Here is a 57,252-nt window from a genome sequence, read left to right as displayed (position 1 = left end):
CATCCAGAGCCAGATCGTAGATTCGCGCGTTAGAGGCATTGATCAGCCGCAGGCGCAAACGCTCGTGGCGGCGCGCGGGAAAAACAGGATCAAACTGGCCGTTGACCGAGATCAAGTTCCCCAACCGCCCGGCATGGCTTTGATCATGACCGTTGTCGAAATCCTCAACGATATGTCCGGTGTCTGGGTCCAGTCGCCAATCGTCCAGCATCAGTGTCAGGTCTTGGTCGACATCTGGCCTTGTAGCCTCTTCAACGATCAGCGGGCCGTATAAGCCGCGCGCCACCTGCTCGACCGAGCGGTTATGCGCGTGATACCAATAGGTTCCCGCGTCCGGGACGACAAAGTCATAATCGAACCCCTCGCCCGGTGCGATCACATCTTGCGTCAGGCCCGGCACACCGTCCATCGCGTTGTCGATCCGGATGCCATGCCAGTGCACCGTTGTTGGCTGAGGCAGCTCGTTCACCAACCTGCGCTGAACCCGCGCGCCCTGAAGCAAACGGATTTCGGCACCAGGTACACCACCGCCATAGGACCAAACAGGCGTTTGGGGAAAACCATTCGGGGCGATCTGCTGCATCGCGGTCTGTGCGATCAGATCAGAGCTTGATGCGCGGGCCGAGTGTGGCAGTACCGCCAGTGCGGCTGCTGATTGCAGAAATTGTCTGCGTGTAAACGTCATTGCGGGCCTCCTGGCCCGCAACATAGGTTATAAAACGCCCCGCGCCAGTAAGGTTCCAGCGCGGGTGCGTCAATCAGTTGCTCGCTGTTCGATAATTATGCCTGTAGAAAATATGAACTCCGATCCGCGCGGTTTCTTTATACACGCGCGACCAGGACGGACGAACCGCCGTGGTGTGATAGTGTGTGGCACCTTCGGTCAGTTCTTTGGTGACACCGTCGATGGCCGCACGCGCAACTTTAGCTACGCGCTCATACGCCTTCTTTTCGCGGATCACTTCCTTTTGGCCATCACAGGTGTAAGTGAACTGGCACTGGTATTTCTTACCGGTTCCCTGCTTGATCACGCCGCACAGCGAGTCCGGGAACCGGCCACTGTCCACGCGATTCAGGATAACCTCGGCCACGGCAAACTGTCCGCGCACGCTTTCACCACGTGCTTCAAAGTACAGCGCCTCAGCTAGACACTTAAAATTTTCGTCCCCGGTTGCCTTGGGCTGTTGGTCCAGCCAATCCTTCGAGTACGACATTTTTTGGGGCTCAAGCTCTTTTCGGGGCTTGAACAGAGTCAGATAGTCGCGAAAATTCTGCCCGGGCACTTCGGTCCGGGTGACAAGTTCGCGTTCGGCAGTATCGGTGGCTTTCTTTTCAGCGAAAGACACACTTGGCAGCATGGTTGCCGCCAACGTGGCAGCAGCCAGTATGTATCGTAGCATCAGATAACCTCGCACAGGCACATATCGCGCCGTACCCTCCCCCGGCGGGCGCGACGAGGCATTTAGCGCAGTCCGGCGCAGACGTCCAGATCAGAAGAAAACGCAAGTGGAAAATCGCCCGTGGCGAAAATTAATTCTGCCACAAGGTTGCTTGAAAACCACTAATCCTAGGGCAATCAGCCTGTGTCAACCCCCAAGTCTGGACGAAATCGCCAGCTGAGCGGAAGCCAGCCGAGCGACAGGCACCCGGAACGGAGAGCATGACACATAGTCAAACCCCAGATCGCGGCAGATGGCGATTGATTCGGGGTTGCCGCCATGCTCACCGCATACAGAAAGGGTAACATCCGGCTGGGCCTGACGTCCACGTTCCGCGCCGAGTTTCAGCAATTCTCCGACCCCGTCGGGGTCAAGCACATGGAACGGGTCCTCGACAAAAACGCCCTGACGAACATAGTCAGACATGAACCGGCCGGCATCGTCGCGGGACAGGCCATAGGTCATTTGTGTCAGGTCGTTGGTACCAAAACTCAAGAACGCGGTCTGAGGTGCAATTTCATCCGCTCGCAGACAAGCCCGAGGCGTTTCTACCATGACACCCAGGCGGTATTCGAACTCTTGCCCTTGTTCGGTTGCAACCGAGGCCGCGACCGTATCGATGCGGGATTTGACCAGCTCAACTTCGCGCTTGGCCGAAACCAACGGGATCATCACCTCGGGAACGACAGGCGCGCCGTCCTTGCTGGCCTCAAGCGTCGCCTCAAAAATGGCGCGGGCCTGCATGTCGTAGATTTCGGGCACAGTCACACCCAGACGCACGCCGCGAAGACCCAGCATCGGGTTATATTCAGTCATCGCCGCAACACGCCGTTCGACATCCGACACAGGCAAATCCAGCGCCTCGGCCAGCTCGCGCTGTCCACTGCGTGTGGTCGGCAAAAATTCGTGCAAAGGCGGGTCGAACAGGCGGATACAGACGGGCTGACCTTCCATGATACGGAACAGCTGAACGAAATCCTCGCGCTGCATGGGCAGCAGACGCTCCAAAACCGCCGCGCGACCCGATGAAGTTTGCGCAAAAATCATCTCGCGCATCACGATCAGGCGACCGGGATCAAAGAACATATGCTCGGTCCGACACAGGCCGATCCCCTGAGCCAAAAAGTTCCGTGCAGTCTGTGCGTCGGCCGGTGTATCCGCGTTGGCGCGGATGGCGATGTCGCGTTCATCATCCGCCCAGCCCATAAGCGTTTGAAAACAATCGTCCAAAGCCGCCTCAAGCATCGCGGGCTGTCCGGCCAGAACCTGCCCCGAGGACCCGTCGATCGTTAAAACGTCGCCCGTCTTGAACACCCGCCCATCGGGGGCAGACAGCAGTCGTTTCTTGGTCTGAAACCGCATCTCGGACGCGCCGACGATGCAGGGCAAACCCAACCCGCGGCCGATCACAGCGGCGTGGCTGGTCATACCGCCCTTTTCGGTCAGTACGGCAACCGCCGCATGCATCCCGCGCACATCTTCGGGCGAGGTTTCACGGCGTATCAAAATACACGGCTCGCCGCGCGCGGCGCTGGCCTGCGCCTCGGCGGCGGTGAACACGATCTTGCCCGTTGCAGCCCCAGGGCTGGCGGCAATACCGGTGGTCAGTACATCCCGTTCTGCCTCGGGGTGGACCTGACGGTGCAGCATCTCATTCAGGGAATGCGGATCGACCCGCATCACCGCCTCTTGCGGCGGTATGATGCCGTCTTCGGCCAGGCGAACGGCAATCCGCATCGCCGCCCGAGCGCTGCGCTGTACACGTACACCGTCCAGAATATGCACATGACCATTCTCGATCACGAACTCGACCTGCATTTCCTCGCGCAGCTTGGCGCGCATCAAGGCTGCGTGGGCCTTGAGTTCGGCAAATGCCTTGGGTGCAACCTCTTCCAGTGATTTCCCGCGCGGGTCCTTTTCCAGATACAGCGCTGCCACATCCGCACCCAGCGCATCGCGGCCTTGGCTTTGACTGAGATAACGACCGGTGATTTGCGGCAACCCAGTTGCAGGATCAATCAGTTGCAACACACCCGAGCCGCACTCACCCTGCCCTACGCCGGGGATCATTTCCTGAATGACCAAGCCCAACCCGGCATCCGCCGGCGCCCCCTTGGCCTGTCGCAGCAACCGGGCCGAGGTTCCATCCCACGCCCGCGCCATCGATCGAAGGACGGCAATCAGTTGCTCGCCCCGGTCTTGGGGGAATGCCTCGTCCGTTTCATCCTCATAGGCGCGCAAAGATTGGCTCAGCCCTTCGCTGCCATCCGCGCTGATATCGTCGAAAACATCCGCGTCCAAACGGGCCACATGAATTGCGTAGCTTTGAACAAAGCGCAGGTACAGCGCGGCGGCGGCCTCGGCGCCCATCGAATCCGACAGGTCCACATAGCGCGCGTCGTTCATACCGATGTTCAAGATCGCACCGGGGCCACCCCAATCGGGGTCTTCCGAACTAGGCCGGACGCACAGCAACGCCGTCTGTTCAAACTGCTCCAGAACTGCGGCGATATCCGGTACCTGCCCTTCGGCAATCCGATGTACCGCGTCAAAGGACAGCGCCACCGTTCGCGGCACCGGAAGGTCCAAACGGACTAGACGTTGCAGACATTTCGCTCGCCCGCCGTGTGTATTGGCGGCCACGGGCGCTTCGGTCGTTATCAGAGTGGTATGCGGATTATTCTGCACTGCAGCACCTTTTGGTTTCACCGCAGCATAAGCCCTTGCACCAATGGCGCAAGGGTGTTCTGGATTAACCTTCGATCTTGCTGAGGTCCGCCACGGAGGAGCAGACCTGACGGATTTGGCTCAGCAGGTTCAGACGGTTGCGGCGCAGAATGTCGTTGTCCGTATTCACCTGAACCTCATCAAAAAACGCATCGACCGGACCGCGCAGCGCCGCCATAATGGTCATCGCCTTGGGGAAATCCTCTGACTTCAGCGCCGTCCCGATCTTGCCCCGCGCCTGATCCAAGGCGGCGAACAAGGCCCTTTCGCTGTCCGTCTCAGCGAATTTCACGTCCGCGCCATAAGAGTATTCGACGCCATCCTTCTCCTCGGCCTGCATCAGAATGTTGTTGGCGCGTTTGAATCCTTGGACAAGGTTCTCGCCATCCTCGGTCGCAATCACCGCATTCAGCGCACGGGCGCGTTTGACCAGCAGGTTCAGGTCATCATTGCCGTCCATTGCGATACAGGCGTCGATGATGTCGTGACGGATACCCTCGTCGCGCAGGAAGACTTTGAGGCGGTCGTGGAAGAAGGAGAGGATGGACGACGACGCGTTGCTAATCTTCTTCGAGATTCCTTGAAGGATGGAACCATCACTCACATCCGGTTCAAATGGATTATCGGCGCTTTCAGGAATTTGCCCAATCACTGATTTGAACGCCGCCTGAAATACCCCGTACTTAGCGATCTCCTGAAGCGTACTTTCAAGTGTGAATAGGTCTTGTTCATCGCCGGATACCCGAAGACCCTCAAGTTCATATGACAGCAATTGGCGGTCTACGACACCGTTAATCGGCAAACGCAGATCATTCTCCAAGACCAACCGAATAACCCCCAACGCCGCACGGCGCAGGGCAAACGGATCTTTCGACCCGGTCGGCTTCTCATCAATCGCCCAGAACCCGGTCAGCGTGTCCAGCTTGTCGGCCAGTGCCACGGCCACCGACAGCGGCGCTGTCGGCACGTCATCTGACGGACCAAGCGGTGAGTAATGCTCCTGCGCAACGGCGGCCACGGTGGCGTCTTCGCCTGCGGCTTCAATATAATACCGCCCCATAAGCCCCTGAAGTTCGGGGAATTCATAAACCATTTCCGAGTTCAGATCAGCCTTGGCCAGACGCGCGGCTTTCTCGGCCTGATCCGCATCCGCGCCCGTCACCGGGGACAGTTCGCGAGCCAATACCGCGATGCGGTCGATCCGCTCGGCCTGTGTGCCCAACTTGTTGTGGAAGGTCACATTCTCCAGCGCGCGGGTCCATTGGGCGATGTCCGATTTGGCGACGCGCAAGTCGTTTTCCCAGAAGAACTTGGCATCCGCCAGACGGGCCGACAGCACCTTTTGGTTCCCGGCCAGAATGGTCGCGCCATTGTCGGCAGTTTCGCGGTTGGCGACGGTAACGAACCGCTCGATCCGACCGGTCTTTGGATTGCGGACCGAGAAAAATTTCTGATGCTCTTTCATCGAGGTCTGTAGCACCTCAGGAGGCAGTTCCAAAAACTCTTCGTCAATCTGCCCCATCAGCACTACGGGCCATTCGACCAGACCGGCAACCTCAGCCAGCAGGCCCTTGTCATCGACCACTTCCAGACCGGCAGCAAAGGCCATGTTCTGGGCGTCGTTCCAGATATGTTCAGCGCGGTCAGAGGGGTTCAGCACCACAAAGGCGCGTTTCAGTTTGGCAGCATAGTCATCGAACGACGTGACCGCGAAGCGATCTGGCGCCATAAAGCGGTGACCCGCAGTGGTGTCGCCCGCTTTGATCCCTTCGACCTCAAGCGGCACGACTTGCGCGCCAGCCTCATCGGACAGAATGCACAAGATTGAGTGCAACGGGCGCACCCAGCGCAGCGAACCGCCACCCCAGCGCATAGACTTGGGCCAGGGAAAGTTTCGAATGGTGGTTTCAAGCACCTCGGCCACAATCTCGGCCGCGGGGCGTCCGGCTTTTTCGATAGTCGCGAAATAGACCGCGCCTTTGGGTGTATCGCGTTCTTCCAACTGATCGCGGGTCAGGCCCGCACCACGCAGGAAGCCTTCGATGGCTTTGTCCGGTGCGCCGACTTTCGGCCCTTTGCGCTCTTCGCGGATCGTTGGGCTCTCAGTCAGAAGACCTTCGATCGCCAGCGTCAGGCGACGCGGCGTGGTCAGGGCGGCAGCCCCGGCATAGGTCAGACCGGCCTCAACCAAACCGTCGGTCATCCGTTTTTTCAGGTCCTCACCGGCGCGGGTCTGCATGCGGGCGGGGATTTCCTCGGAAAACAGTTCGATCAGCAGGTCGGGCATTTTCGGTCCTTAGAAATTAACGATCGTCTGAATGACGATGGCATTGGCGATATCCACAAAGAAGGCGGATACAAGGGGCAGCACGATAAAGGCAATAGGCGACGGGCCATATCGCTTGGTAACTGCGGTCATATTGGCGATAGCGGTCGGGGTCGCGCCCAGTGCAAAACCGCCAAACCCCGCAGACAGTACGGCGGCGCGGTAGTTGCCGCCCATCACCGGAAACAGAACCCAGATCACGAACGCCACGGCAAACAGGGTCTGCGCACCCATGATAACGACGATGGCCAACCCCAGTTCGGCAATGGTCCAAAGCTGCAGGCTCATCAGCGACATGGCCAGAAACGCGCCCAGCGAAAACTCGGATATCAGCGCCAGCGAGGGGGTCCGGGACACCGGCGGCGCGTTGGGGGCCAGAGCTGCGCGAACATTGGCAATGACGATCCCCATGATCAGGCAGGGCACGAACAAGGGCAGTTTCAACCCGGTAGCCGCGATTGCCTCGCTCAAAAAATATCCGAAGATGATCGCCAGATTCAGATAAAGCAACACGCGCATGATGGTCAGGTGGTCGATCATGGTCTCGGCCTCGGTGGCATCATCCGGCAGCCCAACTGTGTGTTCTTCGTCCGGGCGTTCCGGGGTCAATTTCTTGCCTTCGACCAATAGACGGGCAATCGGCCCGCCCACCAGCGCAGCCAGCACAAGGCCAAGCGTCGCCACGGCCACGCCGAGTTCAGTCGCGCCCTCAAGCCCGGTGACTGCGCCAACCTCAGGGGCCCACGCGATGGCGGTACCATGCCCGCCAATCAGAGACGCAGAGCCAAAGAGAACCCCAGCTTGGGCCGGATAGCCAAAGGCAACTGCTCCGGCGGCACCGACGGCATTCTGGGCAACGATTGTCACCAACGTCAGAATGAGCAACAGGAACAAAGGCTTGCCGCCGGAAATCAAATCGGCAAGCCGCGCATTCAACCCAATTCCGGCAAAGAACACGATCAGCAGAAAATCCCGCGAGGCAAGGTCGAACGTCAGCTCAAGCCCTGCCACGACATACAGAATCAGCAATACAAGAGACGCCAGCAACCCGCCGGTGACAGGCTCAGGGATATTGAATTGACGCAGCGGAGCGACCCGAGAGTTGATCTCGGCCCCAATCAGATAGACCGCAATGCCAAGCGTGGCGGTCAGAAAATTGGGAATGTGAAGCATTTCCTCGACTTCGGGCATCTCAGTCCCCCGGCCGTGGCGGGCATTCCTCGCCCACAACCGTTCCATCATAGGCTTTTTCACCGCAATTGTTCAGCGCGTGCCAGACATAGCCTTTGCCATCTGCCGTCACGGCCACAATGCGGTCCACGCCATAGTGTATGTTCTTGGCCCCCAAAAAAGCTTGCGCCTGTCCAGACTTCAGAGCCTCGGCAATGGCAACCGCGTCGTAGCAGTCAAACCAGCCCGGAGCGGTCAGCGGTTCGGGGTTTTCGACCGGCTGAAAAGCCGCAAGATCATCGCTCGTCATCTCGGTCTCAAAACACGCCCGGTATCGGATCGGAGAGCTGTCCGCATCAATCGCGTGAAACGCCGTGTACGGGATCGGCTGGGGTTCCTCTGCCCCCTCAACAAGCAATTCCACGTCCTTCCCTGGCTGGGGCGCGACGTCATAGTAGAACCCGTACACCTGAAGGTAATACATGCCCACCCCGGCCAAAGCCGCAGAAACAATAAGGATGATTGCAAGCAGTTTTCCGGTCATCTTCTCAACATCCCGATCACGCGGCCTCTTTCAACTTGGCGGAAAATAGGCCAGTTTCCAAACTGATACAGGTCGGAACGAGGCTATTCGAATGGACATGACCCTTGCCGTTGGGTTCTTCGGCGCGCTGTTTGCGATCATGAACCCGATTACAAATCTGCCCGTCTTCCTGAGCGTTACCGACGGCCTGACGCCCGCTGATCAGCGCAAAGTCGCGGCGAAAACAGCCACGTATTGCCTGATCCTGGGCGGAGCGTTTGCGGCCATTGGCAATCAGACGCTTGGCCTGTTTGGGATCAGTGTCGACGATCTGCGTGTCGCGGGTGGTCTGGTCGTTCTTATGATTGGCCTGAACATGCTGAACGGCAACGAAAGCACCTCGCACCACGGAACCAAGGGGGAAAAGCAAGCCTACCCCGAACCCGCGACGGTGGCGTTTTACCCGCTGGCCTTCCCCATTCTGGTCGGGCCCGGCACGATCACAACGTTGATCCTGTACGCTCACCATATTTCCAAGCCCATGGACGCCATCATCTATGCGGGCGTGTTTCTGGTGGTTCTGTTTTTGTTGTTCATCACCTTCTGGAACGCTTCGGCCCTGGCCAAACGCCTGTCCGACAACGCGCGCGTAATCATGAGCCGTTTCATGGGCATGATCCTGTCGGCCATCGCGATCAGCATGATCGCGGATGGCCTGAAAGTGCTGTTGCCGGGATTGGCCTGAGCGCGCCATCAAGCCTCGAACCCGGCTGCCCCGGTCTGTACAAACGCATCGGCACATTGTTTGGCCAGCGCCCGGACCCGGCCGATATAGGCCTGCCGTTCGGTCACCGAGATCACGCCCCGCGCGTCCAGCAGGTTAAAGATGTGGCTGGCCTTGATGCACTGATCGTACGCGGGATGCGCCATCACGATACGCTTGCCGGTTTTGGGATCGTCATGGTCCTGCGCCAGAATAGCGGCGCACTCGGCCTCGGCCTCTTCGAAATGGCGCAGCAGAACTTCGGTATTGGCCACGTCAAAGTTCCAGCGGGCGTATTCCTCTTCGGTCTGTTTGAAGATGTCGCCATAGGTTAGCGGGCTGGGTGATTGCGGATCGTTAAAGGGCATGTCCATCACGTGATCAATGCCCAGCACATACATTGCCAGACGCTCCAGACCATAGGTCAGTTCACCCGAAACGGGTGTGCAGTCATGGCCGCCGACTTGCTGAAAATAGGTGAACTGGCTGACTTCCATGCCGTCACACCAGACCTCCCAACCCAGACCCCAGGCGCCCAGTGTGGGGCTTTCCCAGTCATCTTCAACAAAGCGGATGTCATGCAGGTCCATATCTATACCGATGGCCTGTAGGCTGCCCAGATACAGCTCTTGTAGATCCGGCGGGCTGGGTTTGATCAGCACCTGATACTGGTAATAGTGCTGCAACCGGTTGGGGTTTTCACCGTATCGCCCATCGGTTGGTCGGCGCGAGGGTTGCACATAGGCCGCCGCCCACGGCTTTGACCCCAAAGCGCGCAGCGTCGTCGCCGGGTGGAACGTACCTGCACCGACCTCCATGTCATAGGGCTGCAGGATCGCGCAGCCCTTCGAGGCCCAATAGGTCTGAAGTCGCAGGATAATTTCCTGAAAAGAACGTGGTGCGCTGGACGGTTCGGTCATGACATTCCCTTTGGGCACGTCTGCGCCCGGTTCCGGTCGGTTTTGTCCTTCCTATGCAAGGGGCCAAGGGGCGTCAACGGGCCAATCGGGTTGGGCTGTCACTGCACCGCCACACTGGAAATTCCCCGTATTCCAGGCATGGCTTTCTGCGGTTCAATTCGCGTAGTCTGCCGCAAAGCTAAAACACTGCGAACACGGGCAGACAATGACACGCATATTCACTGCAATTCTGTTTCTATTTTCAATCGGCGCAAGTGCCGTATCAGCGCAACAGGACGCTGGCGTCTGGGTTCAGGTCGAGGCGCGCCCTTCGCTGCGCGAGGCACAAGAGCGCGCGCAGGCTTATTCAAGCCTCTTGCCGGACGTAAACGGGTTTCGCCTGAACTCTGGCTGGTATGCCATTGTTATCGGGCCTTATTTGCGCAGTGACGCTGAACAGGTTCTGGACGTTTACCGGGCCGAAGGGCAGATACCGGCTGACAGCTACATAGCCTTCACCAGCTCTCTGGGTCAGCAGTTCTGGCCAGTCGGTGCGAATATCCTGAACCGGGGCGTGGTGACACCGCCCGTCGAAAATACTCCACAACCGGAAGCGACCGTTTCGGGGTTGTCGGCTGAGCCCGCAGATGAAACCCGCTCGCAAGCCCTACAGTCCGAACGCCTGCTCACTGCGCAAGAGCGTCGGGATTTGCAGACAGCCTTGCAGGCCGCAGGGTTTTACAACGCCACTATCGACGGCGCGTTTGGTCAAGGCACGCGCCGATCGATGGGTGACTGGCAACGATTCAACGGTTTTGAAGCCACCGGCGTTCTGACCACAGCGCAGCGCAAGTCGCTGATGGATGACTATAACGCGCCGCTGATCAGCGTCGGCATGGCGCGATATTCGGACCCGCAGGCCGGTATTGATCTCGACCTGCCGTTGGATGTTCTTGCCTTTGACCGCTATGAGGCCCCGTTCGCGCATTTCAAAGGCACCACCGACCTGGATGCCAAAGCGCTGCTGATCAGTCAGAAAGGCGACAAGGCGACCCTACGCGCGCTCTACGAGGTCATGCAATCGCTAGAGATCGTCCCACTGGACGGCCCCCGACAATTGCGCGGTGATCGCTTTACACTGGAAGGTAGCGGGAACGGGGTTGTCTCGTACACCCAAGCCGCGCTGAAGGACGGCCAGATCAAAGGCTTCACGCTGGTCTGGCCCGAAGGGGATGAAGCCCGCCGGGCACGGGTTCTGGCCGCGCTCAAGGCCAGCTTCACCACAAACAGCGCCGTTCTAGACGCAGGGGCCGGTGCAAATGCCGAGCAACGGATCGATCTTGTTTCCGGCCTGCAAATCCGCAAGCCGCGCCTGTCCCGGTCCGGCTTTTTCACCGATGCTAGCGGTACAATCCTGACGGTATCCGAGGCCACCGACAGCTGCACACGGATCACCCTGAACGACGATCAGGAAGTTCAGGTCGCCTGGGCCGATGCTGATTTGGGCGTGGCCGTTCTGCGGCCCCGGAACAACCTTGCGCCGATCAGCGTCGCGGAATTCGGCACCGATCAACCGCGCATCCAATCCGAGGTCGCAGTGTCGGGCTTTTCGTATCAGGGCGCACTGGGAGCGCCGACGCTGACCTATGGCCAGATCACTGACGTGCGCGGCCTGAACGGAGAAGACGGAGTGAAACGTCTGGCGATGGCCGCCCAGCCGGGCGATGCTGGCGGACCTGTTTTCGATGACGCCGGTCAGGTTGTCGGCATGTTGCTACCCACTCCGTCCGATGGGCGCACCCTACCCGCCTCGGTCAGTCTGGCAGCCACGGCTGAGCGGTTGAACGCGGCGCTTGAACAGGCAGGCGTCTCGGGCCAACCGGGTCAATCGACTGCCGAGATCTCACCCAACGAACTTAGCCGCAGAGCCAATGGAATGACTGTTCTGGTGCATTGTTGGGATTAATTTGATCCCCAAAAGTGGAACGCCGCCCCTTTGGGCGGCGTTTTTTTTGTTTACACGATATCAGGCGTTACGCGGATCAGGGTTGGAACCGGCGCGTCAAAGGCCGCGCGCACTGCAGTCTGCATCTCTGCCAAACTGGTAGGCGCGGCAGACAGGGCCCCGAAAGCCTCAGCCAGTTTGCAGAAATCCGGGTTGTGGGCGATCACCGCGTTCGGCGCGATCTGACCTCGGACCATGCTGTCCTCGATCTCTTTCAGCTTGCCGTTGTCCCATAGGATAATGGGCAGTGAAAGACCCAGCTCGACCGCTACACCAAGTTCCATCATCGTATAGTGAAACCCGTAATCCCCGGCGATCACGGCTGTTGGTTTGCCCCGACGCGCAACCGCACCGCCAATACCAGCGGGCAAGCCATATCCCAGCGTGCCAAAGCCGGTCGGGTGATGCCAGTGATAGGGATAGGCCATGTCCCAGACCTCTTTCCCGGCATAGGCGATTTGGGTCATGTCGGAATAGATCATCGTATCCGCCGGCATGGCATCGCGCAGAGCATCAAGCACCGGAACGATCCCCGGCCGCTCGGCATCGACCTCGGCGCGCCAGCGTCTGCGTGCGTCGGTGATTTCTTCCGGCGTCCAACCCGTTGCAGGTTTTACCTTGTCAATCGCACCCCACAAGGCATGCGCAAAGCTTTCCCCATCAGCCTGCAGCTTGATGCCTGCACGATGGTGATCGGACAGAACCCTGGGATCAAGATCGACCCGCACCAGATGAGCGCTGTGCCCCAGGTTGTCGCGCCACAGATCGACCTCGCCCAGTTCGGCACCTACGGCGACTACAAGGTCAGCGGACCCAATCACCTCGGCGCTGCCGGGGCGCGTCAGCATGGCACCAAAGTCCAACGCATAGCCCTGCCCGGCCATCCCACGCCCAGCAAAAGTTGTGAAGCAGGCTGCTCCCAGTTCCGTCAATATCTGCCGCCACAGATTAGACCGCGCGCCACCGCCCAAAATGAACAACGGCCTGCGCGCGATATTCAACAAAGACATGACCGGAGCAATATCGGGCGGCAAAACCTTGGTGCGCAGCCCCGGCTGATTGGGAAACGGCGCGGGGTCGGCATCGGCCTCAAGCTGGGCAATCGGCACCTGAATATGTTTGGGGCGCGGTCGGGACAGTTCGAACTCTTCAAAAGCACGCTCGACCAGACCATAGGCGGCCTGTGCGGAATTGGCCTGCCGCGACCAGTCAGTCACGGTTTCAGCCGCCCCAAGCTGATCCTTCATCTGATGCAATTGCCCATGCACCGCTTGCGTTTCATCCAGACAAGAAGACATCACCAGCAGTGGCACCGAATCCGTATAGGCCTGCCCCATCGGTGTCATGATATTGCACAGCCCCGGCCCGGTGATCACATAGGCGACGCCCGGCTTGCCGGTCGCGCGGGCATAGCCATCGGCCATGAACCCGGCCCCCTGTTCATGCCGGGCCAACACATGTGTGATGCCAGCTTCTTCGATGCCGCGATACATTTCCTGATTGTGAACACCCGGAATGCCAAAAATCACGTCAACGCCCCGATCTTTCAACATATGCGAAATCTGGGCCCCCAAGGGTCTTTTCATTAGTTTCTCCAGAATTGGACGGTGAACAACGCGTAGACGGCCAGCAGTTCCAGCCGTCCGACCAACATGCCGATGGACAACAACCATTTGGCGGTGTCATTCAGCCCGGCGAAATTTCCTGCCGGACCGATCTGGCTGCCCAGTCCCGGCCCCACATTGGCCAGTGCGGTCGCAGCCCCCGAAACCGAAGTGATGAAGTCCAACCCCGTCAGCGCCAACGCCCAGGCCAGCACACCCAGCGACAGCACGAAGAACATGAAAAAACTCATCACCGAAGTCAGGACATCCGTCCCGATCGTGCGCCCGCCATATCGCGGGGCAAAAACGCCATGCGGTGACCGGATACGGCGAATTTGCGTTTTGATCGACGCAAACAGCAGCTGATACCGGAAAATCTTGATCGAACAGGCGGTCGAGCCCGCGCATCCGCCGATCAGACCGATCAAAAAGAACAGCATGACCGGGAAACTGCCCCACGTCATGTAATCAACGCTGGCATAACCCGTACCCGAAATGATCGAGGTGATGTTGAACAGCGATTCCCGGAACGCCTGTTCCCAATGATGTGGAAAGACTACGGTTAGGAACACCGCCATGACCACGACCAGCACCAGGATTGTCGCCAGGAATGTCTGTATCTGGCTGTCCTGCCACAGTGAGTTCGTGTTGCCATTGGCGAATTGAACATAGCGCACGAAAGGCAGCGCCGCGAGGATCATAAAGACCGCAGCCGCATACTCGGTCGGCCCCGAGAAACTGCCGAAGGACGTGTCGTAGTTCGAGAACCCTCCGGTCGCGATGGTTGTCATCGCATGCACCACGGCATCGAAAAACCCCATCCCCAAGCCGGCGTAGACAAGCGCGCAGACAAAGGTCAAAAAGACATAGATCAGGGATATCTGCCCAGCGATCTCTTGCGCGCGCGGCAGGATTTTCCCCATGGTTTCAAACCCTTCCGAACGGAAGATCTGCATCCCCCCCACGCGAAGTTCGGGCAGGAACACCATGGCGACTACAATAATCCCAATGCCGCCCAGCCATTGCAGCAATCCGCGCCACAACAGCAAACCCTGTGGCAGATTATCAAGCCCGGAAATGACAGTCGAACCAGTAGTGGTCAGCCCCGACATTGCCTCAAAATAAGCATCGACAAAGCGCAGCTCGGTCTCGCCGAATAAAAACGGGATTGCGCCGAAAAAGGGCAGCGCCACCCAAACGCCGGTGGTCAGCAAAAAGGTCTGACGGATCGTCAGACCTTCGCCCACTCCGTTCGAACAACTGATGGACAGGATAACCCCCGTCAGCATGGTGATCACGCCGCTTCCCAGAAAAACAGGCCATTCGCCCCGGCCTTCGATGAAATCCGCAAGCATGGGAAGCATCATGGTCGCCCCAAGAATGGCGACCAACAGGCCAATCACATATCCAACCGGGCGCATATCCGTCATGAGGCGCAGCGTTGGCGCGCCTGCACGACTGTGTCAAGCGGATGTCCCGTTTACTCGTCGGTTTTGCTGACGGGTGTGGGCATTGCGGGCGGTTTTGAAGGCGCGCGCGTCCGGTTCTGAGGTGCCGCAGACTTGGCTGTATTCGCCAGAGGCGCCACAGGTTTCGCCTCGGCTTTGGGGGCCACAGGCTTGGCGGCAGGTGCAGCCGTTGGTTTTGCCGTCACCGATTTCGCCGCCTGCACTTTGGGCGCGGCTGGCTTGGCTGTGGCCTTGGGTGCGGCAGGTTTCGCTACTGCCTTTGGAGCCACGCGTTTTGCGGCAGGTTTGGGTGCGGCAGGTTTTGCCTCGGGCTTGACGGCCGCAGGTTTAGGCGCTGCAACCTTGGCCACTGCTGGCTGGGAGGCCGCATTTGCTACAACCGGTTTAGGTGATTCGGCTTTTGGGGTCGCTGCCGTCTTGGCCCGAACGCGCGGCTTGGACTTTGGTGCGGCGGTCGTTTTGACCTTGGCTACAGGCTTGGCAGCTGCCGCCTTGGATTTGAATTCCGGTTTCTTTTTGGCAGGTGCAGGAACCGACGAAGACGCGTGCAGAGCATTCACTGGAACGAAAGGCAGCTCCATGGCCGAATTCGCCAAAATCTGCATGATCTTCAGTTGGTTGCTGACTGCATAACCGGCCAGTCGAATGGCCGCCGCCTGAAACTCAAGCGGTTGGGTAATCGGATTCATTAGTCATTTCTCCTGTAAAAGCGAAGCAACCTTCCAAGAAAAGAACCGCTCTGCCCCACCCCGGTATTAGGGGCGAGTGACCAAGGCCTGAAATCCCCGGACATCGCACGTCGCGGCTTCCTTTTCAGAGTGGCCCGAGGGCTGACACGCCCTCACACCATGGCTGCGTTCACGGATAGTTTAACGCGAAACACACTGCGCGTGCAGAAATATTGCTGCAATGCGGCAATTTTTCGCCAATTGGATCAAAATGAGACAACAGGATGCTCTTTTCGATCTACCCGATGTGAAACAGGGTCGAGAACAAGCGTGGATCCAAGCTGGCGGAAACAAAGGTTGGCCCTTCGGTCAGCACCGACACTGCGTCGTGGCTGTGCAGGCTTTCCTGATGGCTGGCCACAACACGGAAATCACCGACATGATGATCGGCCAGAAGCTCGGCACAAAACAAGCGCGCGGCGTCTTCGACAAAGATTGGGTTCGCGGCATTCAGCTCGGCAAAGGCCTGTTCGTCCTCGCGCTTGACCATCACTTGCGTTTCGGTCGGTACGGCGCGGCGGCACAGGGCAATCAGATCTTCGAACCACAGGCAATCTGCTTTGCAATCAACAACAACGGAAATCCGCGCAACAGAACGCTGGGAATGCGGTGTCGCCAGTTGCCCCCGTGTGGACCGCGCATGTTCGCTCAGCTCAAGCGAACATGGACAGGTGGACGAATAGACATAGTCCAGATGGATGATCTTCTGACGTACGCCGTTTTGTTCGACCAGTTCCAACGCGATGTCGTAATACTGATACCCTTGCAAACCCGATCGCAGGCTTTCCACCCGGTCCGGGTAGGAAAACCGCATCTGGATACGCGCATCGAAACTGTCCAGATCGGTCATATAATCGTCCAGCGCAGCCTCCATGACCTCAAAACTGAACGTACGCTCGGCATGTTTGTAGAACGAGCGCATGATGCGGGACATGTTGATGCCCTTCTTTTCGGCATCAAGGCTGACCGTTCCGGTGACCGAGGTTTCAAGCGTGAGATCCTCACCATGTTTACGGTGGAACCGAATCGGCAAACGGAAATTAGAAATGCCCACATGCTGAATTTGTTGCATGGCCCCGCGGATCAGGCTGGACGGTCCGTTTTGAAGGTCCGGCAACGATGCCCGATAGGCCGCGTCAACTGTGAAGTCTTCGGCATATTCTCGCGACAGCGAAGGATAATTCACCGGAACCAGTCCAGGCACGAGGCGCGCAATTGCAGGATCAAGCTGGCTGATCTCAGCTTCACTCGCGGACTCGGCCCATTTGCGCAGCGTTCTAAGCGCGGCGGCGGCGTCTTCATTGTCAGGTGCGTCTTCAATGGTGCGGGGGTACACATTCATCGAACGGGGTTCCTCGGTTGGTCGCCGGACTATATACAGGTTCGACGCTTTTTCCAGTTTAACCGTATACGCATTAAAGTACGGCCCGGATGAAAATCCGCAAACATCGCGGGAGTTACGCCGCGTTTACGCAGTTTCACCCAAGGCATAACAGGATATAGAGCGTAGTTAGCGCTGAGAAACGTCCAAAGCGCGCTTAATATCGGCAAGCAGGTCGCCCGCATCCTCCAGACCGATGGACAGGCGGATCAGGCCGGGAGTAATGCCCAACTCGTCTTTCTGCTCATCGCTCAGCCGTTGGTGGGTCGTGGTCGCCGGATGGGTCGCAATCGACTTGGCGTCGCCCAGGTTGTTCGAAATCACCGGAATCGTCATCGCGTTGAGGAACGCAAACGCAGCCTCCTTTCCGCCCTTGATATCCAGCGACAGAACGGTGCCGCCCTTACCGCCCAACTGTGATTGAACCAGCGCATTCTGCGGATGCGTCTTTAGCCCCGGATACAATGTGCGTTCCAACGCGGCGTGACCCTCCAGTGCCTCAGCCACGATCTGGGCCGTCTCAGCCTGAGCATTGACACGCAGGGTCATCGTTTCCAGACCTTTCAACATGATCCAGGCGTTAAACGGGCTCAGCGCCCCACCGGTGTGCTTCAGATAAGGCTCAACGGTGCCGCGGATGAAGTCCTTGGTGCCGATGATTACGCCGCCCAGCGCACGCCCCTGCCCGTCGATATGTTTGGTCGCCGAATAGATCACAACATCCGCACCCTGCTCGATCGCACGCGAAAACACTGGGGTCGAGAACACATTGTCCACGACCACCATCGCACCAACTGCGTGGGCCAGTTCGGCTACGGCCGAGATGTCGATCACCTCAAGCGTCGGGTTCGACATGGATTCAAAGAACACAGCCTTTGTGTCGGGCCGGATCGCCGCTTTCCATTCGTCCAGATTGGTGCCGTCTACGAAAGTTACATCTACACCAAACCGGGTCAGGATATTCTCGACAATATACAAGCATGAGCCGAACAGCGCCTTAGCCGAAACGATGTGGTCGCCTGCCTTCAGCATCGAGGTCAGCGCGCCGTTGACAGCCGCCATGCCCGAAGCTGTGGCGAAAGCATCCTCGCCCCCCTCAAGCGCCGCGATACGCTGCTCGAACATCGACACGGTGGGGTTGCCATAGCGGGCATAGATGAACTCATCCGGGCCACATTCCAGAAAACGGGCCTCGGCCTGTTCGGCATTCTCATAGACGAACCCCTGGGTTAGAAAGATCGCCTCGCTAACCTCATTGTATTGGCTGCGGCGGATGCCGCCATGGACGGCTTGAGTGCGTTTGTTCCAGCTTTCGCTCATGTCATTCCTCTCGACCTTTGCCCGGCAAAGGCATCAAAAAAACCCCAGACGCGGTCAAGCGAAAGGGGCCTTTCATCCTGACCTTTTAGCGGTGTTGTTTAGCGTGGCCCGCAATCCGGTAACAAATCGCCACGTAGCTCTGCGAGAGGCAATACGCTTCGGGCGGTTTGCCGTCAAGCCCGGCGTTCCCCCGGTCACGGTTGCGTAATCGGCCCTTGCCGCCCCGTCAGAAACCCGCATGATCCATTCAACAAAAGGAGGGCACATGGCGGACCCGATTGATCTGTATTTTTGGCCTACCCCCAACGGGTGGAAGGTATCCATCGCGTTAGAAGAGATGGAGTTGCCCTATTCCACGCATCTGATCAACATCGGCAAGGGCGATCAGTTCGACCCCGAGTTCCTGAAGATTTCGCCCAACAACCGTATGCCTGCAATCTTTGACCCTGACGGGCCCGACGGCGCGCCGGTTTCCGTGTTCGAAAGCGGGGCAATCCTGATGTATCTGGCTCGCAAAACCGGGCGGTTTTATGGCAATACCGAGCGTGACCGGATCGCGGTCGAAGAATGGCTGATGTGGCAGATGGGCGGCGTTGGCCCGATGGCCGGTCAGGCGCATCACTTCCTGAAATACGCACCCTACATGGACCCACCGCAGGACCTGCCCTATGCAAAAGACCGCTACCGCACCGAGGTCGGGCGTTTGTACGGCGTGCTGGATCGACGGCTGGCCGACAACGAATATGTCGCGGGCGACTTCTATTCCATTGCCGACATGTCAATCTGGGGCTGGGCCAGCCTATGGGAAGGCCAGCAGCAGGTGTTAGAGGACAAGCCGCACTTTACCCGCTGGCTGGAGACGGTCAGTGCCCGTCCCGGCGTCCAAGCCGGTCGCGCACTGCATGCCGAATTGCGTGCAGATAATCGTGACAAGCAGTCGCAAGAGACCTTGTTTAAGCGATAAATCAAATCGATCCAGTTTCCGCTGTGAGCCCAGTTCGACCGATGCTGCAATGCGCATAGATGTCTGGTCATAGATTTTGCAAGGATGATGTTGATTGAGCGTTTTGCATGGTTGGATCTTAGGCAGTCCTGGATTTGTTCCTTTTCGGGTGTTGTCGACCTAATAAACAGGAATAGAAAGCATAGCGAATCCGGCGAAATTGGGGGTAACGCAATCCCACGCGGTACAAGCGAAAGGCTTCAATCATTGATTTCTCTAACAATAAAAAATGCCCCCAGACTTGGGGGCGAGATTTATAAGAGGAGCGATTACAAGAGATGCCTTATTGTGGATTCACAACCAAAGTACCGGAATTCATGGCGTCGATCAGTTTGTTAACTTCATCGACAACGTCCACCGGGATGTCTGGGTGGAACGACCCGATCCGCATGGCCAGTTCATTGCCCATATCCGCCCGGTAGAGCGCACCTTCCAGTTTGCCAGCAGCTGCCAGTTCCAGGTAGGACCGCATGTTGCCTCGGACATCTAGAATAGCGGACTGTAGTATTTCCGGCCATTCGTTGATCGCATCACGATAGATGCCGATGCCATAGACGCCTTTTTCCTGAACAGCCTGCATGGAGCCCAGCGTCGCGCTGTCCATTGTCGGCCAGACGACATCGGCGCCTTGGGAAATTTGGTTCAAAGCAGCTTCTTTGCCCTTGGCGATGTCATCCCAGTCGCCGGTCCAGGTAACCAAAACTCTGATGTCCGGATTGGCCGCTTTGGCCCCCGCTTCATATCCAGCAACCGTGTCGGTCGTGAATTTGAACTGTTGCGCCGCGATGATGCCGATGGTGCCTGTGTCTGACATGGAGCCCGCGACGTAGCCCATTAGATAAGCGATTTGGCTGAAATAGAAATCCGCGTTGGCAATGTTGTCTTTTGTGCCCAGTCCGTTGTTCACCATGAACATGGTTTCTGGGAAGCGTGCTGCGACACGTTCCACTGCGTCCTGGAACTCTCCGCCGTGACCGATCACAAGGTCATACCCTCGGCGTGCGTAGTCGCTCAGGACTTCGATTTGTTCCGGCTGATGCACGCTTTCGGAAAAAGCGGCTTCAAAGCCAAGCACTTCACCTGCCTTGGTGAGACCTTCGAATCCGGCTTGGTTCCAGCCATTATCAGAAATCGATCCGGGCATAACGATCGCGGCGCGTTCGATCCCGTCAGCGACCGCAGGCCCGGCCAACATCAGTGCCGCAAGCCCCGCCAATAGTTTGGACTTTAATTGCATTGTTGTTCTCCCATATTGGATATGTGTTGTCAGGGTGACGGGAGGATCGCGACGTGAAAAACGATGGTTTCTCACGTCACGGCTGAGATCTATCGATGCTCCCGGTCGTAGGGGAGTCCAACGCTTGCAGGTGCGCTGGCCTTGGCGCCGAGGACCACAAGTGCGATGAGCGATGCGAGGTAAGGCAAGATCAGGAAGAGCTGATAGGGAACCTCTGGCGAGGTGAATTGCAGTTTGAATTGCACCGCATCACAGAAGCCGAAGAAAAGCGCCGCGCAGATCGCGCCGATGGGCGACCAACGTCCTAAGATGATTGCCGCAAGCGCAATGAAGCCTTTGCCCGCACTCATGCCTTCCGCAAACACATAGACTTGCGATAAGACCAGATGCACCCCAGCAAGTGCCGCGAGGGCACCGCTGACTGCAATTGCGAGATATTGCATGCGAAAGACAGGAACCCCAGCCAAGTCCGCGGCCTTCGGGTTTTCGCCAACGGCGCGAAGGTCCAGACCCTTGTGGGATTTCATCAGCCAGAACCAGGCGGCTATTGCCAATCCGATCAAAAGGTAGAACAGCGGATCCTGGGAAAACAGGGACGGGCCAACTACGGGAAGATCTGACAAGTAGGGAATATCGATCTGCGAGAACCCGTCTACCCGCGCCCCTCCGGCCTGAGCTCCAAAAATATGACGGGACAGAAAAGCTGTGAGTCCGGCCAGCAGCAGGTTGACGGCGATACCGCCAACCAGCTGGTTGATGCGCAGCCAGATCGACATATACCCAAGCAGCAGGCCTGAGAGCAGGCCGCAAATGATCCCGCATCCGAGCCCGATCATGGCGGAGCCCGTTGCGAAAGAACCAGCAGCGGCGCCGAGCGCACCGGCGAGGATCTGACCTTCGAGGCCGATGTTGTACAGCCCGCCACGTTCCGCAATCACCCCGCCAAGGGCAGCAAAGGCAATTGGCGTACCCAATCGGGCGGTTCCGGCAAGGACGTCGCCCAGCAAAACAAGATCAATCATAGCCTATGCCTCTTTCTTTTGGCGTTGTGTTTGGCGGCGCAGCCGCCGGTTTTTTGCCAGGGGTTTCAGAACGGATGTTAACCTGGTTCGCGGTGTCACGAGGGCGGCGGCGACCAGAACCACAACAAGCCCCTCGACCACTTCAATGACGGAACTGTCGACCCCGACGGCACGTTGCATCGTTCCCGCGCCAGCAGAAAGCCCGGCAAGGAACAGCGCGGTCAAAGGCGCGACAATTGGGTTAAGAGCCGCAAGGAAGGCGACGACAATTCCGTCATAGCCGTAGCCATCGCTAAACAGGTGGAACAGGCGGTACTTCAACCCAATCACCTCGATTGCGCCGGCCATGCCTGCAAGGCTGCCGCCAATCAACATGGCGCGTATGATGGTCTTTTTCTGGTCCACACCGGCATAGGCCGCAGCGCGGGCATTACGCCCCACAAGGTCCAGTTGGAAACCCGATGGCGTGAAGCGCAGCCAGAAATACAAGATGACCGTCATGGCCAGCCCGAATACAAAGCCCACATGGGTATCAGATCGCGGCATCAGAATAGGCAGGCGATAGGCTTCTGAGACTTCCTCCGAATAAGGATATGGCGCGCCTTCGGCCAATAGCGGCCCTGCCACGGCGTAGCTGACTATGTGGATTGCAATGAAGTTCATCAGCAGCGTGACAATGACCTCATTCGTACCCCGATAGGCTTTTAGATACGCGGGAATTGCCGCCCAGAACGCCCCGCCGGCGGCGGCGGCGACAAATATCAGCGGCACGCCAAATAGACCGGGCAGATCGGGGATGGCCAAAGCGAAGACGGCGCCGAACAACCCACCAATATAGATCTGCCCCTCGCCACCGATGTTGAACACACCGGCGCGCATCGGAATGATTACGGCCAGCCCCGCCAGAAGCATCGGTGAGGCTTTGACCAGCGTATTGGAGAAACCCCAGTAATTCAGGAAAGATTCCAGAAACAGAACCTTATAGGCCTCAAACGGGTTGTGCCCGTCGAGCAGGATCAGCACGCCGCCAACGCTCAGCGCTAACAGTAAGGCAATCGCAATCCGGCGTTGCATGGTAAATCTGTTCATTGTACCTCCTCCGGCGCTGCGGTCATCAAGAGCCCGATGTCTTGAAGAGTTGTGTTTTCTGGATCGACAACACCCTTGATCCGACCAAAGGCCATCACGGCGACACGGTCAGAGATGTCGAGCACATGTTCAAGTTCAGTGGAGATATAGAGAACCCCCACGCCGCTTTGGGCGACGGCGCGGATCTGGTTCTGAACAAATTCCGTTGCGCCGACATCAAGCCCTTTAGTCGGCTGCACGACGACCAAAAGATTGCGCGCCCGGGCCACTTCACGGGCCAGAACAATTTTTTGTTGATTGCCACCGGATAGAGCCGAAGCGTTCAATTTTGGGTCAGGGGGCCTAATGTCAAAGGCCGCGACCACGTTGCTTGCGATCTTGTGCATCGCACGCCGGGAAATCAGACCGCCAGACATGAACCTGTCTTCGCCAATGGATCGAAAGGCCAAGTTTTCTTCGACACTGAGCGAGAGGACCAAGCCTTCGGCATGGCGGTCCTCGGGAACGAAGCCTATGCCATCTGCAATGCGCGAAGCGATGGAGGCGCTTGATATCTCCGTGCCATTAAGGTGGATGGCGCCGCTAGTTTGCCTTTTGAGGCCGGTGATCACCTCGCTCAACTCCGTCTGACCATTGCCATCGATCCCAGCGATTCCAAGAATTTCGCCAGCCTTCACGGAGAGGGTCAGATCCTGCAGGATTTCCGCCCCGCCTGGATCGATCAGGCAGACATCAGAGACAACCAGAGCGTCCGGTGCTGAGCTGATGTCATTGCGCGCCTTTTTGGCCTTGAGCATCACGACCGTTTCGCCGGTCGGCTTGTCTCCCATCATAAGCGCTGACATCTGGGCCATGGGCGTGGTCGCAACCGGAAGAACTCCCTCGACACGCCCATGGCGCATTATCATGACGCGATCGGCAATTTCGCGGATTTCATCGAGCTTGTGGCTGATGAAAAAGACAAGGCAGCCGTTGGCGACCAACTTGCGCACTCCTTTGAGAAATGGCGCGACTTCGGTCGGGGCAAGAACGCTGGTGGGTTCATCCAGGATCAGGATCGATACATCGCGAAACAGCGCCTTAAGGATTTCCACCCTTTGCTTCATGCCCACAGGCATTTCCGTGACACGGATGTCGAAATCGACGTTAAAGTCAAAGTCGCTGCAAAGCTGCCGAATGCGCGCCCGCGCTTCGGCACCCCGCTTTGTGCTGGGCAAGCCGATCAGAATGTTCTCTTCGGCGTTCATCGCGCCGACCAGGCTGAAATGCTGGTGGATCATGCCGATCCCATGCTCAATAGCTTTTGCTGGGCTGGTCACCGAAACAGGTGTTCCGCCCAATTTGATTTCGCCGTTATCGGGCTGATACAGGCCGATCAAAACGCTTGCGAACGTGGTTTTACCTGCTCCGTTCTCACCCAAAATCGCAATGCACTCGCCCTTCGAGGCCAGCAGATTGACATTGTGCAATGCACGAACGGCGCCAAACGACTTGTCGATGCCAGTGACTTTCAAAAATGGATCCAAGACAACCTCCCAACTTTCACGCAAATTCAAGAGAGAATGCCCTATCTTCTCAAATTAGATGTTTTCACCTCACAGCTGAGAATTTCGCCCACATGTGAGCCGGCAATCGGGTTAGAGTGGAGCGACGAATTAGCATCGCATCAGGAGAGCAAAGCCGCGCGTCATGGCGAAGATACCGTCGTTGAAAAGTATTCAGGCCTTCGAAGCGGCCTGCCGGCATCTGAGTTTCAAGGATGCCGCCGATGAACTATGCGTCACTCCGACTGCCATTTCTCATCAGATCAAATCGCTGGAGGATCAACTTGGGGTGCCCCTGTTTCACCGGCTTACCCGCGCCTTGAAACTGACGGAGGATGGGGCCAACTACGCGCCCCACATCATTGAAGCCTTCAAGAACATTGAAGCCGCCTCTCTCGCGCTGGAGGAAGACGACCTTGCGGGCACATTGACAATCTCAACAACCGGGTCTTTTGCCGCCAATTGGCTTAGCCCGCGGCTGCGAGGCTTTTACGAGAAATACCCGGATATCTCGGTAAGGGTTCTGTCTAGTGATCAACTGGTGGATTTCAAATCCAGCGATGTGGATGTGGCTATTCGGTATGGCTTTGGCGATTATCCTGACAGCAATGTGGCTTGGGTCTTGAATGACTGGGTGGCCCCTGTCTGTAGCGTGGAAAAGGCGAAGTCACTGGGTTCCCCCGAAGATCTTCTGAAGTCTCGTCTGATCGAATACCAATGGAGCGGGTTTTCTGATGCGGATCCGAGTTGGGAGCGATGGATGGACGCGGCTGGCTTGCAAACTAGTGACGTCGAGCCCTATGTCACCTATTCCGAGGAACACATCTGCTTGCTGACGGCAAGCGATGGTCATGGTGTGGCCTTGGTCAGCCTTTTGGCCGCCGCGCGTTTTCTGGAACGCAATATGCTGGTCGCCCCCTTTGACGCGGCATTGAAGAACAAGAGCTATTTTCTCGTCTGCCCGGAAACTTACGCCAATCGTGCACGCGTTCGTGTGTTCCGGGAATGGCTATTGGACCAAGCAGATGAGTTTCGCGACAGCGTCGTCGGTCAAAGGTTTTTTGAAGAATAGCGCGTCTGCAACGATCTAATCCGTCGCTTGAATTTTTGTCATTTCTAAATTGCCGAGAAGCATGCGTTTCTGAACCCCTAATCAGGAGTTCTTGCGCATGCATAGTTTTGACCCTTCCCAACCCGATGGTTTCAATCAAACTCTGGACAGCACAGTCTCTGCCGACGGCGTCCCGGTCATTGCAGAACGGTATACAGTGCCAGCACGTCGCGGCGTCGCGGTGCGTTTGACAGCCGAACAAACTTTGACCATCACCAATCCGACCGGCTGGCAAGTCTGCGATTTCTGGGCGTTCAATGCGGCAGAGCTGCATGAATATTTGTCCATGCCGCATGTGCATACGGATCTTCTGTCTGTTTTCCCAAAGATCGGTGACAGGTTGGTCAGCAATCTGCGCAATCCTCTTCTGACGCTGACCCAAGACACATCGCCGGGTGTTCATGACACAACGATCGCCGCTTGCGATGCCAACCGGTACAAGCAAATGGGCGTCACCGATTACCACGACAATTGCGCCGACAACTTGAGGCAGGCCTTGCTTGCTATCGGGAAAAAAGCACCGCATGTGCCAGCTCCGTTCAATCTGTGGATGAACGTACCAGTTCACCCAGATGGCAGCCTTGCCTGGGCTGCGCCAGTGTCAAAGCCGGGGGACAGCATGACCTTCAAAGCTGAGATGCCAGTCTACGCCGTTATGTCGGCCTGCCCGCAAGATATCACTCCAGTCAACGGGGACGAAGGCAAGCCGAGCGCACTGGAATTTGTTGTTCATGACGGCTGATGGCGGCGACATATTTTCTGCCCGCTGGATCATCGAAGATGCCTTTCACAGTCACGACGACTTCGCGCTTTATGTTCTAGACGGCAGAATAGGTGGATTGGCGCCTCTGGCCGTATTGAAGTCACGTTATCCCAGCGCAAGGGTGCACTTGGACACAAACACGGCGATCCTGCCCGGGTTTGTGAATGCGCATCACCATTGCTATGGGGTGAACCTGATAAACCAAGGGATACGGGATGACCTGTTAGAGCCTTGGATTTTCGCCTCCGCTGGCGCAGCCGACGTTGCGCCGCGCCTCGCCACCGAATACGCGGCAATGCGCTTGCTGAAGAATGGGGTAACGGCTGTTGTGGATGCCTGCACCGCGGGTCAGACAGCGGCCATTGCCGAAGCGAAGATATGGGACAAAATCGCCGTATATAACGGGCTTGGCCTGTCTTGCGCCATCGCGCCGGGCGAGAGATGGCACAACCAGCTTGTACATCCATATGGGCAAAGCCAGTCGTTTCTGACTACCTTGCCCGAGGTTCTGCGATGCAAACTGCAGCGCCAGCACGTTGCGCGCGCACGTATTGAACCGCAAAGTTTTGTGCGGCTTCTGTCCCGGATGCATGGCGAATACGCGGCTTCAGAATGCGCTGATGTGTGGTTTGGTCCCACGGCACCGCATTGGACGGGCCGAGAGACCCTGCGCAACATCGCCAGGAAGATTCGCGAAAGTGGCCAGCGCATTCACACCCATGCCGAGGAGTCTCGACTGCAACACCTGTCGGCTACAGCCTGGAGTTTTCAGGGTGCCATTGCAGAATTGGGCAAAGTTGGCCTGCTCACTGACGGCTTGTCTTTGGTGCATATGGTCTGGGCGGACGAAAAAGATCTGGCGCGAGTGGCCGAGGTGCGGGCGCATATCGTGTGTAATCCCAGCTCCAATTTGCGGCTGCGTTCCGGCATTGCACCCGCGCCATTGATGAAGCGGATGGGCATCAACCTCGCACTGGGGATGGATGGGACCAGCCTGGCAGGTGATGACGACATGTTCGCCGAAATGCGTCTGGCGCAAAGCCTTTATTGGTCAAGTGATCGGGCGAACCCTAGCCTGACCGCGAAGGATGTTTTCGACATGGCCACTATGGGTGGCGCGCGTTTGATGGGAATGGATCACAGCATCGGAAGCCTGTCCGTCGGCAAGCGCGCCGACTTTGTGATCCTGCGCCTGGACCGTCTTGAAGGTCCCTGGTTGGACCCCGGCATTGATCCGGTTGAGCTGTTGGTCAGCTCGGCAAAATCTACGGATATCCAGAGCGTCTTCACCGGCGGACAACTGGCCGTTTCGCACGGCGAGACCAAAAAGTGCGACGAAAAGATAATTCTTCAAAACATCACCGACGGCATGCAGCGCGCCGCGGATCAAAGGCTGAGCGCTAGTGAATATGCCGCCGTCAAATCCGCATTGCAGCGCTGGTATGACGATTGGCTGACGAACAACGCCCAGCAATTGTGACAGAGGAGCAAGACCATGCAGAAGAAAATAATCTGGCCAAACGGCGCGCGATGCGCCTGTGCGATCACCTTTGATATCGATGCGGACAGCCTGATCCATATCGCAAGGCCGGTCGATGGGCATGATCGCCTCTATCCGATCTCCATGGGGCGCTACGGGCCGACGGTTGCCATCCCTCGGATTCTAGAAACCTACAAACGTCTCGGGCTGAAACAGTCCTTCTTCGCCCCCGGATGGGTCGTGGAGCAATATCCAGATGCAATGCAAGCCATCCTGAAAGATGGTCATGAAATCGGCCATCATGGCTATTTGCACGAAGACCCGACAAACCACAGCGCGTCTGAACAAGCCTATTGGTTCGAACGCGCGCTGGAGTCGCATAAGCGGGTTCTGGGCAATGTTCCAAAAGGCTATCGCGCACCGGTTTACAATGTGACGCAAGCCGTCATCGACCTGCTGAACAAGCATGAATTCGACTATGACAGTTCGCTGATGGCGGATGATGTGCCATACCTCATGCGATCAGGCGGCCGGACTTTGGTCGAACTTCCATCGCATTGGGGGACCGACGACTGGCCGCAATTCGCCCACTATGAGGAAATTGGTTACATGATGCCCGTCGCCGGGCCACGCGCCGGGCTGACCCCATTTTGGGAGGAATTCGAAGCCCAATACGAAGAAGGTGGCTTCTGGATTGGCATCTGGCATCCCTTCCTGACCGGGCGTTTGGCGCGGTGGCGGCAGGTGGAAGACTGGATGGATTCTGTCTTGAACAGGGGTGACGTCTGGTTCGCTACTCTCGGAGAGATCGCACAGCACGTGCGCATGCAATATGAGGCAGACCGGCAAAGCGTACGGGTTGAAGAACTGCCTTATTATCAGACTCCGGTTCTGACGGCATGAATATCCTTCAACGGACGCGCGACTTTCTGGATTCGCTCGACGCGCATCGCGAGATATTCCTTAGCGTTGCGCCAGATAGACTGTTGCAGGATGCCCGATCCGCCGCCGCGCGGCAGGCCGAAGGAAGGCTGCTTGGCCCGTTGGACGGCCAGTTTCTTGCGGTCAAGGCCAATATCGACGTGCAAACGTTCCGAAGCCATGCGGGATCCTTGGCCATCGATCCTCAACCAGCAGACAATGACGCCCCGATCGTCGCCAGGCTCCGTTCTGCGGGCGCGATCGTCTTAGGCCATGTGAACATGTCAGAGTTCGCCTTCTCGGGGCTCGGAGTTAATCCGCATTTCGGCACCCCTCTGAATGTGTTGGACAGCACAATGGTGCCTGGAGGGTCCTCGAGCGGATCGGCGTCAGCCGTTGCCATGGGCTTGGCCGACATCGCATTGGGCACAGATACCTCCGGCTCCGTGCGCATTCCGGCCGCCTGTCAGGGCCTGGTGGGGTTTCGCCCAACTATGGACCGCTATGAAAGCGCCGGGATTTTACCTCTGGCGCCTTCTATGGATACGCCAGGCTCACTCGCTTTAAACGTCAGTCAGATTTGCGCTGTGGATCGCGCTTTGTCGGATTGCAAAGAAACCGGGCACGCCCGCCGTCAAATTCTGTGCCTGAGGGAAGATGCCCTGGTGGGATTCACCCCGGAAATCAAGGCTATGTACGAACAGGCTCAGCAGCATTTGTCCGAGCATGGCATCGAATTGGAAAGAGTTGATATCCGAAGTTTCACTCGTGTCACGGAGGTCTTCCAAACCTGCGGAACGCTGGTGAGTGCCGAAGCCTTTCGTCTTCTGCCAAGTTTGGTCGGAGACCAGCAGGCCAGACTGGACCCAAATGTGCAGGATCGGCTTGCTCAGGCGGCTTCAATACTTGGCAAAGATCTGCAGGCATTGCTCGAAATCCGGCGGGCCCTCATCCCGGACTTTGGCAGGGAACTGGCAGGGAAGATGCTGCTTTACCCGACATTGCCGTCGTACCCGCCGTCTGTTCAGGCCGTGACCCTCGATAAAGGGGTCTTTGCACGGGAAAACGCCCTTATCCTGTCGGTATCGATGAAAGCTGCTTTCCTCAATGCGCCAACAATTTCCATTCCATTTGGAGAACGGAGACCGGGGGTCAGCCTATCCTTGAGCGGCGGCGCAAACAGGGACGCGGATGTACTTGCGACGGCGTCTTATCTGGAGAAGATTTTTTCAGCGATTAGAGATGGCTGAGGTCATTTCACTCCATTCAGAATTCTCTTCATTTGTACCTGCGCGTCACTGGCTTCACCTTTGAATGGTCCATTGCAAACTGACTAGGTGACAAGATGACCACAATCCTGAGAATTGACGCCAGCGTGCGCCACACCGACAACCCTGTTGCGGCCTATAACTCCATTTCCCGCGCTTTGGCGGACAGTTTCGTGGAAGAGTGGAAAACGGTTGATCCCGACGTTGAAATTATTGTGCGTGACGTCGGAATGACCCCGCCAGATTTCATTTCCAACGATTGGATCGCGTCCGTCTTTACAGCAGAAGAGGAACGTACTCCTGAACAGAGCGCTTTGGTCAGTTTGTCTGACACGCTGATTGACGAGCTCGACCGCTCCGACATCCTGCTGATTTCGACGCCCATGTACAACTACGGCATGCCCGCAGCGCTGAAGGCTTGGTTTGATCAGATCATCCGGATCAACAAGACGTTTACGTTTGATTTGGCGCGCGGCGACTTCCCTCTGGAACCGATCATGTCCGGCAAAACCCTGGTGCTGCTGACATCGGCTGGCGAATTCGGCTTTGAGGACGGTGGGATTCGCAATGACTCGGGTCACCTTTCTGCGCATATCAGCACATTGCGCAAGTACCTGGGCGCAGAACGCATGTTCGAAGCTGCGGCCGAGTACCAGGAATTCGCTGATGAGCGTCACAAAGCTTCGGTCGCCTCAGCTCAGGCCCAAGCACGCCACATTGCGCGTGAGCTTGCCTGAACGTTAGCCAGTTTATGGAAAGGAGAACCTGTTGAAATGAACAGGTTCTACATTTCCAACTTGTCACAACTCAAGGTGTGTGAGGCAGGTGGTTGTGTCTTGCGCTTACTTGAGTGGCTCAAGTCGCTAAAGATACGAAACGACAGCGAATGTAGTAGTAAACCTTCATTTCGGATTGGCAGACAGTTTTAACCAATTTCTTGATTCAACATCCCCGCATTCGAACTCTTGGTTCTAAAGGGGACTTTGCTACGCTGCGTTCGAACGGCAGATTTGTCCGCATTGCAGACCTATCCCCCGCCCGCACCATCACATCCAGCTCCGCGAGATATCCTCAACATCTCTGCGTTCAAATTGGGCACCAAATGCGCACAGCATTTCGACATGCGCTGTGGCAACAAGGGAAAGCCAGCACAGAGCAATTTGTTCAAGCGATGAGAAATCCCTGCTATACTCTGGCTTTGAATAGGAAAAGGATTTTCAAAGCCTAGACTGGTCCACGCCTCGACACCTGCTTTGAGGCTGGTCAGGCGACCATCGGTCGGGCCGGAAAATGAACGAGTTGTTTTATGCGAGTTTTAACCCCTCTGTTTATTTTATGCGCAGGAATGGCGAGTGCCGCGCCAGATTGCGAGGAGCCTGCGCAGGCTCAACCGCATGAACTGGTGGCCTATGACCTGTCCGCTGAATTGGACGTCCTGTTGGAGGAAGACGCCGTCGCAGCCCCCGCCAAGCGCGAACTGACTGTATCACCCAGACCGCGACTGCGACCCTGCAAATTCCGTCAGATCGAGGTTGGCCGCGAACGGATGCGCGATCGCGGTGCGGTGTGTGGTGACTGGACCATTCTCGGCGAGAGCCGAAAACCCTTTAGAGGAAAGTACAGGGGATGCGGCATTGCCGATCCCGTGCGTATCCGCGTGGTGTCTGATGTCTTTCTCAGCCAATTGGCGCTGATGGATTGCGAAACCGCCATCACGCTCAAGACTTGGCTGGAGAACACGGCCAAACCGACCTTTGCGGATCAGGGTGGCGGTTTGAAAGGAATTCGTCTGGCCGGCCATTATGCGTGCAAGACACAGAACAATCAGCCGCGCGCGCGAATGTCGGAACACGCCCGCGGTCGCGCGATTGATATCTCATCTTTCGTACTCATGGATGGCACTGTGATCACGGTACGCGACGGGTGGACAGCTGAAGATACAAGCGACGCCATGCGTGAGCTTCATGCAGGTGCTTGCGGTCTGTTCGGCACAGTTCTGGGTCCGGACGCCGACCGCTATCACAAAGGGCATTTCCATTTTGACACAGCGCGCCGCCGCAGCGGATCTGTTTGTCGCTAGAGGCCTAACCCTCCCCCCGTACCAATACATCCAGCATTGATGAGATATCCTCGATCTCTTCCGCGATCACATGGGTCACCGAATGCGCCCGCTGCATCCGGCCCGTGACCCGCAACAGGCGCCCGGAAATCACCGCGCGGCGGAATTGTTCGTAGATTTTCCGCCAGACGACCACGTTCACGATACCGGTCTCATCCTCAAGCGTGACAAAGATCACCCCCTTGGCTGTCCCCGGTCTCTGCCGCAGAATCACCAGCCCGGCGACAGCCACGCGCGCGCCTTCGGGCGGGTCGTCCAGCCGGTTGGCTGGCAAACAGGTCGGCGGGCGCGGCCAGTTCCGGTTTGAAACCGCAGGATGAACAGGGGCAACAAGCATGAGAACAAAAATAGAACAAACTGCAGGAAAGTCCAGACACGGCGTGTTGAGTCGCAAATGGTACTGGAAAGACCTAAACGCCTTCACTAAGGAAGAATTCGAAAACCGAAAAAGGAAGACGCACGCAATGGCAAAGATCACCTATGTCGAGCATGGCGGTACCGAACATACAGTCGAGGTCGCCAACGGGCTGACAGTCATGGAAGGGGCCCGCGACAACAACATCCCCGGCATCGAGGCCGACTGCGGCGGCGCGTGCGCCTGCTCGACCTGCCACGTCTACATCCACCCCGACTGGGTCGAGAAAGTCCCAGGCAAGGATGACATGGAAGAAGACATGCTGGATTTTGCCTATGAGCCCGACCCGACCCGTTCGCGCCTGACCTGCCAGATCAAGGTCACGGATGAGTTGGACGGTCTGGTGGTACAGATGCCCGAAAAGCAGATCTGATGCTTTCCAAAGCGCCGCGTCTGCCCGCCTGTCTGTGGCAACATCGGGCACGCGGCGCGGTGCTGGCGTTGAGTGTGTGGCTGGCGGAGATGGGACCAGCAGCTGCAGACACCATCACAAGCGCCCGCTTCACTGAGCCAACGACGCGCTATGCCCACGGCGTACTGGGCGACGACATCGAATATGGCGCGCTTGAACTCAAAGTTTCGAATACGTCAACTAAAACGCTCTTCATCCAGCCGGTATACAAACGCTCGGTTCTGACCATCAAGTTGCCGCTTGATCGCGTCTTTGAAGACCTCAGTCCCCGTCTAGTCGATATCAATCTAGATGGATCAAACGAAGTGATCGTCGTGGAGTCCAACGTCCATGCCGGTGCACAACTCGCAATCTATGATGCACGCGGAGAAAAGATCGCAGCCACGCCCCACATTGGGACCCGCTTTCGCTGGCTCGCTCCAATTGGCGCTGCAGATCTGGATGGTGACGGGCTAGTCGAGATTGCTTACATCGACCGCCCGCATCTAGCCAAAACCCTGCGCATTTGGCGATTTCAGAACAGCGCACTGACCGAGATCGCAACCCTACCCGGTCTGACCAATCACCAGATTGGAGAGGACTTCATCACCGGTGGCATTCGCAAATGCGAAGGAAACCGTGAAATTATTGTGGTCAACGCTGACTGGAGCAGCATTGTCAGCGTCAACTACGATGATGGCTGGAAAAAACGGGAACTGCTGCCCTTTACCCCATCCGCAATGAAAGGGGCACTGACCTGTCCAAAATAGAACCGACCGCAGCCCGCGCCAGCGGGCTGCCCGGCCCAAGGCCTTTGGCGGTGCATCTTTGATGCAGCGTCAGGACGCGGGAGCGTTTTGGATCAGAGCGCCCGCCAGCCAATGTCGCGGCGGAAAAACCCATCGGGCCAGTCAATCCCGTCGACCGCCGCATAGGCCCGGTCCCGTGCCTCTTGCAATGTGCCTCCACGGGCAGTGACATTCAGTACGCGACCGCCAGAGGCCACGATCTGACCCTCCGAAGCCTTTGTTCCGGCGTGGAACACCATATTCCCGCTATCCTCGGGAAGGCCCTCCAGACCATTGATCACACTGCCCTTTTCGTACGCACCCGGATATCCATTCGCCGCCATCACCACGGTCAGGGCATGATCATCCGCCCAGTTTACCCGCGCCTCGGCCAACCGGCCCTCGGCAGCGGCATGCATCAGATCCATCGCCTGCGCACCGAGGCGCATCATAAGAACCTGACACTCGGGATCACCAAAGCGCACATTGTATTCTACCAACCGAGGCTGACCGTCCTTGATCATCAGACCGGCATAAAGGACGCCCTGAAACGGCATACCACGACGCTTCATTTCGGCCACGGTGGGCTTGATAATCTCTTCCATCGCGCGTTCTTCGATCTCAGCACTCAAAACCGGTGCCGGTGAATAGGCGCCCATACCGCCAGTATTCAGTCCGGTATCACCCTCGCCCACGCGCTTGTGGTCTTGTGCGGTGCCGACGGACAGGATGTTCTCGCCATCGCACAGCACGAACAGTGACGCCTCTTCTCCATCCATGAACTCTTCGATGACAACCTCGGCCCCTGCCCCGCCAAAAGCACCGCCGAACATGTCGTCGATGGCGTCCAGAGCGGTTTGGTCATCCATCGCCACGATCACGCCCTTGCCTGCGGCCAATCCGTCAGCCTTGACGACAATCGGAGCCCCTTGTTCGCGAATATAGGCTTTGGCTGGTTCAGCCTCGGTAAACCGCGCATAGGCTGCGGTCGGTGCGCCCGACGCATCGCAGATTTCCTTGGTAAAACTTTTCGACGCCTCCAACTGGGCTGCCGCCGCAGAAGGCCCAAAAACCAGCACGCCTGCTTCGCGCAGGCGATCCGCCACGCCGGCAGCCAAGGGTGCCTCGGGGCCTACAATCACGAAGTCAATCGCGTTTTCCTCAGCAAAACTAACGACGTCCCCACCGTTCTCAATATCCAGCGCGGCACAATCCGCGATCAGCGCGATCCCGGCATTTCCCGGCGCCACGATCAGACGGTCACATTTAGGGTTCTGCATCACCGCCCAAGCCAGGCTGTGTTCCCGCCCACCACTGCCGAGAATGAGGATATTCATGAATGCACTCCGATCTGCTTGGCCTCGCCTTGCGCGCGTTCTAAGCTGGCCGGGCATTTGACACAAGGCGCTGAAATGTCCGACCTGCTTGACGACCCCATTCCCGGCCAAAACACCCCTGAATACACTGTCTCGGACATCTCGGGCGAGGTGAAACGCACGCTAGAAGGCACGTTCGGTCGAATCCGTGTGCGCGGCGAGGTCGGGCGCGTGTTCAAGGCGCGCTCGGGTCATCTCTATTACGACATCAAGGATGACCGGAATGTGCTGGCCTGCACCACATGGAAAGGCCAGATCTCGGGCTTGTCCGTTGTCCCCGAAGAAGGGTTGGAGGTTGTGGTCACCGGTCGACTGACCGCATTTGGCGCGCAGTCGAAATACAACTTGAACGTCGATGAGGTCGCCGTTGCCGGACAAGGCGCGCTGATGGCGTTGCTGGAGAAACGCAAGAAACAGCTTGAGGCCGAAGGGCTGTTTGCCCCCGAGCGTAAAAAACCGCTGCCCTATCTGCCACAGGTCATCGGTGTTGTGACCTCTCCCTCAGGGGCGGTGATCCGGGACATACTGCACCGCCTGCGGGATCGGTTCCCGCGTAAGGTTCTGATCTGGCCAGTCGCCGTGCAGGGGTCGAACTGTGCCCCCGAAGTTGCAAATGCGATCAACGGGTTCAACAAATTAACACCCGGCGGGGCTCTACCGCGCCCCGACCTGATCATCGTCGCCCGAGGCGGCGGATCGATCGAAGATCTGTGGGGATTTAATGAGGAAATCGTGGCGCGCGCCGCTGCGGGATCAGATATCCCGCTGATCTCGGCCGTGGGGCACGAGACGGACACGACGCTGATTGACTACGTCTCAGACCGTCGCGCGCCCACCCCGACCGCCGCCGCCGAACTGGCCGTACCTGTACGGATAGAGCTGCTGGCCTGGACCGGCGAACAAGGCGCACGTCTGTCGCGTGCCGCAACCGATGCGGTCCAACGTCGGTCGCAGCGCCTGCGCGACCTATCGCGTGCGCTACCGCGACCGGACAGCCTGTTGAATACCCCGCGCCAACGGCTTGATTTGATTGCAGATCGCCTGACCCCGGCGCTTGAGCGCGGTGTGCAGAACCGCCGCCTACAAGTGGTTAAACTTTCCGCCCATTTGCGCCCTTCGACCTTGCGCAATCTTGTTTCAAGCCGACAAGAAGCCGTGCGAAGTCTGTCGTCACGCCTGTCCTTGCGTCCCATTCAGCGTGAAATCGAGATACAGCGCCAGTCCATCACCCGGTTGGCCGAGCGTATGAACGCCGCCCAAACAACGCGCCTGGACCGGATGCGACAAAAGCTGGACGCCACCGACCGCCTACGCGAAACGCTCAGCTACAAGGCAACGTTGCAACGGGGTTATGCCGTGGTCCGCGCCGAGGATCAGGTTGTCACGACAAAAGCTCAGGCTGCAAAGCATGGCTCACTTGAGATAGAGTTCGCCGATGGCGTGCTGACCACCGGTCAAACTGCTGCCCCACGATCAGCTACGAAAAAAACGCCCAAAAAAGACGCGCCAGATCAGGGTTCATTGTTCTGAGCCGATCTCAGACTCCAACATCCGGCCCATAGCAGATCATCTCTTCGTCGACATCCTCGGCCTCATAAAGCTCGGTTTCTTCCGGGTCGCCTTCGAATTGCGCGATCAGACCACCCCCAGATCGGGTGAACACCCAGCATTGTGGGTCCAGACGGTCTTCGTAGATGAAACAGATCTGGGCATCCTTTTCGTACCAGACGCCATGCTTGCAATCGCCATCCAGAAACGACCAGATGACGCGGCGATTGGGCAAGTACCGCTCAACGCCATATACCTGCCCCTGAAAACCGTAGAACAGGGTTTTCCCCCGCGTGTAGTCGTCAAAATCCGCACCCGACAGGGCTGATTGAGCCGTCGCTGAATACGCGGGCAGCAGAAGAAGAATCACAATATATCTGAGCATAGCCACATTGTGTCAGAAGCAATTGTCCGGCGCCAATCACCATTTCCGCAGGATCCCTGCCTCAACGTCACGGTTGAGGTGAATCAACAACCCGTCACAAGCTGCTGAAAACGGAGAGGTATCTATGACAACTGTACTGTTCTGGCTCGCGGCAGCTTGCGCTTTGGCCTACCTAACGCTGTCGCCGCGTCCGGCCAGCACATTGCGATCCGTGTTGAAAACTGCATCCGTCGCACTGCTGGCCGTGACTGCCTTGTTGGGTGCAGGTCCGCTTCTTCTGGTGGTCGCCCTCTTATTGTGCGCCATTGGCGACGCGCTGTTGTCGCGCGAAACTGACAGCACTTTCATGGCCGGGATTGGGGCCTTTGCCGCAGGTCACCTTGCATATATCGCCCTGTTTCTCACTCATCCTTCAAGCAATCTTGCCCTGATTTTCGACCAGCCTGGATATTTCTGGTCCCTTTTCATTCTGGGCATTGTCGCCGCCACCCTGTTGGCCCCACGGGCCGGGGACCTCAAAGGTCCTGTTCTGGGCTATATTCCGATCATTCTGGGGATGGGCGTCGCCGTACTGACACTGCCCGAGACCGACGCCCTGAGATGGGCCTTGCCTGCAGCTCTGGCCTTCATTGCCTCAGATCTTATCTTGGCAACCGAGAAGTTCCTGCTGCCCAAGGGCCACCCCGCCCTGAAGATCACGCCTTATCTGGTCTGGCCACTTTATTGGGGTGCTCAGGCGGGTCTGCTGATTGCGTTCCTCTGACCCTTTGCAACTGCCGCAAATCCGCATTAGGTGAGGGGAACACCTGCGGAGACCAAAAATGGCGTTTTTCTCAAAGCTCAAGGACAAGTTGTTCAAATCCTCGTCCCGCCTCGAACAGGGGCTTGAGGCCATTGTTGAAGATGGGGGCGAGGAAACAATCGCACCCGACCCGATCATCCCGGACCCCGAGCCGCAGCCGGAACCCGTACCGGAAGTTCCCCAACCAGTCCCAGAGGTGCCCGAACCTACGCCAGCGCCGCAACCGGTTGAGGTACCCGAGCCCGCGCCTGTTGATCCGACACCTGCCCCCCCGCCCCCCGAGGCGACACCTTCCAAAGGCGTGTTGGGTCGACTGTTCGGTCGCAGCGAGGCCAAAACCGCCGTGCGCCGTACGCTGGACGACGACATGCTGGAACAGCTCGAAGAGCTGCTGATCGCCTCGGATATGGGCGTAGATACTGCCTTACGTGTCACCGCCAACATGGCCGAAGGGCGCTTTGGCCGCAAACTCTCGACCCAGGAAATCAAACAGCTTTTGGCGCAGGAAGTGGCCCGCGTAATGGAGCCAGTCGCCAAACCCCTGCCTATCTATGCCAAACGTCCGCAAGTGGTGCTAGTCGTCGGCGTGAACGGCTCAGGTAAAACCACAACGATCGGCAAACTGGCCAGCCAGTTCAAAGCTGCCGGCAAAAAGGTCGTGATCGCTGCAGGAGATACCTTCCGCGCTGCCGCTGTCGAACAGCTGCAAGTCTGGGGCGAACGCGCGGGCGTGCCCGTCCTGACCGCCCCTGAAGGGTCCGATCCGGCCAGCCTTGCCTTCGACGCGCTGACCAAGGCGCAAGAGGACGGAGCCGACCTGCTGATGATCGACACCGCCGGTCGGCTGCAAAACCGCGCCGACCTGATGGAAGAACTGGCTAAGATCGTCCGTGTTATCCGCAAGAAAGACGAAACCGCACCGCACAACACATTGCTGGTGCTGGACGCCACCACCGGTCAAAACGCGCTGAGCCAGGTGGAAACTTTCCGCAATCTAGCCGATGTCTCGGGCCTGGTGATGACCAAACTGGACGGCACGGCCAAGGGCGGCGTTCTGGTCGCACTGGCTGACAAGTTCGGCCTGCCCATTCACGCCATCGGCGTCGGAGAGCAGATTGATGACCTCGCTGCTTTCGACCCCGAAGAATTCGCCGCCGCGCTCACTGGTCTGGATCAGTCCTGAACCGCAGCTTTATCTGGCCTCAAATACCCTCCGGGCGACTGGGGATGGAAAATCCCCGCCCCCTCCCAGCGAAATGATCTGACACTTGAGCGACTGGCTGATCTCTCTCGAAGGCACGGAAGCAGGCCATCAACTCGCCCTGGGGCTTGCTTTGATGGCCGCCTTTCTGCACGCAGTGTTCGGCGCCCTGCAAAAAGGCCGCCACGATCCATGGCTATCACGCGGTGCGATCGACGCTAGCTATTGCCTGATGGCCGCCCCGTTCGCTTTTTTTGTAGTACCGTGGCCAGAACCCTACATGTGGCCAATCTTTGCCACCGTCTGGCTGATCCATGTCGCCTACAAAGTTCTGCAGGCGATGGCCTATACCAAGGGCTCTTACACTGTCGTCTATCCGGTTGTCCGCGGCACAGGCCCCCTGTTCACCGTCATCGGTGCCTACCTGCTGTTCGGAGAAACCTTCACCGGTACCCAGTGGTTCGGCGTGGCTGTCCTGCTGGCTGGTATCTTTGGATTGGCCGCCTATAACTTTCGGTTTCTCGAAACCAACCGCGACACGCTGGGCATAGCGCTGGTATTGGCCGTTTCGACCGGTTTGTTCGTGGCGCTTTACACCACCTATGACGCCTATGGCATCCGCGCCACTGCCGATCCGTTCACCTTTCTGGCCTGGTTCTTCATGATCGACGGTGCGACCATGCCGATCTATGCCTTTCTGAGATGGCGCGCGATGATCAATCGGCCTACCATTGGGCCTTTGATGCTGCGCGGCATTGCAGGCGGCATTATCGCCCCAATGTCTTTCGGAGCCATCATGCTGGCCACAAGGCTCGACAAGGTCGGCGAAGCGGCAGTCCTACGTGAAACCTCAACCGTCTTTGCGGCCCTGATCGGATGGCTGGTGTTGAAGGAAACCGTGGGGCCACGGCGGATTGCACTGATGGCATTGATTGCACTCGGCGCCGTAATAGTTGAAATGGGCGGGTAAGCAGCAGGAAACCACTATGTCAGGCAAAAAAGAGATCAACCCGTTTCTGAAACAAGTGCTGGAGCTTGGGCCTCCACTGGCTTTTTTCTTCATCTACCTACGCCTGCGCGACGACAGCTTCCTGATCGGCGGCATCGAGTATTCCGGTTTTATCATTGCCACCATCCTTTTCGTGCCGCTGATGCTGGCCGCGATGGGGGTTCTTTGGTTCCTGACCGGTAAGCTCAGCCGGATACAGATTTTCACCGCATTCATGGTCATCTTCTTTGGCGGCCTGACCGCCTGGTTCAATGACGAGCGGTTTTTCAAAATGAAAACCACGCTGGTCTACGGCTTCTTTTCAATCATGCTTGGCATCGGTCTGCTGCAAGGCAAATCCTACCTCGCCTATGTCCTGGACGAGATGCTGCCGATGCGCCACGAGGGTTGGATGATCCTGACCCGGCGACTCTGCGGTTGTTTCGCGGTTCTGGCGGTGGCCAACGAATTTGTCTGGCGGACGATGTCCACCGACCTTTGGGTCAAGATCGAAACATTCGGCTTTCCCATAGCGCTGATGGTGTTTCTGATGCTGCAATTCAATCTGCTGCAAAGCTATATGGATGACCCCGACCACCAGTAGATGAACCGGTTGGGAAGGCGTTCGCCTCATACGTTTGCGATGGTTTGTCGGCCGATGCCGACAAAAACCTTGGCTTAACGCCGAACCTGTGGAAAGTTGTGTCACCACCAAAACACTCACAGCCGGAGAATCTGGAACTCATGACGGCTTTCCCAGACAGCGGCTTCCTGTCCGAGGCATCCGACGGGTTGAAAGCCATGCTTTCCGCCCAGGCGACTGAAATCGCACTGGAACGTGGTGACGTCCTGTTTGAACAGGGTGACGAGGGTGACGCATTGTACGCCATTCTCGAAGGTACGCTTGAGGTGTCCTTTCTGGCCATGAGCGGCCGCAAGCTGTCGCTGACCCTTATGCGCCCTGGTGAGGTGTTCGGAGAGATTGCACTGTTCGACAGCGGCCCTCGCACAGCCACCATCGCCGCGGCAGAATCCTCGCGCATTCTGCGTGTCCGGCAGGGGGATGTGATGGAGCAAATTCGCCAGCACCCCGATCTGGCGGTTGACTTGATCCGATTGGCCGGTCTGCGCATGCGGTGGATGGGGTCGCAGCTGAATGAGCAGGTGTTCCTGCCGATGCCAATCCGGTTGGCCCGCAAGCTGTTACACCTGTCCGGACTTCAGGATGACCCATCGACCCGGATCACCCTGTCGCAAAGCGAACTTGCCGAATTCGTCGGCGCCACGCGCGAGGCGGTGTCCAAGACGATCTCGACCTGGAAACGCGACAACGTGGTCGAAGCTTCGCGTGGCGGGTTGATGATTCAGGATTTCCAGGCCCTGCGAGAACTGGCAGAATCCGACCTGATCTGACCCCTGTGACCTGCTTCACAGACCTTTTACAACATCAAGACTAATCTCTTAGTTGTTACCGTAGGAGGTCAGAGAATCATCCCCGATATCTGTCCACTGACCTCTCCCTGTATCAGAGCCATGCGCCTCCCCGGCGTGTGGCTCACCTTTTTTCACCCCCCAAAAACGCAAAAAGCCGGAGCGATAACCCCGGCCTTTTGGCTTATTTAGGTGTCAGTTACTCGCCCAGGCTCAGCGCCACAAAGCGCGGTTCACCGCCACGGCGCACCAGCAACAGCAACGACTTGCGGCCGGCCTCACGCGCTTCTTCCATACGGGCTTCGAGATCTTCAATCGAACTGACCTTCTGCTGACCGGCTTCAGTAATCAGATCACCGGCGCGCAGCCCCTTGGAATAAGCTTCTGACGCTTCGTCCACCGCAGTCACAACCAGCCCTTCTGCCTCCGCATCCAAATCAAGATCGGTGCGCAACGTATCCGTCAGGGGTGAAATCGTCAGGCCCAGAATATCGGCGTTTTCCTCAGGCGCGGCATCTGGTGTTTCCTCTTCCTCGCTATCCGCGCGTTCCGCTTCCTCACGTCGGCCCAGCGTGACCAGAACGGTCTGAGTGCCCCCGTCGCGATGCACCACAACACGAACCGACTTGCCAACCGTAGTCTCGCCCACCTGACGCACCAGACCGCGCGTATCTTCGACCTCGACCCCGTCAAAGCTGAGGATAACGTCACCCGCAAGCAGGCCCGCATCTTTGGCCGGACCGTCCGGTACATCGCTGATCAGCGCGCCGCCGGGTTTGTCCAGCCCCATCGCCTCGGCCATGTCCTCGGTCACGTCCTGAATGCGCACGCCCAGCCAGCCACGGCGGGTTTCACCGAATTCGCGCAGTTGGTCGACGACCTTAACGACCACGTTGGACGCCATCGAGAACCCGATCCCGATGGAGCCGCCATTGGGCGACAGGATCGCGGTGTTCACGCCGATCACCTCGCCGTTCATATTAAACAGCGGCCCGCCCGAGTTCCCCCGGTTAATGGCTGCGTCCGTCTGAATATAGTCGTCATAAGAGCCGCTCAGCGCCCGGTTGCGGGCCGACACGATACCAGCCGAAACAGAAAAGCCCTGTCCCAGCGGGTTACCCATGGCAATCACCCAATCCCCCACACGCGCAATGTCGCTGTCACCGAATTGCACATATTGCAGCGGGCCCGAGGCTTCGACCTTGAGCAGCGCGATGTCTGTTTTTTCATCTGTGCCAATCACCTTGGCGGGCAGCTCTTTCTTGGGCTGGCCATCGCCTGGAAAGAATTCCACAAGGATTTCATCAGCTTCCGCAATGACGTGGTTGTTGGTGACGATATAACCGTCCTCGGAAATCACAAATCCCGATCCCAGCGCATTGCTGCGGCGTGGGCGGTCGCCCTCTTCACCATCTCGGTCCTGAAACTCGCGAAAGAAATCCTCGAACGGAGAGCCTTCGGGCACGATCCCTTGCGGGCCAGTTTGCCCTTCGATCAGGGTCGATGTGGTGATGTTCACCACTGCCGGGCTGATCTTTTCGGCCAGCGGCGCCAGGCTTTCGCTCCGCGCCTGCGCGGCGACGGATTGGGCCAGAACAAGCAACATCCCCGCAAAGGCCAACCACATCAGCCGCATGAAACCAACACTGTCGTCCCTTTGGACGGAAATACTGCGCGCTTGTGCCTGCACTTGGGAACTCCTTGTCGAACAACGTCATAAGGGTGCCGCATAGCAACCCCTCTTGGAAACCAATGTAGTCAGTTTACCCAAGCCCGCAACTCGGGATCGCGGGGAATTCACCGGCAATTGAAATCAACGTGTCAAAACCCGAGCTGAAATGCACCCCACAACAACACCAGACCGCTGACAACACATAGCAGACCGGCCAGACGACGGGCTTGTTCAGGCAGTGACCGAAGCGCCTCAAGCATACGTTCAATAAGCGAAGGGGCCAGCGCATAGGCCAGCCCCTCGACAATCAGTACCAGCCCGAAGGCCAGAAGGATCAGGCCCATTACCGACCAGCCTGCCCGGTGGGCGATTTCAGGTAATTGAAGAACTCGGAATCCGGACTCAGAACCATCGAACTGTTGCTGCCGCCCAACGCATTTTCATAGGCTGACAAAGAGCGGTAGAATTCAAAGAACTCAGGGTCCGCGCCGTAAGCTTCGGCAAAGATCGCGTTACGTTCGGCATCTGCTTCACCGCGGATGATCTCGGCCTCACGGCGAGCATCCGACACCAGTTCAACCACAGTACGATCCGCCTGAGCGCGCACTCGCTGGGCCGCCTCGTTACCACGGGCGCGTTCATCGGTCGCCTCGCGTTCACGCTCGGCCTTCATCCGGTCAAAGGTGGCCTCAAGGTTGGCTTGCGGCAGGTCAGTTGCTTTCAAGCGCACGTCGATGACGTTAACGCCCAGCGCTTGCGCTTCGGCAATCGCGCTGTTGCGGATGCGCAGCATCAAGGCGGCACGGTCGGAACTCAGGATATCGCGGGACGAAACCGAACCCAGCACTTCGCGGGTTTCGGCGCGCAAGATGCGATCCAGACGATCTTCTGCGACCGGAATACCGCCAACACCGACGGCCTGACGGAAGCGGTTCAGATCGGAAATCCGGTAACGTGCAAACGCATCAACAACCAAACGACGGTCATCCAGTGGCGTTACTTCAAGCGGCTGCACGTCGATCGACAGGATACGGTCGTCATAGCGCACAACTTCCTGAATCAACGGAATCTTGAACGCCAAACCGGGTTCTTCCTTAACGGCAACGACGCGGCCAAATTGCAGAACCAGCGCACGTTCACGCTCGTCCACGATGAAAATCGAGGACAGGCCGATAACGCCAAGGATCACGACCAGAATGAGGATAATAGGTGACTTACGCATCAGTTGCTCTCCTCAGTCTGATTGCGGCGCAGCTCATTGAGCGGAAGATAAGGCACCACGCCCTGCCCCGACCCTGTCGAGTTCTCGTCGAGGATGATTTTATCCACGTCGCCCAGAACCTGCTCCATGCGCTCCAGATACAGACGCTTGCGCGTCACGTCGGGAGCCTTGGAGTACTCTTCCAGAACCGCGCTAAAGCGGCTGGCCTCACCCTGCGCGCCATTGATCTGCTGGGCGCGATAGGCTTCGGCCTCTTCGAGAACCTGTGCGGCTTCACCACGCGCCTCGGCCAAAACGCGGTTGGCATAGGCATCCGCAACGTTCTGCAGGCGGTCACGTTCTTGCGCCGCAGCCTGAACATCACGGAACGCTGCGATCACGTCTTGCGGTGGGTCCGCTTTGTCAAAGTTCACGCGGACGATGTTCACACCAGAATCGTAGCTGTCCATTGTCAACTGAATCAATTCCTGCAACCGGTCCGCGATAATGCCCCGGTCCCTGTTCAGAATCGGCGCCAACTCGCTCTGTGCGATGATCTCGCGCATCGCCGATTCAGAAACGGCCCGAATCGTTTGACGCGGATCGCGCAGGTTAAACAGATATTTAGCCGGATCGTTGATGTTCCAGACAACCTGATAGTCGATGTCGACCACATTTTCGTCGCCGGTCAGCATCAGACCATCGTCACTGCCGCGCGCACCGCCCATGTCTTCATTCTGTTCACGGGTTACCGGGATCACCTCGGCGGTCACAAACGGCCAAGGCGCAAAGTTCAGACCCGGATTCCCAACAGCCGAAAATTCACCCAAGAACAACTCAACCGACTGTTCTTCCGGTTTGACCGTGTAGAAGCTTGCAGCTCCCCACAGACCCGCGGCAACCAGCAAACCAATTACTACCGTGCCTTTGGTGAAAACCGGACCACCGCCGCCCGTTCCCTGACCGCCGCCGCGGCCACCGCCGCCGCGACCGCCCATCAGAACGCGCAGCTGCTCTTGGCCTTTTTTCATCAGCTCATCGATCTCGGGGATCTGCGGGCCGTCGCCTTCGGGAGGCTTGCGTCCGTCCCCATTATTACCCCGATTTCCTCCGCCTCCAGAAGAGCCTCCGCCCCCCCAGGGGCCACCGCTGTTGCCCGCCATATGTATCTGTTCCTTCGTGTTGGACCGTGTGATCACGGTGTCCCTTGTAACTTGTGTGCGCGCGCTTGCAAATCAAGCAGTGCGAACAGGTTGCCGCATTGTCACCAGTTCTTCGGCCATAACCGGGTGAACGGCAACCGTGCGGTCGAAATCTTCCTTGGTTGCACCCATTTTAACGGCGATTCCTGCCAGCTGGATCATCTCGCCCGCGCCCGGTGCCACGATATGGCAACCCAACACTTTGCGGGTCGCCTGACTGACGATCAGCTTCATCAGCACCCGCTGCGTTCCACCCGCAAACGCCTTTTGCATCGGCTTGAACGAGGTTGCATATACCTCGACCGGTTCTTGCGCGGCAGCGTCTTCCTCGCTCAATCCCACGGTACCGAACTCCGGTTGGGTGAAGATCGCGGTCGGGATCAGCTCGTGATCGACCGGCGTCGGGTTGCCTTTGAACACTGTTTCGACAAAAGCCATGCCCTCGCGGATCGCAACCGGTGTCAAATTCACCCGATCTGTCACATCCCCAATTGCAAAAATCGAAGGCACGCCCGTCTGGCTGTATTCGTCCACAACGATCTCGCCCTTACGACCCCGTTCAACGCCCACTGCCTCAAGCCCTAGGTTGTCGGCATTGGGCGCACGACCAGTGGCGTACATGACAACATCAAATTGATCCTCGGTGCCGTCGGTGGCTTTGACGCGAATTTTGTCACCTTCCTTGGTCATCTCCAACACATTGGTGCCCAGACGTACATCAATACCGTTCTGGCGCATTTCCTCGCAGATCAGGCCGCGTGCTTCCTCATCAAAGCCGCGCAGAATTTGCGCGCCGCGGTAGAACTGAGTGGTCTTCACACCCATCCCGTTCATGATCCCTGCGAACTCGCTGGCGATGTAGCCGCCACCTACGATCAAGATGGATTGAGGTAATTTCTCAAGATGGAAGATTTCGTTTGAGGTGATGGCTAGATCCGAGCCCGGAAACTCGGGCACGACCGGACGACCGCCGGTGGCGATCAGGATGTGCTTGGCCGTCTTACGCGTGCCATCGGCCAGCTCAACCGTATGCGCATCAACCACATGGGCACGCTGATCAAAGCTTTCGACACCGTTGTTTTTCAGGATATTGCGATAAACACCTTCAAGCCGATCCAGTTCCGCGACCAGCTTGTCGTGGAACGTGTTCCAATCAAGCCCGCCGGGTTTAACATCCCAACCATAGGCTTGCGCGTCCTGCATTGTCCCTGAGAACTCACTGGCAAAGACCATCAGCTTTTTCGGAACACAGCCTCGGATGACACAGGTCCCGCCATAACGATCCTCTTCGGCCAGCGCCACCTTGGCACCATTCTCACCAGCAGCCACACGCGCTGCGCGAACCCCGCCCGAGCCGCCTCCGATGACGAACAGATCATAATCAAAGCTCATTTACCGTGCCTCTTTCAGTTTTCAGCAAGCGCCATCAAAGCGACGCCACGGGTGTATCTTATTGCTCACCACAGTCCAGACCGTTCTGGTGAGACAGTTGATCTTGCCAGGACGCAAAAAAAAATCGGCCAGTAATGCTCAACCGTCCTTACGAACCGCTCAGATATGGGTTTCGCCATAGATTGCAACTGGAGGGGCAGGCTCTCGAATGTGCCGTCCGGTTTTTGGAAACTGACTTCGCCGAATTGTAATGCCGAAAGCTCTGACATTCGTCAGTCAGCCAGATCCGAGAACAGGTTCTCACCACTGTCCACCAATTCGTCCAGCTCGGTGGTACCCGCGTTGATGTCGCGCAGTTCGACCCGGCCGTCCCCGTGGCCAATCACGACCTTGTCACAGATGTCGATGAACAACCCGTTCTCGACCACACCTGGCACCTGATTAAGCACCAGCGCCAACTGGCGCGCGTTGCCGATGCGCTGCAGGTGCAAATCCAAAACGTGGTTGCCTTCATCTGTCACAAAAGGGGCTTCACCATCCATCCGAAGCATGGCCGAAGTGCCCAGAACATCCATCGTGTCCAGCACCTCTTGGATCAAAGTGCGGGTGGTTTGCCAACCAAAGGGGATCACCTCGACCGGCAAAGGGAAGGCGCCCAGGGTTTCGACCTCTTTGCCGGCATCGGCGATGACGACCATCTGGTCGCTGGCCGTGGCGACGATCTTCTCCTGCAGATGCGCGCCACCGCCACCTTTGATCAGGTTCAGTTCGCCATCGAATTCATCCGCGCCATCAATGGTCAGATCCAGCCACCCCGCCTGATCCAACGAGACCACTTCGATCCCGACTTCGCAGGCCAGTTGCGCGGTGCGGATCGACGTCGGAACACCCTTGATCCGCAGCCCTTCTTTATTGACCCGCTCACCGATGCGACGCACCATCCAAGCGGCTGTTGACCCTGTCCCCAGACCAACACGCATTCCGTCTTGCACCATGTCAGCAGCGCGACGAGCGGCGACATATTTGGCGTTATCGATGGGTGACAGATCACGGGTCATGGCAGCGTTTCCCTTTATTACTGCCAGACTTATACGAAATGCGGCAACCAACCGCGAGTGCCAAATCGCCGCCATCACGCGTAAACATGCGTGGAAAATACGCGTTTCCGAAGGGAAACGTCGCAATCGAGGCTTCCGGCATTCGCCCCGCAAGTTACATAGGGGCCATGACCGCGCCCTATCGCCTTCATTATGCCCCCGACAACGCCTCGCTGGTGATCAGACTGGTGTTGGAAGAGATGGGCCTTCCTTTTGAGACCGTATTGGTGGACCGCCGCCGGAACGAACAGGACAGCGCGGCCTATCGGGCCTTGAACCCGAATGGATTGATCCCGGTGCTGGACACCCCGCAAGGACCGATCTTTGAAACGGCAGCCATTTTGTTGTGGCTGGCGGATACGCACAAGCAACTGGCCCCTGCCCCCAACAGCCCGGATCGGGTGGCGTTTCTGAAATGGTTGTTTTTTGCGTCCAACACGCTGCACGCCGATCTGCGCATTCTTTTCTATGCTGAAAAGTACATCGACCCCGCGCAGGCCGAGACCCTGCGTGAAGGCATCCGCCCGCGCCTGCGCCAACATTTGCGTGTACTGGATGCCGAAGCCCAGAAAGCGCCGGATTGGCTGCAGGCCGACACCCCATCGGTTTTAAGCTTTTATCTGGCGTGCCAAATGCGTTGGATGGCGCTGTACCCCGCCAGCGCGGATCGCAGCTGGTTTCAGCTTAGGGACACGCCCCATCTGCAGGACATCCTGACGCGGCTCGAATCCCGCCCTGCGACCCAGGCCGCCATCGCGGCCGAAGGGTTGGGGGTTACGCCGTTCACCTCACCACGTTACGCTACACCTGAAGAAGGCTCAGCTACCTGATATGTTTCTATCTGTCTTCGATATGTTCAAAGTGGGCATCGGCCCGTCTTCGTCTCATACCATGGGGCCGATGGTGGCCGCCGCGCGTTTTCTGGACATGATGCGCGCGTCCCCGTTCGAATTTGCGGGGCTGCGCGGATCGCTGCACGGCTCGCTGGCTTTTACTGGGGTCGGTCACGCCACCGACCGTGCCACCATTCTGGGACTGGCCGGGTTTGTGCCCGACACCTACGACAACGATAAGGCTGAGGCCGCGCTGGCCGAAATTTCCCAGACGAACTCGGTGACGCCCGAAGGGTTGCCGACGCTTCAGTTCAACCCAAAGACCGACCTGATCTTTGACTATGACAACAACCTGCCCGGCCACGCCAATGGCATGATCCTGATGGCCACCGACGCACAAGGCGATGTGATCCTGCGGCAGGTTTACTACTCGGTCGGCGGTGGCTTTGTCCTGACCGAAGAGGAACTGGCCGAAGGCAAGGCAACCGACGAGGGCGACCCAGTCCCGTTCCCGTTCAAATCCGCCGCCGAAATGCTTGAGATGGCAAAGACCAGCGGCAAAAGCATCGCTCAGATGAAGCGCGATAATGAAATCGCGCGCGGCTGTGCCGACAGCTTCGCCAAGGGCACTGCGCGTCTGTGGGAAGTTATGAACAATTGCATCGAGCGCGGCCTGAATACTGACGGCATTTTGCCCGGTGGCCTGAACGTGCGACGCCGCGCCAAGGGCATTCACGATGCCCTTCTGGCCGAACGAGGCATGAACCTGAATGCGCCGCACACCATCAATGACTGGATGAGCGTCTATGCGATGGCGGTGAACGAGGAAAACGCCGCCGGTGGGCAGGTCGTGACCGCCCCGACCAATGGCGCGGCAGGTACGATGCCTTCGGTCCTGCGCTATTACCTTGATCACGTGCCCGGCGCGTCGGAAAGCCATATCGAAGATTTCCTTCTGACCGCTGCCGCCATTGGCGGGCTGGTGAAATATAACGCCTCGATCTCTGGCGCCGAAGCAGGTTGTCAGGCCGAGGTTGGAAGTGCGTCAGCCATGGCTGCCGCAGGCCTGTGCGCCGTCATGGGCGGCACACCGGAGCAGGTTGAAAACGCAGCTGAAATCGCGCTGGAGCATCATCTGGGCATGACCTGTGACCCGGTTGCCGGGTTGGTGCAAGTTCCATGCATCGAACGCAATGGGCTGGCTGCAATCAAAGCCGTTTCAGCGGCCTCTCTGGCATTGCGCGGTGATGGAAAACACTTTGTTCCGCTCGATTCCGTGATCGAGACCATGCGCCAAACCGGCCATGATATGCACGAAAAATACAAGGAAACGTCACTGGGCGGCCTGGCGGTGAACGTACCCAACTGCTGATGCCGCAATAAGGGGGATATCATGCGGGGACATTGTCTGTGCGGCACCATCCGGTACGAGGTTACGCCTCCGGTCCTGTCCTGCGTTACCTGCCATTGCGACAGTTGCAGACGGCAATGCGCCGCGCCGATGACCACCTATTTCGGCGTGCGCGACGGCCAGTGGCGCTGGACCGGGGACGAGCCGAAAACCTTTGCCTCGTCGCCCGGTGTCACCCGCAGTTTCTGCCCCAATTGCGGCACTCCGATATCATTCCGATCACAAGCCATGTCGGACGTGCTGCATCTGTACGTGGCAACACTGGAAGACCCGAACCAGTTGGAGCCAACGTTGCACGTGGCGCATGAGGAAAAGCTGAACTGGCTGAAACTGGGTGACGGCCTGCCCACTTGCATCGGTCCAGATTATACCAAGGTTCAACCCCTGCCCTAGACGCTTCCCACCGGACCCCAAACCCCGTAGCGTCGCCCTTATGACACAGGATCGTCCGGTCTTTGGCATCATCCTGATGCTTGGCTTTTGCATCATCGCGCCGATGGGCGACGCGATGGCAAAGCTGTTGGCCGAAACCACACCTGTCGGCATGCTTGTCTTTGTCCGCTTTGCCGTTCAGGCGCTGGTGCTGGTCCCACTGGCCGTATTGACCGGGCGATCCCTGCGCATGCGTGGCCGTATCCTGTGGCTGACATTTATTCGCACGGTTCTGCATATCCTCGCCCTTTCAGCCATGTTCAGCTCATTGCTTTTCCTGCCGCTGGCCGACGCGATCGCCATCGTCTTTGTCATGCCGTTCATAATGTTGATCCTGGGCAAATACATACTGAAGGAAACCGTTGGCCCACGCCGCCTGATAGCCTGCGCCGTTGGCTTTGTTGGGACCTTGCTGGTCATTCAGCCCAGCTTTGTACAAGTGGGGGCCGCAGCCCTGCTACCGCTTGTGGTAGCTTTGCTCTTTTCCCTGTTCATGCTGGTGACGCGCCAAATCGCCAAAGAAACAGACCCAATCACCCTACAAGCGGCATCGGGCATGATGGCTATAATCCTAATGCTGCCAGTTCTGTTGGCCGGAACAATCGGCGGCAGTTGGGCCGTATCGCTGATCTTACCTCCCCCGGACATTCACCTTTTGCTGATCGCAATCGGGCTGCTGGGAACCGTCGCGCATCTGTTGATGACATGGTCGCTGCGCTTTGCGCCGTCGGCAACGCTGGCCCCGATGCAATATCTGGAAATTCCAATGGCCACCCTATTCGGCTGGCTAATCTTTCATGACCTGCCCAACGGGATCGCGGCCATCGGCATAGCCATCACCATTGCCGCGGGCCTTTACGTCATTCTGCACGAGCGGGCCAACGCCCGGTCAGCTCCGACAGAAACGCCTGCATGATCTGATCCAAGGCGTTGCGCGGAACCATGACCAAAAGGCCGGGCCTGTCCACCTCCAGTTCTACATCAGCCAACGCGCGATTGGAGGTCCCGACGCGACCGCTCGGCTCTAACACCAGATCATCAATCGGCCATTCCAATCCACGGCTGCGCCCCGTTACCCTCTGAAACGGAAACAGCGAAACCACATCGCCGGGTGAAAGGTCAAAAGCGATCCGCGGTGGGGCGTGGAACACGACTTCATGCTCCCCTAGCAAAATGCACGGACGATCCTGAAGTCGGATCAAAGCGCTCAGCACCGCCAATTGGTGATCCAGCCGCCCGCCCAGAAACCCAACCCCTAGCACTAGCGGCGCCTCGACACTGCGCAGGGTCTTGTCGAAATCCGTGCTGTTCTGCTCGCGGATCGGAAACAATCGCTCTGCCGGAATCCGGTCGCGATAGGCGCTGCTGAGCGAATCAAAATCACCAATAACCGCATCCGGCATCCGCCCCGAATCCATCAGCGGGATCGCTCCGCCATCTGCGGCAACGACGGTATTGACGCGAATCAGCACCAAATTTAGGTCTTCGGGACCGATTTCTCCGCCTCCGACCACTGCGATTGGCTCCTCAGACCGTACAATCGACTGATTTTTTTTAAGATTGATCATTTTTCCCGGATTTGGACACATTGAGACCACAAAATGGTAGGTTCATGCAGAGAGTTTCGAGCCATAGGTGTGCCCTCTATTGGGTGGGTGGCTCTTGTAGTTTGTAGAGGACGTGCGTCTGATGGTACAGAATAACAAGGTTTTGACCGTTTCTTATGGAACCTTCTCGTGCACTTTGGAAGGCTTTGATGATTCCTTTGAAACGATGAAAGCGATTGCCGAATACTTCCGCGATCTCGCGGCTGATGATCGCTACTTTGGTTCTGAACCCCCACAGCCTGACACCGAAATGCTGACACGGATCGCGCAGCGTGACGCATCCCGCAGGGTCGAAGCCAGTCAGAACGACTCTGGCCTGCTGATCCGCGCAACCGAAGAAAACGCTCCATCCCCCCAACCGGTCGCCAGCGCTCAGGGTTTGAATGTTATCGACACGCCGCCCTCTTCTCAGCCCGTTTTTTCTGACGCGGAAACCGTAGAAGATGCCCCTGCACCTGCCGCTGACAGCATTGCCGCCAAGTTGCAGCGCATCCGAGCCGTTGTCTCTCACTCCGAAGAAAACTCGGTCATCTACACGGAAGACGAAGACACGACCTTGATGAAAAGCGCCGCTCCGTCTGATGCAGTGGCTGCGGCCTTCGCAGCTGGTTCGCTTGACCCCGTTGATCTGGACGACACTGAAGAGGCCAGCGCGCACGTCGAAACGCAAGACGAAGCACCGGAAACAGAAGTAGCCGAGGCTGAGATGCCTCAGATCGAAGAATCCGAAGCCCCTGCAATGGAAGTCGAAGCCGGGGATCTGGATTCAGAGGTGTTGGACGCGACATCGGAAGACCAGACCGAAGCAGAAGAGGAAGACACATCCGACGTGCTGTTCTCGGACCTTGAAGACATTACGAAAAGCGATTCTGAAGAGGAAGCCAACATTCTCGACGACGCCGGTGCAGATGAAGACGTCGTCGAAGCCACCGACGAAGGTGTGTTGACGGAAGAGGATGAAGTCGACCTGCTGGAAGAGATTTCAAGCGTGGAAGCTGTACTGGCAAAACGCTCGGCCAATACAGACGCTGGAACGTCAGATCTGGATCGGGACGTATCGCGCCTGATGGATAAGGCCGGCGAACAGTTGAACGACCCGGACACCAGCGATCAGCGCGAGGCCTACACGCATCTGCGGGCGGCCGTCGCCGCAACCGAAGCTGAACGTGGCGACGGTAAGGCCACAGCACAGGACAGTGAGGAACAGGGCTATCGTGGAGATCTTTCCTCGGTTGTCAGCCCGCGCCGCCCGGAAATTCAGGTCACCAGCATGCGCCCCATCAGTGACGATGCAGCCCCTCTTAAGCTGGTCGCTGAACAACGCATCGACAATCAAACCGTAGACGCCGGACCAGTTACCCCTCGCCGCGTCAAATCCGAAACTGAAGCCGAAGACGAAACACCCGAGGAAGGTGGCTTTGCTTTGTTCGCGCAGGAACAGGGCGCGCAGTCCCTCCCCGACTTGCTTGAGGCTGCCGCCGCGTACCTGTCCTTCATCGAAGGTCAGGAACAGTTTTCGCGCCCGCAGTTGATGAACAAAATCCGCTCGCTCAAGCAAAATGACTTTAACCGCGAAGAAAGTCTGCGGTCCTTCGGTCAGTTGCTGCGCGATGGCAAGATTGAAAAAGCGGGCGGCGGGCGTTTCGCGGCCTCGACCCAGATCGGGTTCCGCCCGGATGACGAGCGCGCCGCGGGATAATCCCCCCAACTGGTACAATAGAAAAAGGGCCAGAGGTTACTCTGGCCCTTTTCTCTTCATCACCTGAATTGCCGGTGATCAATCCGAGTTTTGCTCTGGGTCTTCTTTGCCAACACCTTTGAAAACAAATTTGAACGGCAGCGCCCACACGATGCCTAAACCAACATAGACCAGCAGTTCCAACCAAATGGGCGGACGGTCGAGCCAACTCACCACCGTTACAACCGCCACAATATAGATGGGAAGCCCAATCAACAGCAGCACCAGCGACCAACGCCGCCGGGCCTTGTAGCTCAGACCGGATTTGCCGTGATCGCTCATCAGTCGGCAAACGGGTCAGTCACCAGAATGGTGTCGTCCCGCTCCGGACTGGTAGACAGAAGGGCCACGGGACACTCGATCAACTCTTCAACGCGACGTACGTATTTGATCGCGTTGGCAGGCAGATCGGCCCAGCTGCGTGCGCCTTCGGTGGATTCACTCCACCCCGGCATTTCTTCGTAGATGGGTTTGCAGCGCGCTTGTTGATCAGCTGCGGTAGGCAGATAGTCCAGACGCTCGCCATCCAGCTCATACCCCACGCAGATTTTCAGTGTCTCAAACCCGTCCAGCACGTCCAGCTTGGTCAGCGAGATGCCGTTTACACCACTTGTCGCGCAGGTTTGCCGCACCAAGCAGGCATCGAACCAGCCACAGCGACGTTTGCGGCCTGTGGTTGTGCCGAATTCGTGTCCACGTTCACCAAGGCGTTGACCGTCCGCGTCATCCAATTCGGTCGGGAACGGTCCTTCACCCACGCGGGTCGTATAGGCTTTGACGATACCGAGAACGAAATCAATCGACCCTGGACCGATACCCACACCAGTCGCCGCCTGCCCCGCGATCACATTGGACGAGGTCACAAACGGATAGGTGCCGAAATCAATATCCAGCAGCGCGCCTTGCGCCCCTTCAAAAAGGATACGCTTACCAGCCTTGCGCTTTTCGTTCAGCACCTTCCAGACCGGAGCGGCAAACGGAAGAATTTGCGGCGCGATCTCTTTCAATTGGGCGATCAGCGCGTCCCGGTCAACGGGCTCGATCCCAAGCCCCTTGCGCAGCGGGTCGTGGTGTTGCAGTGCACGATCCACGCGCGCCTCAAGCGTGGCTTCATCAGCAAGATCGGCAACACGAACAGAGCGACGGCCCACTTTGTCCTCATACGCCGGACCAATTCCGCGACCGGTCGTCCCGATCTTGGTGCCCTTGCTGGCAGCTTCTTCGCGCGCACGGTCCAGCTCGCCATGGATAGGCAGGATCAGCGGCGTATTCTCGGCAATCATCAGAGTCTCGGGCGAGATATCGACACCTTGCGCCCGAATGGTTCCGATTTCCTTGATCAGGTGCCACGGGTCCAACACAACACCATTGCCAATGACACTCAGCTTGCCGCCCCGCACGACGCCTGAAGGCAACGCATGCAGCTTGTAAACTTCACCATCAATGACCAGCGTATGACCGGCATTATGCCCGCCTTGAAAACGCGCGATCACGTCTGCCCGTTCGCTGAGCCAGTCGACGATCTTGCCTTTTCCTTCGTCGCCCCACTGGGCGCCGACAACAACCACATTGGCCATATCCGGTCCTTTTGCGCTGAATTATCAAACTCGGCTCATATAGCGGGGTCAAAGCGGCAGGGAAACCGGTAATTCGCCGCAGTTCAGAACCGCGCAATGTGCGGTGCCTCCGGCGGGGATAGTTTCGGCCAGATGAAGTATGGCTCCCCTGTTCATCCGGCCTCAAATATCTTGGAGGAGTCGCCCAGAACAGGCGGCGGGGGCAGCGCCCCTCCTATTCGCCTGCCGCCAAATGCACCGGTTGACCGTGTGGCGTCGTCAAATAAGCCTCTTCCCAAGCATTTCTCATGCGTTGAATGTCACCTGGTAACGTCGAACCTTGTTCGACCAACAATTGCTCCAAGTTCTCCAGCCACGCGTGAAAATAATCATTCCCGCCATCCAGTTCCTTGTCCAACCCGTGCAATTTCAAAGTATGCGAAAATCGATCGGCCCAATCTGACCACTCGAATTGTCCAGCTTCGTTCAATGCAACTGTCAGGGCGAAGACCTGCGCATGCCAGGGTTCGGCAAAAACCGGCTCTGGTGCGGAATGGGTGGTACAGGTGCTCATACGGGCTCCAGATAGCTTTGCCACAAGTCCAGAACGACCTCGTCTTTGGGATGCTCCGGGTCAGCCCACAACTCGGACGCGGCAAATGCCACCGCATAAAGGGGTTCTGGCGCCTCGCCCAAACCATGTGCATTTGAATCTGGCAACACATGCGTACCGTGCAGCCGCAAAATTCGGCCATTTGCACCCGATGCATAGATTGGCAGTCGCGTATGGCCGCCACTCACTAGACGATTGGCTGCCGGATCCACAGTTCGGACATTCTGCCCGACTTCAAACTGTATCGGCACGTCCGAAGCCCGGTCTGCTGGCCCGCCTTTGGCCAAGGCTCCCGAGACGGTCCCGGCTTTCAGAACACGGGCTGCCAACGGGTGTGGGTCGTCGGTGCCTGCGCCCGACAAATCATCCAAGGTCAGCACCCCCTTTTCGACCAGCAGGTCGGCCAGACCGGATATCCACTTTTCATAGTAAGAGAACCGTGCGTAGTCCTTGGGCGACAGCCTTTCGCGCGCGTGGCGCGAGACGTCAATATTCCATTGCCCCAGAAACCCGACCGCCAGCGTCACGGCCAAGGCGCGACCATGCCAGTCCTCGGCAAAGACCGGGGCGCTTTCGGCCTCGGGCGTGACCGGACCGTCCCCAAACCGACCACCCATATCGTGAACACGGGTCATGACGGCACCTTAGGCAGGCCCGTGCCAATCATGCTGTCACGGGTAACAAGCGCAGCAAGGTCCTCTTCTCCCAGCCCTTCTGTGCCTTCCGGGCGCATGGGAAGCACGAGGTAGCGAATCTCTGCGGTCGAATCCCATACCCGCACGGATGATTCTGGCGTCAATTCGACACCGAATTCGGCCAAGACCTTGCGCGGCTCACGTACCGCTCGAGCGCGGTAGGCGTCGGACTTGTACCAACCCGGTGGAATACCCAGCAAAGGCCACGGGTAGCAGCTGCATAGGGTACAAACGACCATGTTGTGCTGTTCCGGCGTATTCTCGACCACTACGATATGTTCGCCCTGCCGCCCGTAAAACCCAAGATCAGCGACAACAGACGTCGCGTCTGCAAGCAGGGCTTGCTTGAACGCAGAATCGCCCCACGCCTTGGCGACAACGCGCGCGCCGTTCTGTGGACCGATCTTGTTTTGATACGTGTCGATAATCTCATCCAGCGCCGCCGGGTCGATCAGACCCTTACGGGTCAGAATCGTCTCAAGCGCTTTAACTCGAAGCGCGGGATCGGGCGGCAACAGGGCGTGCGGGTGGTCGTGATCGTCATGAGGCATGGCCGCAGCCTGCGTT

54 protein-coding genes and 1 riboswitch (1 of these 55 cut by a window edge) are annotated in these 57,252 nt (G+C 57.9%); of the genes, 23 read left to right on the top strand and 31 right to left on the bottom strand.

Annotated features, from left to right (window positions below; translation table 11 throughout):
- The 6 genes from ACR0B0_RS02815 to ACR0B0_RS02790 form a co-directional block, all read right to left on the bottom strand.
- Positions 1-685: the beginning of a multicopper oxidase family protein gene (locus tag ACR0B0_RS02815; protein ID WP_480646324.1), read on the bottom strand. The gene continues 689 nt to the left of window position 1, outside the view; 685 of the gene's 1,374 nt are visible here — the first part of the coding sequence; its start codon is at positions 683-685; its stop codon lies beyond the left edge, outside the window.
- A gap of 73 nt (positions 686-758) precedes the next feature.
- A complete protein-coding gene (locus ACR0B0_RS02810) occupies positions 759-1,400 on the bottom strand; it encodes a cell wall hydrolase (RefSeq protein WP_170357870.1) in 642 nt (213 codons plus the stop codon).
- 186 nt (positions 1,401-1,586) lie between these two features.
- The gene (locus tag ACR0B0_RS02805; RefSeq protein WP_170393580.1) at positions 1,587-4,148 is read right to left on the bottom strand and encodes a putative PEP-binding protein; all 2,562 of its coding nucleotides are present in this window, start codon (positions 4,146-4,148) and stop codon (positions 1,587-1,589) included.
- Positions 4,149-4,191: 43 nt separating this feature from the next.
- Positions 4,192-6,453, bottom strand: coding sequence for a glycine--tRNA ligase subunit beta (gene glyS, locus ACR0B0_RS02800; RefSeq protein ID WP_480646322.1), 2,262 nt, complete (start codon positions 6,451-6,453; stop codon positions 4,192-4,194).
- Between the two features lie 9 nt (positions 6,454-6,462).
- A complete protein-coding gene (gene gltS, locus ACR0B0_RS02795; RefSeq protein WP_170348330.1) occupies positions 6,463-7,683 on the bottom strand; it encodes a sodium/glutamate symporter in 1,221 nt (406 codons plus the stop codon).
- 1 nt (position 7,684) lies between these two features.
- A complete protein-coding gene (locus ACR0B0_RS02790) occupies positions 7,685-8,206 on the bottom strand; it encodes a DUF6446 family protein (RefSeq protein ID WP_480646320.1) in 522 nt (173 codons plus the stop codon).
- 91 nt (positions 8,207-8,297) lie between these two features.
- Between ACR0B0_RS02790 and ACR0B0_RS02785 the strand changes: the two genes are divergently transcribed.
- Positions 8,298-8,930 (top strand): MarC family protein, encoded by a 633-nt coding sequence (locus tag ACR0B0_RS02785; RefSeq protein WP_170348328.1) that lies wholly within the window; start codon positions 8,298-8,300, stop codon positions 8,928-8,930.
- Positions 8,931-8,938: 8 nt separating this feature from the next.
- On the opposite strand, the gene ACR0B0_RS02780 is transcribed toward ACR0B0_RS02785, so the two are convergent.
- Complete coding sequence (locus ACR0B0_RS02780) at positions 8,939-9,868, bottom strand: glycine--tRNA ligase subunit alpha (protein ID WP_480636261.1); 930 nt, start codon at positions 9,866-9,868, stop codon at positions 8,939-8,941.
- A gap of 205 nt (positions 9,869-10,073) precedes the next feature.
- Here ACR0B0_RS02780 and ACR0B0_RS02775 point away from each other — a divergent pair, with 205 nt between their 5' ends.
- Positions 10,074-11,813 (top strand): serine protease, encoded by a 1,740-nt coding sequence (locus tag ACR0B0_RS02775; protein ID WP_480646318.1) that lies wholly within the window; start codon positions 10,074-10,076, stop codon positions 11,811-11,813.
- A 50-nt stretch (positions 11,814-11,863) separates the two neighbouring features.
- Here ACR0B0_RS02775 and ACR0B0_RS02770 read toward each other — a convergent pair whose 3' ends face one another.
- The 5 genes from ACR0B0_RS02770 to metZ all read right to left on the bottom strand — a co-directional run bounded on the left by ACR0B0_RS02770 (position 11,864) and on the right by metZ (position 18,354).
- A complete protein-coding gene (locus ACR0B0_RS02770; protein ID WP_480646316.1) occupies positions 11,864-13,438 on the bottom strand; it encodes a thiamine pyrophosphate-binding protein in 1,575 nt (524 codons plus the stop codon).
- The gene (locus ACR0B0_RS02765) at positions 13,438-14,886 is read right to left on the bottom strand and encodes a TrkH family potassium uptake protein (RefSeq protein WP_170348324.1); all 1,449 of its coding nucleotides are present in this window, start codon (positions 14,884-14,886) and stop codon (positions 13,438-13,440) included. The genes ACR0B0_RS02770 and ACR0B0_RS02765 overlap by 1 nt, the downstream gene beginning before the upstream one ends.
- A gap of 50 nt (positions 14,887-14,936) precedes the next feature.
- A complete protein-coding gene (locus ACR0B0_RS02760; protein ID WP_480636256.1) occupies positions 14,937-15,614 on the bottom strand; it encodes a hypothetical protein in 678 nt (225 codons plus the stop codon).
- 277 nt (positions 15,615-15,891) lie between these two features.
- The gene (gene folE2, locus ACR0B0_RS02755) at positions 15,892-16,995 is read right to left on the bottom strand and encodes a GTP cyclohydrolase FolE2 (RefSeq protein ID WP_170374801.1); all 1,104 of its coding nucleotides are present in this window, start codon (positions 16,993-16,995) and stop codon (positions 15,892-15,894) included.
- Between the two features lie 168 nt (positions 16,996-17,163).
- Complete coding sequence (gene metZ / locus ACR0B0_RS02750) at positions 17,164-18,354, bottom strand: O-succinylhomoserine sulfhydrylase (RefSeq protein WP_170374799.1); 1,191 nt, start codon at positions 18,352-18,354, stop codon at positions 17,164-17,166.
- Positions 18,355-18,419: 65 nt separating this feature from the next.
- A riboswitch (SAM riboswitch) is annotated at positions 18,420-18,497 on the bottom strand.
- Between the two features lie 122 nt (positions 18,498-18,619).
- Between metZ and ACR0B0_RS02745 the strand changes: the two genes are divergently transcribed.
- Positions 18,620-19,318, top strand: coding sequence for a glutathione S-transferase N-terminal domain-containing protein (locus ACR0B0_RS02745; RefSeq protein ID WP_480646313.1), 699 nt, complete (start codon positions 18,620-18,622; stop codon positions 19,316-19,318).
- Positions 19,319-19,640: 322 nt separating this feature from the next.
- Here the strand turns inward: ACR0B0_RS02745 and ACR0B0_RS02740 are convergent, their stop codons facing one another.
- From ACR0B0_RS02740 to ACR0B0_RS02725, 4 genes are all read right to left on the bottom strand, one after another.
- Entirely contained in the window at positions 19,641-20,594 is a 954-nt protein-coding gene (locus tag ACR0B0_RS02740; RefSeq protein WP_480646311.1) for a BMP family protein, read from the bottom strand.
- 89 nt (positions 20,595-20,683) lie between these two features.
- The gene (locus ACR0B0_RS02735; RefSeq protein WP_480646309.1) at positions 20,684-21,616 is read right to left on the bottom strand and encodes an ABC transporter permease; all 933 of its coding nucleotides are present in this window, start codon (positions 21,614-21,616) and stop codon (positions 20,684-20,686) included.
- 3 nt (positions 21,617-21,619) lie between these two features.
- Positions 21,620-22,705 carry an ABC transporter permease gene (locus ACR0B0_RS02730; protein WP_480646307.1) on the bottom strand — a complete coding sequence of 362 codons (1,086 nt, stop codon included), beginning with the start codon at positions 22,703-22,705 and terminating at the stop codon, positions 21,620-21,622.
- Positions 22,702-24,126, bottom strand: coding sequence for an ABC transporter ATP-binding protein (locus tag ACR0B0_RS02725; protein WP_480646757.1), 1,425 nt, complete (start codon positions 24,124-24,126; stop codon positions 22,702-22,704). Before ACR0B0_RS02725 ends, ACR0B0_RS02730 begins: the two co-directional genes overlap by 4 nt.
- A 268-nt stretch (positions 24,127-24,394) precedes the next feature.
- On the opposite strand from ACR0B0_RS02725, the gene gcvA reads away from it, so the two are divergent.
- From gcvA to ACR0B0_RS02690, 7 genes are all read left to right on the top strand, one after another.
- Positions 24,395-25,321 carry a transcriptional regulator GcvA gene (gene gcvA, locus ACR0B0_RS02720; protein WP_170348315.1) on the top strand — a complete coding sequence of 309 codons (927 nt, stop codon included), beginning with the start codon at positions 24,395-24,397 and terminating at the stop codon, positions 25,319-25,321.
- 97 nt (positions 25,322-25,418) lie between these two features.
- Positions 25,419-26,102, top strand: a complete 684-nt coding sequence (locus ACR0B0_RS02715) for a DUF1989 domain-containing protein (protein WP_170348314.1) — start codon at positions 25,419-25,421, stop codon at positions 26,100-26,102.
- Positions 26,092-27,603 (top strand): amidohydrolase family protein, encoded by a 1,512-nt coding sequence (locus ACR0B0_RS02710; protein ID WP_170348313.1) that lies wholly within the window; start codon positions 26,092-26,094, stop codon positions 27,601-27,603. Before ACR0B0_RS02715 ends, ACR0B0_RS02710 begins: the two co-directional genes overlap by 11 nt.
- 15 nt (positions 27,604-27,618) lie before the next feature.
- Positions 27,619-28,506, top strand: coding sequence for a polysaccharide deacetylase family protein (locus tag ACR0B0_RS02705; RefSeq protein WP_170348312.1), 888 nt, complete (start codon positions 27,619-27,621; stop codon positions 28,504-28,506).
- Complete coding sequence (locus ACR0B0_RS02700; protein ID WP_170348311.1) at positions 28,503-29,774, top strand: amidase family protein; 1,272 nt, start codon at positions 28,503-28,505, stop codon at positions 29,772-29,774. Before ACR0B0_RS02705 ends, ACR0B0_RS02700 begins: the two co-directional genes overlap by 4 nt.
- Positions 29,775-29,869: 95 nt before the next feature.
- Positions 29,870-30,529: an FMN-dependent NADH-azoreductase gene (locus ACR0B0_RS02695; protein WP_170348310.1), complete on the top strand. Its 660-nt coding sequence runs from the start codon at positions 29,870-29,872 to the stop codon at positions 30,527-30,529.
- Between the two features lie 608 nt (positions 30,530-31,137).
- The gene (locus ACR0B0_RS02690) at positions 31,138-31,872 is read left to right on the top strand and encodes an extensin-like domain-containing protein (protein ID WP_226688602.1); all 735 of its coding nucleotides are present in this window, start codon (positions 31,138-31,140) and stop codon (positions 31,870-31,872) included.
- A gap of 4 nt (positions 31,873-31,876) precedes the next feature.
- On the opposite strand, the gene ACR0B0_RS02685 is transcribed toward ACR0B0_RS02690, so the two are convergent.
- On the bottom strand, positions 31,877-32,248 hold the full coding sequence (locus tag ACR0B0_RS02685) for an OB-fold nucleic acid binding domain-containing protein (RefSeq protein ID WP_170348308.1): 372 nt from the start codon (positions 32,246-32,248) through the stop codon (positions 31,877-31,879).
- A 127-nt stretch (positions 32,249-32,375) separates the two neighbouring features.
- Between ACR0B0_RS02685 and ACR0B0_RS02680 the strand changes: the two genes are divergently transcribed.
- Both ACR0B0_RS02680 and ACR0B0_RS02675 read left to right on the top strand, forming a co-directional pair.
- Positions 32,376-32,699, top strand: coding sequence for a 2Fe-2S iron-sulfur cluster-binding protein (locus ACR0B0_RS02680; RefSeq protein ID WP_170348307.1), 324 nt, complete (start codon positions 32,376-32,378; stop codon positions 32,697-32,699).
- A complete protein-coding gene (locus ACR0B0_RS02675) occupies positions 32,699-33,487 on the top strand; it encodes an FG-GAP repeat domain-containing protein (protein WP_480646304.1) in 789 nt (262 codons plus the stop codon). Before ACR0B0_RS02680 ends, ACR0B0_RS02675 begins: the two co-directional genes overlap by 1 nt.
- A gap of 92 nt (positions 33,488-33,579) precedes the next feature.
- Here the strand turns inward: ACR0B0_RS02675 and purD are convergent, their stop codons facing one another.
- Entirely contained in the window at positions 33,580-34,842 is a 1,263-nt protein-coding gene (gene purD, locus ACR0B0_RS02670) for a phosphoribosylamine--glycine ligase (RefSeq protein WP_170409356.1), read from the bottom strand.
- Positions 34,843-34,917: 75 nt separating this feature from the next.
- Here purD and xseA point away from each other — a divergent pair, with 75 nt between their 5' ends.
- The gene (xseA, locus tag ACR0B0_RS02665) at positions 34,918-36,411 is read left to right on the top strand and encodes an exodeoxyribonuclease VII large subunit (protein WP_170348304.1); all 1,494 of its coding nucleotides are present in this window, start codon (positions 34,918-34,920) and stop codon (positions 36,409-36,411) included.
- Positions 36,412-36,418: 7 nt separating this feature from the next.
- On the opposite strand, the gene ACR0B0_RS02660 is transcribed toward xseA, so the two are convergent.
- A complete protein-coding gene (locus ACR0B0_RS02660) occupies positions 36,419-36,814 on the bottom strand; it encodes a hypothetical protein (RefSeq protein WP_480646301.1) in 396 nt (131 codons plus the stop codon).
- A 124-nt stretch (positions 36,815-36,938) separates the two neighbouring features.
- On the opposite strand from ACR0B0_RS02660, the gene ACR0B0_RS02655 reads away from it, so the two are divergent.
- The 5 genes from ACR0B0_RS02655 (at position 36,939) to ACR0B0_RS02635 (ending at position 41,218) form a co-directional block, all read left to right on the top strand.
- Positions 36,939-37,577 carry a lysoplasmalogenase gene (locus ACR0B0_RS02655; RefSeq protein WP_480646299.1) on the top strand — a complete coding sequence of 213 codons (639 nt, stop codon included), beginning with the start codon at positions 36,939-36,941 and terminating at the stop codon, positions 37,575-37,577.
- A gap of 58 nt (positions 37,578-37,635) precedes the next feature.
- Positions 37,636-38,799, top strand: a complete 1,164-nt coding sequence (gene ftsY / locus ACR0B0_RS02650; RefSeq protein ID WP_480646297.1) for a signal recognition particle-docking protein FtsY — start codon at positions 37,636-37,638, stop codon at positions 38,797-38,799.
- 85 nt (positions 38,800-38,884) lie between these two features.
- On the top strand, positions 38,885-39,787 hold the full coding sequence (locus ACR0B0_RS02645; protein ID WP_480646295.1) for an EamA family transporter: 903 nt from the start codon (positions 38,885-38,887) through the stop codon (positions 39,785-39,787).
- Between the two features lie 16 nt (positions 39,788-39,803).
- Positions 39,804-40,409, top strand: a complete 606-nt coding sequence (locus tag ACR0B0_RS02640; RefSeq protein WP_170357834.1) for an inner membrane-spanning protein YciB — start codon at positions 39,804-39,806, stop codon at positions 40,407-40,409.
- Between the two features lie 140 nt (positions 40,410-40,549).
- Complete coding sequence (locus ACR0B0_RS02635) at positions 40,550-41,218, top strand: Crp/Fnr family transcriptional regulator (protein WP_170348298.1); 669 nt, start codon at positions 40,550-40,552, stop codon at positions 41,216-41,218.
- 217 nt (positions 41,219-41,435) lie between these two features.
- On the opposite strand, the gene ACR0B0_RS02630 is transcribed toward ACR0B0_RS02635, so the two are convergent.
- The 6 genes from ACR0B0_RS02630 to rpiA form a co-directional block, all read right to left on the bottom strand.
- Positions 41,436-42,872, bottom strand: coding sequence for a DegQ family serine endoprotease (locus ACR0B0_RS02630; protein WP_217354016.1), 1,437 nt, complete (start codon positions 42,870-42,872; stop codon positions 41,436-41,438).
- A 185-nt stretch (positions 42,873-43,057) separates the two neighbouring features.
- Positions 43,058-43,252 (bottom strand): DUF2065 domain-containing protein, encoded by a 195-nt coding sequence (locus tag ACR0B0_RS02625; protein ID WP_170348296.1) that lies wholly within the window; start codon positions 43,250-43,252, stop codon positions 43,058-43,060.
- On the bottom strand, positions 43,252-44,130 hold the full coding sequence (hflC, locus tag ACR0B0_RS02620; RefSeq protein ID WP_170348295.1) for a protease modulator HflC: 879 nt from the start codon (positions 44,128-44,130) through the stop codon (positions 43,252-43,254). The genes ACR0B0_RS02625 and hflC overlap by 1 nt, the downstream gene beginning before the upstream one ends.
- A complete protein-coding gene (gene hflK / locus ACR0B0_RS02615) occupies positions 44,130-45,272 on the bottom strand; it encodes an FtsH protease activity modulator HflK (protein WP_170374761.1) in 1,143 nt (380 codons plus the stop codon). The genes hflC and hflK overlap by 1 nt, the downstream gene beginning before the upstream one ends.
- 72 nt (positions 45,273-45,344) lie before the next feature.
- Positions 45,345-46,703, bottom strand: a complete 1,359-nt coding sequence (gene gor / locus ACR0B0_RS02610; protein WP_480646292.1) for a glutathione-disulfide reductase — start codon at positions 46,701-46,703, stop codon at positions 45,345-45,347.
- 272 nt (positions 46,704-46,975) lie between these two features.
- Positions 46,976-47,761, bottom strand: coding sequence for a ribose-5-phosphate isomerase RpiA (gene rpiA, locus ACR0B0_RS02605; protein ID WP_480646290.1), 786 nt, complete (start codon positions 47,759-47,761; stop codon positions 46,976-46,978).
- Positions 47,762-47,928: 167 nt separating this feature from the next.
- On the opposite strand from rpiA, the gene ACR0B0_RS02600 reads away from it, so the two are divergent.
- From ACR0B0_RS02600 to ACR0B0_RS02585, 4 genes are read left to right on the top strand one after another with little or no spacing between them, the layout of a single operon-like run.
- A complete protein-coding gene (locus tag ACR0B0_RS02600; protein WP_170348291.1) occupies positions 47,929-48,630 on the top strand; it encodes a glutathione S-transferase family protein in 702 nt (233 codons plus the stop codon).
- A gap of 1 nt (position 48,631) precedes the next feature.
- Positions 48,632-50,005, top strand: coding sequence for an L-serine ammonia-lyase (locus ACR0B0_RS02595; RefSeq protein WP_170348290.1), 1,374 nt, complete (start codon positions 48,632-48,634; stop codon positions 50,003-50,005).
- Positions 50,006-50,026: 21 nt separating this feature from the next.
- Complete coding sequence (locus tag ACR0B0_RS02590) at positions 50,027-50,437, top strand: GFA family protein (protein ID WP_170348289.1); 411 nt, start codon at positions 50,027-50,029, stop codon at positions 50,435-50,437.
- Between the two features lie 40 nt (positions 50,438-50,477).
- Entirely contained in the window at positions 50,478-51,392 is a 915-nt protein-coding gene (locus tag ACR0B0_RS02585) for a DMT family transporter (RefSeq protein WP_226688608.1), read from the top strand.
- Here the strand turns inward: ACR0B0_RS02585 and ACR0B0_RS02580 are convergent.
- Entirely contained in the window at positions 51,337-52,044 is a 708-nt protein-coding gene (locus ACR0B0_RS02580; RefSeq protein ID WP_480646288.1) for a thiamine diphosphokinase, read from the bottom strand. The two genes, ACR0B0_RS02585 and ACR0B0_RS02580, sit on opposite strands and share 56 nt — an antisense overlap.
- 121 nt (positions 52,045-52,165) lie before the next feature.
- Between ACR0B0_RS02580 and ACR0B0_RS02575 the strand changes: the two genes are divergently transcribed.
- Entirely contained in the window at positions 52,166-53,782 is a 1,617-nt protein-coding gene (locus ACR0B0_RS02575; protein WP_480646286.1) for a hypothetical protein, read from the top strand.
- Between the two features lie 78 nt (positions 53,783-53,860).
- Here the strand turns inward: ACR0B0_RS02575 and ACR0B0_RS02570 are convergent, their stop codons facing one another.
- From ACR0B0_RS02570 to nthA, 5 genes are all read right to left on the bottom strand, one after another.
- Entirely contained in the window at positions 53,861-54,103 is a 243-nt protein-coding gene (locus tag ACR0B0_RS02570; protein ID WP_170357820.1) for a DUF2842 domain-containing protein, read from the bottom strand.
- Positions 54,103-55,398, bottom strand: coding sequence for an adenylosuccinate synthase (locus ACR0B0_RS02565; protein ID WP_170348284.1), 1,296 nt, complete (start codon positions 55,396-55,398; stop codon positions 54,103-54,105). The genes ACR0B0_RS02570 and ACR0B0_RS02565 overlap by 1 nt, the downstream gene beginning before the upstream one ends.
- Before the next feature lie 214 nt (positions 55,399-55,612).
- Entirely contained in the window at positions 55,613-55,951 is a 339-nt protein-coding gene (locus ACR0B0_RS02560; protein ID WP_170348283.1) for a nitrile hydratase accessory protein, read from the bottom strand.
- Positions 55,948-56,625: a nitrile hydratase subunit beta gene (nthB, locus tag ACR0B0_RS02555; protein WP_170348282.1), complete on the bottom strand. Its 678-nt coding sequence runs from the start codon at positions 56,623-56,625 to the stop codon at positions 55,948-55,950. The genes ACR0B0_RS02560 and nthB overlap by 4 nt, the downstream gene beginning before the upstream one ends.
- Positions 56,622-57,236, bottom strand: a complete 615-nt coding sequence (nthA, locus tag ACR0B0_RS02550) for a nitrile hydratase subunit alpha (RefSeq protein WP_170348281.1) — start codon at positions 57,234-57,236, stop codon at positions 56,622-56,624. The genes nthB and nthA overlap by 4 nt, the downstream gene beginning before the upstream one ends.
- Positions 57,237-57,252 lie beyond the last annotated feature (16 nt).

The organism is Ruegeria sp. BA12 (assembly GCF_056539625.1).
Note: the sequence above shows the minus strand (reverse complement) of the source record. Positions and strands in the feature narration are given on the sequence as shown.

Bases quoted from the DNA above. Each gene is read 5' to 3' on its own strand.
- ACR0B0_RS02675 (WP_480646304.1), top strand. From the start codon at position 32,699: ATGCTTTCCAAAGCGCCGCGTCTGCCCGCCTGTCTGTGGCAACATCGG.
- hflK (WP_170374761.1), bottom strand. From the start codon at position 45,272: ATGGCGGGCAACAGCGGTGGCCCCTGGGGGGGCGGAGGCTCTTCTGGA.
- ACR0B0_RS02595 (WP_170348290.1), top strand. From the start codon at position 48,632: ATGTTTCTATCTGTCTTCGATATGTTCAAAGTGGGCATCGGCCCGTCT.
- ftsY (WP_480646297.1), top strand. From the start codon at position 37,636: ATGGCGTTTTTCTCAAAGCTCAAGGACAAGTTGTTCAAATCCTCGTCC.
- purD (WP_170409356.1), bottom strand. From the start codon at position 34,842: ATGAATATCCTCATTCTCGGCAGTGGTGGGCGGGAACACAGCCTGGCT.
- ACR0B0_RS02655 (WP_480646299.1), top strand. From the start codon at position 36,939: ATGACAACTGTACTGTTCTGGCTCGCGGCAGCTTGCGCTTTGGCCTAC.
- ACR0B0_RS02775 (WP_480646318.1), top strand. From the start codon at position 10,074: ATGACACGCATATTCACTGCAATTCTGTTTCTATTTTCAATCGGCGCA.
- ACR0B0_RS02810 (WP_170357870.1), bottom strand. From the start codon at position 1,400: ATGCTACGATACATACTGGCTGCTGCCACGTTGGCGGCAACCATGCTG.
- folE2 (WP_170374801.1), bottom strand. From the start codon at position 16,995: ATGAATGTGTACCCCCGCACCATTGAAGACGCACCTGACAATGAAGAC.
- ACR0B0_RS02660 (WP_480646301.1), bottom strand. From the start codon at position 36,814: ATGCTCAGATATATTGTGATTCTTCTTCTGCTGCCCGCGTATTCAGCG.
- gcvA (WP_170348315.1), top strand. From the start codon at position 24,395: ATGGCGAAGATACCGTCGTTGAAAAGTATTCAGGCCTTCGAAGCGGCC.
- ACR0B0_RS02705 (WP_170348312.1), top strand. From the start codon at position 27,619: ATGCAGAAGAAAATAATCTGGCCAAACGGCGCGCGATGCGCCTGTGCG.
- ACR0B0_RS02760 (WP_480636256.1), bottom strand. From the start codon at position 15,614: ATGAATCCGATTACCCAACCGCTTGAGTTTCAGGCGGCGGCCATTCGA.
- xseA (WP_170348304.1), top strand. From the start codon at position 34,918: ATGTCCGACCTGCTTGACGACCCCATTCCCGGCCAAAACACCCCTGAA.
- glyS (WP_480646322.1), bottom strand. From the start codon at position 6,453: ATGCCCGACCTGCTGATCGAACTGTTTTCCGAGGAAATCCCCGCCCGC.
- gor (WP_480646292.1), bottom strand. From the start codon at position 46,703: ATGAGCTTTGATTATGATCTGTTCGTCATCGGAGGCGGCTCGGGCGGG.
- ACR0B0_RS02770 (WP_480646316.1), bottom strand. From the start codon at position 13,438: ATGAAAAGACCCTTGGGGGCCCAGATTTCGCATATGTTGAAAGATCGG.
- ACR0B0_RS02785 (WP_170348328.1), top strand. From the start codon at position 8,298: ATGGACATGACCCTTGCCGTTGGGTTCTTCGGCGCGCTGTTTGCGATC.
- ACR0B0_RS02565 (WP_170348284.1), bottom strand. From the start codon at position 55,398: ATGGCCAATGTGGTTGTTGTCGGCGCCCAGTGGGGCGACGAAGGAAAA.
- ACR0B0_RS02585 (WP_226688608.1), top strand. From the start codon at position 50,478: ATGACACAGGATCGTCCGGTCTTTGGCATCATCCTGATGCTTGGCTTT.
- ACR0B0_RS02570 (WP_170357820.1), bottom strand. From the start codon at position 54,103: ATGAGCGATCACGGCAAATCCGGTCTGAGCTACAAGGCCCGGCGGCGT.
- gltS (WP_170348330.1), bottom strand. From the start codon at position 7,683: ATGCCCGAAGTCGAGGAAATGCTTCACATTCCCAATTTTCTGACCGCC.
- ACR0B0_RS02745 (WP_480646313.1), top strand. From the start codon at position 18,620: ATGGCGGACCCGATTGATCTGTATTTTTGGCCTACCCCCAACGGGTGG.
- ACR0B0_RS02640 (WP_170357834.1), top strand. From the start codon at position 39,804: ATGTCAGGCAAAAAAGAGATCAACCCGTTTCTGAAACAAGTGCTGGAG.
- nthB (WP_170348282.1), bottom strand. From the start codon at position 56,625: ATGACCCGTGTTCACGATATGGGTGGTCGGTTTGGGGACGGTCCGGTC.
- ACR0B0_RS02710 (WP_170348313.1), top strand. From the start codon at position 26,092: ATGACGGCTGATGGCGGCGACATATTTTCTGCCCGCTGGATCATCGAA.
- ACR0B0_RS02680 (WP_170348307.1), top strand. From the start codon at position 32,376: ATGGCAAAGATCACCTATGTCGAGCATGGCGGTACCGAACATACAGTC.
- ACR0B0_RS02580 (WP_480646288.1), bottom strand. From the start codon at position 52,044: ATGATCAATCTTAAAAAAAATCAGTCGATTGTACGGTCTGAGGAGCCA.
- ACR0B0_RS02695 (WP_170348310.1), top strand. From the start codon at position 29,870: ATGACCACAATCCTGAGAATTGACGCCAGCGTGCGCCACACCGACAAC.
- ACR0B0_RS02740 (WP_480646311.1), bottom strand. From the start codon at position 20,594: ATGCAATTAAAGTCCAAACTATTGGCGGGGCTTGCGGCACTGATGTTG.
- ACR0B0_RS02730 (WP_480646307.1), bottom strand. From the start codon at position 22,705: ATGAACAGATTTACCATGCAACGCCGGATTGCGATTGCCTTACTGTTA.
- ACR0B0_RS02590 (WP_170348289.1), top strand. From the start codon at position 50,027: ATGCGGGGACATTGTCTGTGCGGCACCATCCGGTACGAGGTTACGCCT.
- ACR0B0_RS02600 (WP_170348291.1), top strand. From the start codon at position 47,929: ATGACCGCGCCCTATCGCCTTCATTATGCCCCCGACAACGCCTCGCTG.
- ACR0B0_RS02690 (WP_226688602.1), top strand. From the start codon at position 31,138: ATGGCGAGTGCCGCGCCAGATTGCGAGGAGCCTGCGCAGGCTCAACCG.
- ACR0B0_RS02700 (WP_170348311.1), top strand. From the start codon at position 28,503: ATGAATATCCTTCAACGGACGCGCGACTTTCTGGATTCGCTCGACGCG.
- hflC (WP_170348295.1), bottom strand. From the start codon at position 44,130: ATGCGTAAGTCACCTATTATCCTCATTCTGGTCGTGATCCTTGGCGTT.
- nthA (WP_170348281.1), bottom strand. From the start codon at position 57,236: ATGCCTCATGACGATCACGACCACCCGCACGCCCTGTTGCCGCCCGAT.
- ACR0B0_RS02560 (WP_170348283.1), bottom strand. From the start codon at position 55,951: ATGAGCACCTGTACCACCCATTCCGCACCAGAGCCGGTTTTTGCCGAA.
- ACR0B0_RS02625 (WP_170348296.1), bottom strand. From the start codon at position 43,252: ATGGGCCTGATCCTTCTGGCCTTCGGGCTGGTACTGATTGTCGAGGGG.
- ACR0B0_RS02685 (WP_170348308.1), bottom strand. From the start codon at position 32,248: ATGCTTGTTGCCCCTGTTCATCCTGCGGTTTCAAACCGGAACTGGCCG.
- ACR0B0_RS02635 (WP_170348298.1), top strand. From the start codon at position 40,550: ATGACGGCTTTCCCAGACAGCGGCTTCCTGTCCGAGGCATCCGACGGG.
- rpiA (WP_480646290.1), bottom strand. From the start codon at position 47,761: ATGACCCGTGATCTGTCACCCATCGATAACGCCAAATATGTCGCCGCT.
- ACR0B0_RS02630 (WP_217354016.1), bottom strand. From the start codon at position 42,872: ATGCGGCTGATGTGGTTGGCCTTTGCGGGGATGTTGCTTGTTCTGGCC.
- ACR0B0_RS02790 (WP_480646320.1), bottom strand. From the start codon at position 8,206: ATGACCGGAAAACTGCTTGCAATCATCCTTATTGTTTCTGCGGCTTTG.
- ACR0B0_RS02765 (WP_170348324.1), bottom strand. From the start codon at position 14,886: ATGACGGATATGCGCCCGGTTGGATATGTGATTGGCCTGTTGGTCGCC.
- ACR0B0_RS02575 (WP_480646286.1), top strand. From the start codon at position 52,166: ATGGTACAGAATAACAAGGTTTTGACCGTTTCTTATGGAACCTTCTCG.
- metZ (WP_170374799.1), bottom strand. From the start codon at position 18,354: ATGAGCGAAAGCTGGAACAAACGCACTCAAGCCGTCCATGGCGGCATC.
- ACR0B0_RS02735 (WP_480646309.1), bottom strand. From the start codon at position 21,616: ATGATTGATCTTGTTTTGCTGGGCGACGTCCTTGCCGGAACCGCCCGA.
- ACR0B0_RS02715 (WP_170348314.1), top strand. From the start codon at position 25,419: ATGCATAGTTTTGACCCTTCCCAACCCGATGGTTTCAATCAAACTCTG.
- ACR0B0_RS02780 (WP_480636261.1), bottom strand. From the start codon at position 9,868: ATGACCGAACCGTCCAGCGCACCACGTTCTTTTCAGGAAATTATCCTG.